General features: G+C 68.5%; 46 protein-coding genes. 26 read left to right on the top strand and 20 right to left on the bottom strand.

What is annotated here, in order from left to right:
- The 5 genes from Amac_RS46400 to Amac_RS46420 all read right to left on the bottom strand — a co-directional run.
- Positions 1-386 (bottom strand): DUF6444 domain-containing protein (locus tag Amac_RS46400; protein WP_246268964.1); only part of this gene is annotated, 386 nt, incomplete at its 3' end.
- 531 nt (positions 387-917) lie between these two features.
- Positions 918-2,030 (bottom strand): Gfo/Idh/MocA family protein, encoded by a 1,113-nt coding sequence (locus Amac_RS46405; RefSeq protein ID WP_155360836.1) that lies wholly within the window; start codon positions 2,028-2,030, stop codon positions 918-920.
- Complete coding sequence (locus Amac_RS46410; protein ID WP_155360837.1) at positions 2,027-2,788, bottom strand: ATP-binding cassette domain-containing protein; 762 nt, start codon at positions 2,786-2,788, stop codon at positions 2,027-2,029. Before Amac_RS46410 ends, Amac_RS46405 begins: the two co-directional genes overlap by 4 nt.
- Positions 2,785-3,753 carry an ABC transporter permease gene (locus Amac_RS46415; protein WP_155360838.1) on the bottom strand — a complete coding sequence of 323 codons (969 nt, stop codon included), beginning with the start codon at positions 3,751-3,753 and terminating at the stop codon, positions 2,785-2,787. The genes Amac_RS46410 and Amac_RS46415 overlap by 4 nt, the downstream gene beginning before the upstream one ends.
- Complete coding sequence (locus tag Amac_RS46420; RefSeq protein WP_155360839.1) at positions 3,746-4,897, bottom strand: sugar ABC transporter substrate-binding protein; 1,152 nt, start codon at positions 4,895-4,897, stop codon at positions 3,746-3,748. Before Amac_RS46420 ends, Amac_RS46415 begins: the two co-directional genes overlap by 8 nt.
- A gap of 199 nt (positions 4,898-5,096) precedes the next feature.
- Between Amac_RS46420 and Amac_RS46425 the strand changes: the two genes are divergently transcribed.
- The 4 genes from Amac_RS46425 (at position 5,097) to Amac_RS46440 (ending at position 10,045) form a co-directional block, all read left to right on the top strand.
- Complete coding sequence (locus tag Amac_RS46425) at positions 5,097-6,416, top strand: ABC transporter substrate-binding protein (RefSeq protein WP_155360840.1); 1,320 nt, start codon at positions 5,097-5,099, stop codon at positions 6,414-6,416.
- 61 nt (positions 6,417-6,477) lie between these two features.
- Positions 6,478-7,356 carry a carbohydrate ABC transporter permease gene (locus tag Amac_RS46430; RefSeq protein WP_155360841.1) on the top strand — a complete coding sequence of 293 codons (879 nt, stop codon included), beginning with the start codon at positions 6,478-6,480 and terminating at the stop codon, positions 7,354-7,356.
- A complete protein-coding gene (locus Amac_RS46435) occupies positions 7,353-8,186 on the top strand; it encodes a carbohydrate ABC transporter permease (protein ID WP_218041691.1) in 834 nt (277 codons plus the stop codon). The genes Amac_RS46430 and Amac_RS46435 overlap by 4 nt, the downstream gene beginning before the upstream one ends.
- Entirely contained in the window at positions 8,183-10,045 is a 1,863-nt protein-coding gene (locus Amac_RS46440; RefSeq protein WP_155360842.1) for a glycoside hydrolase family 127 protein, read from the top strand. The genes Amac_RS46435 and Amac_RS46440 overlap by 4 nt, the downstream gene beginning before the upstream one ends.
- On the opposite strand, the gene Amac_RS46445 is transcribed toward Amac_RS46440, so the two are convergent.
- The 4 genes from Amac_RS46445 to Amac_RS46460 form a co-directional block, all read right to left on the bottom strand.
- Positions 9,993-11,051 carry a LacI family DNA-binding transcriptional regulator gene (locus tag Amac_RS46445; RefSeq protein ID WP_155360843.1) on the bottom strand — a complete coding sequence of 353 codons (1,059 nt, stop codon included), beginning with the start codon at positions 11,049-11,051 and terminating at the stop codon, positions 9,993-9,995. The two genes, Amac_RS46440 and Amac_RS46445, sit on opposite strands and share 53 nt — an antisense overlap.
- A 203-nt stretch (positions 11,052-11,254) precedes the next feature.
- On the bottom strand, positions 11,255-12,199 hold the full coding sequence (locus Amac_RS46450; protein WP_155360844.1) for a WD40 repeat domain-containing protein: 945 nt from the start codon (positions 12,197-12,199) through the stop codon (positions 11,255-11,257).
- Between the two features lie 323 nt (positions 12,200-12,522).
- Positions 12,523-13,470 (bottom strand): hypothetical protein, encoded by a 948-nt coding sequence (locus Amac_RS46455; protein WP_155360845.1) that lies wholly within the window; start codon positions 13,468-13,470, stop codon positions 12,523-12,525.
- 280 nt (positions 13,471-13,750) lie between these two features.
- On the bottom strand, positions 13,751-14,248 hold the full coding sequence (locus Amac_RS46460) for an NUDIX domain-containing protein (RefSeq protein WP_218041692.1): 498 nt from the start codon (positions 14,246-14,248) through the stop codon (positions 13,751-13,753).
- A 350-nt stretch (positions 14,249-14,598) separates the two neighbouring features.
- Here Amac_RS46460 and Amac_RS46465 point away from each other — a divergent pair, with 350 nt between their 5' ends.
- From Amac_RS46465 to Amac_RS46500, 8 genes are all read left to right on the top strand, one after another.
- A complete protein-coding gene (locus Amac_RS46465) occupies positions 14,599-15,918 on the top strand; it encodes an extracellular solute-binding protein (protein WP_155360846.1) in 1,320 nt (439 codons plus the stop codon).
- A gap of 6 nt (positions 15,919-15,924) precedes the next feature.
- Entirely contained in the window at positions 15,925-16,863 is a 939-nt protein-coding gene (locus Amac_RS46470; protein WP_155360847.1) for a carbohydrate ABC transporter permease, read from the top strand.
- The gene (locus Amac_RS46475) at positions 16,860-17,750 is read left to right on the top strand and encodes a carbohydrate ABC transporter permease (RefSeq protein WP_155360848.1); all 891 of its coding nucleotides are present in this window, start codon (positions 16,860-16,862) and stop codon (positions 17,748-17,750) included. Before Amac_RS46470 ends, Amac_RS46475 begins: the two co-directional genes overlap by 4 nt.
- Before the next feature lie 33 nt (positions 17,751-17,783).
- The gene (locus Amac_RS46480) at positions 17,784-19,277 is read left to right on the top strand and encodes a GH39 family glycosyl hydrolase (protein ID WP_155360849.1); all 1,494 of its coding nucleotides are present in this window, start codon (positions 17,784-17,786) and stop codon (positions 19,275-19,277) included.
- A complete protein-coding gene (gene dgoD / locus Amac_RS46485; RefSeq protein WP_155360850.1) occupies positions 19,274-20,449 on the top strand; it encodes a galactonate dehydratase in 1,176 nt (391 codons plus the stop codon). Before Amac_RS46480 ends, dgoD begins: the two co-directional genes overlap by 4 nt.
- Positions 20,446-21,210, top strand: a complete 765-nt coding sequence (locus tag Amac_RS46490) for an SDR family NAD(P)-dependent oxidoreductase (protein WP_155360851.1) — start codon at positions 20,446-20,448, stop codon at positions 21,208-21,210. Before dgoD ends, Amac_RS46490 begins: the two co-directional genes overlap by 4 nt.
- A gap of 47 nt (positions 21,211-21,257) precedes the next feature.
- Positions 21,258-22,286 carry a LacI family DNA-binding transcriptional regulator gene (locus Amac_RS46495; protein WP_155360852.1) on the top strand — a complete coding sequence of 343 codons (1,029 nt, stop codon included), beginning with the start codon at positions 21,258-21,260 and terminating at the stop codon, positions 22,284-22,286.
- 210 nt (positions 22,287-22,496) lie between these two features.
- A complete protein-coding gene (locus tag Amac_RS46500; RefSeq protein WP_155360853.1) occupies positions 22,497-23,438 on the top strand; it encodes an NHL repeat-containing protein in 942 nt (313 codons plus the stop codon).
- 44 nt (positions 23,439-23,482) lie between these two features.
- On the opposite strand, the gene Amac_RS46505 is transcribed toward Amac_RS46500, so the two are convergent.
- Positions 23,483-24,748, bottom strand: a complete 1,266-nt coding sequence (locus tag Amac_RS46505) for a phosphoribosyltransferase family protein (RefSeq protein ID WP_155360854.1) — start codon at positions 24,746-24,748, stop codon at positions 23,483-23,485.
- A 354-nt stretch (positions 24,749-25,102) separates the two neighbouring features.
- Here Amac_RS46505 and Amac_RS46510 point away from each other — a divergent pair, with 354 nt between their 5' ends.
- The 7 genes from Amac_RS46510 to Amac_RS46540 all read left to right on the top strand — a co-directional run bounded on the left by Amac_RS46510 (position 25,103) and on the right by Amac_RS46540 (position 32,399).
- Entirely contained in the window at positions 25,103-26,647 is a 1,545-nt protein-coding gene (locus Amac_RS46510; protein ID WP_218041693.1) for a class I adenylate-forming enzyme family protein, read from the top strand.
- 79 nt (positions 26,648-26,726) lie between these two features.
- The gene (locus Amac_RS46515) at positions 26,727-27,629 is read left to right on the top strand and encodes a mycofactocin-coupled SDR family oxidoreductase (RefSeq protein ID WP_218041694.1); all 903 of its coding nucleotides are present in this window, start codon (positions 26,727-26,729) and stop codon (positions 27,627-27,629) included.
- A gap of 335 nt (positions 27,630-27,964) precedes the next feature.
- Positions 27,965-29,119, top strand: coding sequence for an ABC transporter substrate-binding protein (locus tag Amac_RS46520; RefSeq protein ID WP_155360855.1), 1,155 nt, complete (start codon positions 27,965-27,967; stop codon positions 29,117-29,119).
- Between the two features lie 11 nt (positions 29,120-29,130).
- Complete coding sequence (locus tag Amac_RS46525) at positions 29,131-30,012, top strand: branched-chain amino acid ABC transporter permease (RefSeq protein ID WP_155360856.1); 882 nt, start codon at positions 29,131-29,133, stop codon at positions 30,010-30,012.
- Complete coding sequence (locus Amac_RS46530) at positions 30,009-30,944, top strand: branched-chain amino acid ABC transporter permease (RefSeq protein WP_170323000.1); 936 nt, start codon at positions 30,009-30,011, stop codon at positions 30,942-30,944. Before Amac_RS46525 ends, Amac_RS46530 begins: the two co-directional genes overlap by 4 nt.
- On the top strand, positions 30,941-31,702 hold the full coding sequence (locus Amac_RS46535) for an ABC transporter ATP-binding protein (RefSeq protein WP_155360858.1): 762 nt from the start codon (positions 30,941-30,943) through the stop codon (positions 31,700-31,702). Before Amac_RS46530 ends, Amac_RS46535 begins: the two co-directional genes overlap by 4 nt.
- Positions 31,695-32,399, top strand: a complete 705-nt coding sequence (locus Amac_RS46540; RefSeq protein ID WP_155360859.1) for an ABC transporter ATP-binding protein — start codon at positions 31,695-31,697, stop codon at positions 32,397-32,399. Before Amac_RS46535 ends, Amac_RS46540 begins: the two co-directional genes overlap by 8 nt.
- A 1-nt stretch (position 32,400) precedes the next feature.
- Here the strand turns inward: Amac_RS46540 and Amac_RS54165 are convergent, their stop codons facing one another.
- The 6 genes from Amac_RS54165 to Amac_RS46570 all read right to left on the bottom strand — a co-directional run bounded on the left by Amac_RS54165 (position 32,401) and on the right by Amac_RS46570 (position 38,719).
- Positions 32,401-32,748, bottom strand: a complete 348-nt coding sequence (locus Amac_RS54165; protein WP_170323001.1) for a DoxX family protein — start codon at positions 32,746-32,748, stop codon at positions 32,401-32,403.
- Positions 32,749-32,902: 154 nt separating this feature from the next.
- Positions 32,903-34,897, bottom strand: coding sequence for an oxidoreductase (locus Amac_RS46550; RefSeq protein WP_155360861.1), 1,995 nt, complete (start codon positions 34,895-34,897; stop codon positions 32,903-32,905).
- Between the two features lie 57 nt (positions 34,898-34,954).
- A complete protein-coding gene (locus Amac_RS46555; RefSeq protein WP_155360862.1) occupies positions 34,955-35,374 on the bottom strand; it encodes a nuclear transport factor 2 family protein in 420 nt (139 codons plus the stop codon).
- A 53-nt stretch (positions 35,375-35,427) separates the two neighbouring features.
- Complete coding sequence (locus tag Amac_RS46560; protein WP_174900308.1) at positions 35,428-37,200, bottom strand: FAD-dependent monooxygenase; 1,773 nt, start codon at positions 37,198-37,200, stop codon at positions 35,428-35,430.
- A gap of 39 nt (positions 37,201-37,239) precedes the next feature.
- A complete protein-coding gene (locus Amac_RS46565) occupies positions 37,240-38,097 on the bottom strand; it encodes a fumarylacetoacetate hydrolase family protein (protein ID WP_155360863.1) in 858 nt (285 codons plus the stop codon).
- Positions 38,098-38,137: 40 nt separating this feature from the next.
- A complete protein-coding gene (locus Amac_RS46570; RefSeq protein ID WP_155360864.1) occupies positions 38,138-38,719 on the bottom strand; it encodes a VOC family protein in 582 nt (193 codons plus the stop codon).
- A gap of 314 nt (positions 38,720-39,033) precedes the next feature.
- On the opposite strand from Amac_RS46570, the gene Amac_RS46575 reads away from it, so the two are divergent.
- The 4 genes from Amac_RS46575 to Amac_RS46590 are packed head-to-tail and all read left to right on the top strand — an operon-like array spanning position 39,034 to position 43,884.
- Entirely contained in the window at positions 39,034-40,341 is a 1,308-nt protein-coding gene (locus tag Amac_RS46575) for a zinc ribbon domain-containing protein (RefSeq protein ID WP_155360865.1), read from the top strand.
- Positions 40,338-41,507, top strand: coding sequence for a thiolase family protein (locus Amac_RS46580; protein ID WP_155360866.1), 1,170 nt, complete (start codon positions 40,338-40,340; stop codon positions 41,505-41,507). Before Amac_RS46575 ends, Amac_RS46580 begins: the two co-directional genes overlap by 4 nt.
- Positions 41,508-41,522: 15 nt before the next feature.
- Positions 41,523-43,148, top strand: a complete 1,626-nt coding sequence (locus Amac_RS46585) for an AMP-binding protein (RefSeq protein ID WP_155360867.1) — start codon at positions 41,523-41,525, stop codon at positions 43,146-43,148.
- A gap of 28 nt (positions 43,149-43,176) precedes the next feature.
- On the top strand, positions 43,177-43,884 hold the full coding sequence (locus tag Amac_RS46590) for a TetR/AcrR family transcriptional regulator (RefSeq protein WP_170323002.1): 708 nt from the start codon (positions 43,177-43,179) through the stop codon (positions 43,882-43,884).
- A 12-nt stretch (positions 43,885-43,896) separates the two neighbouring features.
- Here the strand turns inward: Amac_RS46590 and Amac_RS46595 are convergent, their stop codons facing one another.
- Positions 43,897-44,103 (bottom strand): ferredoxin, encoded by a 207-nt coding sequence (locus Amac_RS46595; protein WP_155360869.1) that lies wholly within the window; start codon positions 44,101-44,103, stop codon positions 43,897-43,899.
- Entirely contained in the window at positions 44,100-45,344 is a 1,245-nt protein-coding gene (locus Amac_RS46600) for a cytochrome P450 (RefSeq protein ID WP_155360870.1), read from the bottom strand. Before Amac_RS46600 ends, Amac_RS46595 begins: the two co-directional genes overlap by 4 nt.
- A 240-nt stretch (positions 45,345-45,584) precedes the next feature.
- Here Amac_RS46600 and Amac_RS46605 point away from each other — a divergent pair, with 240 nt between their 5' ends.
- Both Amac_RS46605 and Amac_RS46610 read left to right on the top strand, forming a co-directional pair.
- A complete protein-coding gene (locus Amac_RS46605) occupies positions 45,585-47,909 on the top strand; it encodes a thiamine pyrophosphate-binding protein (protein ID WP_174900309.1) in 2,325 nt (774 codons plus the stop codon).
- Positions 47,910-47,952: 43 nt separating this feature from the next.
- Positions 47,953-49,080 (top strand): low temperature requirement protein A, encoded by a 1,128-nt coding sequence (locus Amac_RS46610; protein ID WP_218041696.1) that lies wholly within the window; start codon positions 47,953-47,955, stop codon positions 49,078-49,080.
- 46 nt (positions 49,081-49,126) lie between these two features.
- Here Amac_RS46610 and Amac_RS46615 read toward each other — a convergent pair whose 3' ends face one another.
- Positions 49,127-49,930 (bottom strand): hypothetical protein, encoded by an 804-nt coding sequence (locus tag Amac_RS46615; RefSeq protein ID WP_155360871.1) that lies wholly within the window; start codon positions 49,928-49,930, stop codon positions 49,127-49,129.
- The gene (locus tag Amac_RS46620; RefSeq protein WP_155360872.1) at positions 49,927-50,478 is read right to left on the bottom strand and encodes an RNA polymerase sigma factor; all 552 of its coding nucleotides are present in this window, start codon (positions 50,476-50,478) and stop codon (positions 49,927-49,929) included. Before Amac_RS46620 ends, Amac_RS46615 begins: the two co-directional genes overlap by 4 nt.
- A 486-nt stretch (positions 50,479-50,964) precedes the next feature.
- Between Amac_RS46620 and Amac_RS46625 the strand changes: the two genes are divergently transcribed.
- The gene (locus Amac_RS46625) at positions 50,965-51,738 is read left to right on the top strand and encodes a transposase family protein (RefSeq protein ID WP_155360873.1); all 774 of its coding nucleotides are present in this window, start codon (positions 50,965-50,967) and stop codon (positions 51,736-51,738) included.
- Positions 51,739-51,750: the final 12 nt, after the last annotated feature.

Below are 51,750 nucleotides of genomic sequence, written 5' to 3' on the forward strand. Positions count from 1 at the left end.
CACACGCACGTCCCGTACGGGAAGTGCGGCACGACCTCGCCGGGATCGGCGCGCCAGGCCAGATACCGGCCCTCGGCACCGGGCTGCTTCCCGGGCTTGCGCTTACCGCCCATCTTCTGGCCTGCCCGTTTGTCCTTCGGCGGCGGCTTACCCGGCTGATCATCGCTGGAGGGCGGCATCCCCGAGTTCCCGCTGTTACGCGAGATCAGCCGCTCCAACCGCGCCAGGCGCTCAGCCAGCTCGGTGTTCATGGCCGCCAGCTCGGCGCTCTGTTCTTCCAGTTCCGCGACCCGCGACACCTGCTCGGCCAGCCGCGTGATCTGCCCCTGCTGAGCGCGCGCGAGCACGATCAGCTCATCGCGGGACATCTCCTCCAGAGCGGACACTCGATGATCCCACCAGATCCGCCCGCACTGATCAACTTCACAGACCGTCACATCAAACAGGATGGGAGGGCGCCGTCATCACACTACGTGCCAAGCCTGAATATTTACGCCGGGAACGCGTCGACTATTCCGACCTGCTGAATCCTCTTCGCACGTATGCCGCTCTGCTCACTCAGGCGCAGCCAGAGAAAAATGACCCAACCGCAAACACCTGTCGCACTGATCGAGGTACCAACCGCAAGCCATACCGGCTCTCCTAATTGACCTATCAGGAGCCCGCCCACGAACAGCAGAACGTGGATGAGAAGATAGATCTGATGCTCTGGCCCAATCGAGAGCGGGAAACGCAGTCTCCGACGTCTTAGCCATCCAGCTCTACCCGTGAGTGCACCTCGACGGGCGACGTTAAATGTGTCCTTCCGGCAAGCCGAATAGTACCCGCGATATCACAACGTGTCACGCGACGTGTGGTCCCACTCTAGGGTAACCGTCACCGAATTCGAAGCGTTATAGGCCCGTCAAGACCCCATTTCAACAACCGTCGACGCCGGATGTGAGCACGTCCCGCCAGTCGCCCGAGCTGGTGGCCACCGCGTCGAGCACCCGCTGGACCCGCAGCCCGTCCTCGAACGACGGCGTGGGCCGCACGCCGGATCCGATCGCCTCGACGAGGTCCCGCGCCTGGTGGGTGAAGGTGTGCTCGTAGCCGATGGCGTGGGAATACCACCACGCGGGATGGGCGACCCTGATCCGCCGGAAGCCCCGCTCGGCGGGCGGGTCGGTGGCGTCCAGGAACGACACCTCGTTGGGCGAGCCGAGGTCGAAGATCACGCTGCCGAGCGAGCCGTCGAGTTCGACGCGGAGGCCTTCCGCGCGCCCGTCCGCGTAGCGGGTCGCCTCGAAGACGCCGAGGGCTCCCCGGGAGAAGCGGGCGACGAAGGCGGCCGCGTCGTCCACCGTCACGCTCCCCCGGCCGCCGCCGTCAGCCAGGGGTCGTTCGGGGACGAAGGTGCGGGTGATCCCCGACACTCCGGCGATCAGGTCGCCCGCCAGGTGCTGCGCCAGGTCGATCGCGTGCGCGCCGAGATCGCCCAAGGCCCCGCTGCCCGCCTCCTCCACGCGCAGCCGCCAGGCCATGGGCGCTTCGGGGTCGACGAGCGAGCCGTTCAGGTACGCCGCGCGGACATGCCTGATCTCGCCCGCCCGCTTCGCCACCAGCTCCCGCGCGAACTCCACCGAGGGCAGGCGGCGGAAGTTGAACCCGGCCATCGCGAGCCCTGGCGCGTCCCGGGCCGCCCGCACCATGGCCTCGGCCTCGGCGACCGAGTTGGCGAGCGGCTTCTCGCAGAGCACGTGCTTGCCCGCGCGCAGGGCCACGATCGCGATCGGCGCGTGCGTGTCCCCGGGGGTGCAGATGTCCACCAGGTCCACATCGTCGCGCTCGACCAGGCGCCGCCAGTCGGTCTCCCAGGCGGGGAAGCCGAGCCGTACGGCCGCCGCCCCGACCGCGGGCGAGCGTCCGCACAGCACCGACAGCCGCGGGCTCAGCGGCAGGTCGAAGAAGTGCCCCACGCTCCGCCAGGCGTGCGCGTGCGCCCTGCCCATGAAACCGTGCCCGACGACTCCCACCCGCAGGTCGGTCATGGCGAGCCTCCTCTCGTACGGGCCTTGCGGTACTCCGCCACGACCAGGTCGGTGAGTTCCTGGAGCGAGGTCTCCGCCGTGGGCTTGTCAAAGGTGATCGTGCCGTGCTGGAGGAGGTTGACCCGGTCGCAGACATCGAGGATCTGGGCGTAGTTGTGCGCGATGATCACAATGGACACCTCGCCCCGCGCCTTGAGGTCCCTGACCAGGTCGAGGATCAGGGCGCCCTCCTTGGCGCCCATGGCGGCCAGCGGCTCGTCGAGCAGGAGGATCCGCGACCGCGAGTAGACCGAGCGGGCGACGGCGATCGCCTGCCGCTGGCCGCCGGAGAGCTTGGCGACCTCGACGTCCACCGAGGGGATGCGGACGCCCATGGCGTCCAGGTGCTCGCGGGCGAGCCCGCGCATCCGGCGGTTGCTCAGCAGGCGGGCGAACCCGACGTGCTCCCGGCCGAGGAACATGTTGTGGTAGACGCTGAGCTCGTTGATCAGCGCGAGGTCCTGGTAGACGATGTCGATGCCGAGCGCCCTGGCCTGCCGTACCGACTTCAGCGTCACCTCCTCGCCGTCCAGCAGGATGTGGCCCGAGTCCGGCTGGTGGAAGCCGCACAGGAGCTTCACCAGCGTGGACTTGCCCGCGCCGTTGTCGCCGATGAGCCCGAGGACCTCGCCCGCCGCCAGGTTCAGGTTGACCTCCCGCAGCGCGGTCACCGCGCCGAACCGTTTGGCGACGCGCTCCATCTGGAGGACCGGGGTCATGTCCTGCCCGCCCTTCGCAGCCGGGTGAGATACACGTTGGCGATCATGGAGACGAGGATGGCGAGCCCAAGGATGAGGAAGTAAGGGTTGGCGGAGATGCCGATGAGGTTCATCCCGTTCTGGAGCACGGCCAGCACCAGCGCGCCGAGGGCGCCACCGACGATCGTGCCCGAGCCGCCGGCGAGAGCCGTACCGCCGATGACCGCGGCCGAGACCGCGGTGAACATCAGACCGGTGCCGCCGCCGATGTTGGGGTCGATGGTGTGGATCCGGAACGCCTCGATCAGCCCGGCGAAGGCCCCCAGCGTCCCGGCAATCATGAAATTTCCTATTTTGATGCGGGCGGTGCGCACGCCCGCCTCCGCGGCGCCCAGCGGGTTGCCGCCGACCGCGACCGTGTGCAGTCCCCACCGGGTCCTGGTCAGCACGACGTGCAGGAACACCACGATGACCAGGGCCCAGCCGAGATGCGCCCAGTCGGCCGCCCCGAGCCACGCGCCGATCGCGCCGTCGACGGGTCCCGGGATCTCGGCCGGGTAGGCGTGCGAGGTGGTGAGCACCACGCCGGTGACGAAGTACAGGGTGCCCAGCGTGGTCACGAACGACGGCACCCGCAGCACCACGGTGACGAACCCGTTGCCGAACCCGATCAGGGTCCCGGTCAGTAAGGCCAGCAGTATCGCCGGGATCGCGGGCACCCCCCAGAAGTCGATCGCGTAGTGCATCATGAACGGCGCCAGCGCGGCCACCACCCCCACCGACAGGTCGATCTCGCCGCTGACCAGCAGCAGGACCGTCCCGCACGCGACGATCGCCGCGGGAGCCATGGCCTGGGAGATGTTGACCAGGTTGGCGGCGGACAGGAAGACGTCCGTCACCGACATGAAGTACAGCCCGAGGCCCAGCGCCACCACCAGGACGCTGGCCTCCCGGTGCCGCAGGAACTCCTCGCGGACCCTACGCATGGGCGATGGCGCCGGAGCGTTCGACGACCTTCTGCGCGGTGTCGGAACCCTCGAAGCGGGTCTTGGTCGTCTGGTACGGGCCGACGTTGTCCTTGGTCACGAAGAGCAGTCCCGTGTTGGTCTCGGAGGGGAAGAGCAGTCCTCCGGAGAGCTTGTACAGATACAGGTAGAGCACGGGCAGGAAGCCCTGCAGATAGGGCTGCTGATCGATGGTGTAGTCCAGGTCGCCGTCCTTGATGGCGGCCAGCGTCTCCGGCACCAGGTCGAAGCCGCCCGCGACCTTGAGGCCCTTGCCGCGCATGCCGTACTTCTTGACGGTCTGCCCCACCGACTGGGTGGACCCCGCGTCGACGGCGAGCATCCCGGCCAGGTCTGGATGGCCCTGGGCGTAGGCGTCGATGATGGACAGGCCCTTGGTGATGTCGGCGTTGGTGCCGATCGGGGTGAACGTGATCGGCTTGCCCGAGTCCTTGATCGCCTGCTGGGCGCCGTCGATCCTGGGCTGGATGTTCAGCGCGCCGGGGGTGGCGATGAAGCCGGCGACCTCCCCCGAGTCCAGCTGCTGCAGGGCCCGCTGGCCCAGGGCGTACCCGGACTCGTAGAGCCCCTGCCCGACGTAGGCCAGCCGCGCGGTGCCCTTGTCGTCGCGGGCGCCGTCGGCGTTGTACGAGATGACTGGGATGCCCGCGTCGAGCGCCTTGTTCACCGGGTCCCGGAACGCGGCTTTGTCCACCACGGCCACGGCGAGCCCGTCGACCTTGGCCGAGACCGCCGTGTTACACGCGTTGACCATCTCGGCCACGATCGAGTCCCTCGAGCCCGTCCACTGGAACTCGGTGCCGAGCAGGGCGCACGCGTCCTGCGCGCCGTACTGGGTGGGGGTGAAGAACGGGTTCGTGGTGACGTGGCAGACCAGCGTGAACTTCCACCTGGGCGTGGACGGGAAGTCGCCGGCCCCTGCCGCAGCGCTTCCCGAGGCGGCGGGCCCGTTCCCGCCCGAGTCACTGGTGCACGCGCTGAGCAGCGCGGTCGCGGCGGCCGAGGCGCTGACCAGGCCGGCTCCGGTCAGGAGGCGACGACGCGCGACGCGGTTCAGGTTAAGCGTGTCGAGGGCTTCCTCGACCTTCGGATGGATGTCTTTCATGATCCTGCCTCATATGTCACCTGGCGATTGGCCGTGGTTGCGTTAACAACTCGCCGTGCGAGCGCCTGCGAGCGATACCCGGCGAGCTGGATTACGAAATGAATACGGTTGTATGCAATCGTATTCATTTCAGTTACGTTGCCAGCAGCAGGGGGTCATGTCAACACCGGTTCACACTCCGACGAGAGGAGCCTGGCAAATGAGGAACCGTCCCAGGTGGCCTGTCCGGGCGGCCGCAGTGGCGCTGTTGCTCGCAGCCGCCGCCTGCGGCCAGGAGGAGTCGCCCCCCTCGGCCAGTCAGGCGGCGCAGGCCGCGACAACGACATGTGCCAGCAAAGGCGCCCTGACGATGTGGGAGCGCTCAGGCGGCAACAAGCAGATGGTGGACATGCTGGTCGAGGCGTGGAACACCAAGAACCCCGACTGCAAGATCAATCTGACCTACATCCCCCATACCGAGATGGTGGGGAAGATCGCCCAGGGGGTCGCCTCGGGCGATGTGCCCGATCTGATGGGCATGGACCTGATCTACGCCCCGCAGTTCGAAAAGGAACAGCAGCTGGTCGACATCACCGACCAGATCAAGGACTGGCCAGAGCTGAAGACCGCCAGCGAAGGGCACATGACGGTGGCGACCTTCCAGGACCGGCTCTTCGGGGTGCCCCTCTATGCGGATGTGTCCGCCCTCTTCTACAACAAGGATCTTTTCACTCGGGCCGGGCTCGACCCGGACAAGCCGCCTACGAGCCTGGCCGAGCTGCGTAGCTACGCGGACAAGATCACCGCGCTGGGCGGGGGCGTCAAGGGCTACTACCTGCCCGGCAACTGCGCCGGCTGCAACATCTTCACCGTCGGTCCGCTGATGTGGGCCTCGGGGGCGACGATCGAGGCGGCAGGCCCAGGAGACGAGCCGCTGGTCGGCGATGGCGTCAAGCAGGTGCTGCAGTTCACCCGCGACATGGTCAAAGCCGGCAACGTGCCCGAAGGAAGCCGTACAGAGAACGGGGAGACGTTCCACCTCCAGTTCGGCTCGGGCAAGGTCGGCATGATGGGCACCGGCAATTTCAACATCACGCTGGCGCGCCAGCAGAATCCCGGGATGAAGTTCGGCATCGCCCTGTTGCCTGGAGTCGCACCGAATTCTTCGGCGTCTTTCATCGGCGGCGACCTGGTGGTGATTCCCAAGGGGAGCAAGCGGGTCAACGACGCGGTCAACGTGATGAAGTTCCTGCTCTCCGACGAGGTACAGGTCGAGGTTTACGCCAAGGCGCTCAACCTCACCACGCGAACCGACATGGTGGACAACAAGTACTTCGAGGCCGAGCCGCTCGTGCGCGACGTGGCCAAGGCGCTCACGGTGGGGCGCACGCCGTACACGGTCACGTTCTTCGAGCAGATCAACTCGCCGCAAGGGCCGTGGCTGAAGATGCTGCAGCGCGCCTATTACAGCGACGACGATCTCGACACCGTCATCGCCGAAACCAAAACCGAGATGAAGGCCATCGCAAGCCGGTCGTAGACCCGTGCCCGCCGGGCGGCCCATCGTCCGGCGGGCACCTTACTCCCCAGGAGGAGCTGCCATGCGCCACGGCCCACGCGGCCGTCTGGTCGGATTCGCCTACCTCGCACCGGCACTGCTCTTCGTGCTCGCCTTCACCGCCTATCCCCTGGCGCAGATGGCCTGGATGTCGTTGCACAACTGGTCCCTGCTGTCCCCGCCGAGATTCGTCGGGCTGGCGAACTACGAGCGGGCTTTCAGCGACACCCAGTTCTGGGTCTCCTTCCGCTTCACCCTGCTCTACGCCGCGCTCATCACTCCGGTCCTCATCATCGGCGGCTACCTGCTGGCGCTGCTCACCGCCCGGAACACGGTCCTGCGCCGGGTCACCCGCACGGTGGTCTTCATCCCGGTCGTGATCGGTCTCGGGGTGTCGAGCCTGCTCTGGTACTGGCTTTTCAGCACCGATTTCGGTCTGGTGAACCGGGCCCTGCTCGATCTGGGGGTCATCGACAAGCCCGTGCTGTGGCTGGGCGTGGACGCCACGGTCTCCAGCGTCGCGATCAGCGCCTCCGTGGTCTGGAAGGTGATCGGCTTCGGGATGATCCTGTTCGTCGCCGCGATCCAGGCCGTGCCGACGGACGTGGTCGAGGCCGCCCTCGTCGACGGGGTGAGCCACTGGCAGCGGGTCACCCGGGTGATCCTGCCGTTGACCCTGCGCACCGTCCTGCTGGTGACCCTGGTGAGCGTGATCGGCTCGCTGCTCGCCTTCGACCAGTTCTACATCATGACCGCCGGTCAGCCGCGCAATGAGACGGCGACCTCGGTCTTCTACATCTACCTGAATTCCTTCCCCTACCTGAAACTCGGGTACGGCGCCGCCCTGTCGATGATCCTGGCCGTCACGATCCTCGTCTTCACCGTGATCCAGCTGCTGCTGACCCGCCGGAGCCACCAGTGAAGGGACGCGGGAAGTACCTGGTGGCGGCGGCTTGTCTCGTCGTCTGCACCGTCATGCTGATGCCGCTGGCGATGTCGATCCTGGCCTCGGTGAAGCCGACCGAAGAGGCGGCCGCCTCCCCGCCGACCTACTTCCCGCACGGGCTCAGCTTCGACAGCTATGCGCGGCTGTGGAGCTACCAGGAGGGACTGCCGGTCTACCTCGCCAACAGTCTGGGCACGGCGTTGCTGGCCATCGTGCTCGCGCTGCTGCTGACCGTTCCCGCGGCCTACGCGTTGGCGCGCTTCCCCATCCCGGGCAAAGAGGTGATCTTCGTGGTGCTGCTGCTCGCGCTGATCATTCCCTACCAGGCTCTGCTCACGCCGATGTTCCTCATGTTCGCGAAGATCGGCCTGACCAACTCGCTGGTCGGCCTCGCGATCCTGCACACCGCCATCCAACTGCCGTTCAGCCTGTACGTGCTGCGCAACAGCTTCAGCGCCATACCCAGGGAACTGGAGGAAGCGGCCATCATGGACGGTTCCTCGTCGTGGGAGGCGTTGCGCTGGGTCTTCATCCCCTCGGCTGTGCCCGCGATCGTCACCACCGCGCTCTTCGCCTTCATCACGTCCTGGAATGAATTCCTCGGCGCGCTGGTGATGATGAGCCGCAGCTCCACATTCACCCTGCCGCTGATCCTCGCCACGTCGAGGACGGAGACCAGCCTCGGCGGCACGGACTGGGGCATGCTGCAGGCCGGCGTCACCATCTCGATCATCCCGTGTGTCCTCGTCTACTTCCTGCTTCAGCGGTACTACGTGTCGGGTCTGATGAGCGGAGCCATCAAATGAACGCAGGCAGCGTGTGGCCGACCGCGGCGGCGAAACAGCGGCTGTGCCCGATCGAAGCGGGCAATGTGGAGATCGTCGGCGGGTTCTGGGCGCGCCGGCAGCGACTCAACCGCGAAAAGACGATCATGCATGGCTTCGGCCGGCTCCAGCGATCCGGGGCGCTGGGCAATCTCCGGCTGGCCGCCGGCGGGCAGGGACGGTATCAGGCCGAGTCCGACAGCGGCGGCTCGACCTTCCCGTTTCTCGACTCCGACGTCTACAAGTGGCTCGAAGCCGTCGGCTGGGAGCTGGCTCGTGGCACGGATCCGGCTCTCACCGCCGCGGCGGAGGAGGCGATCGGGGTGGTGGCCGCGGCGCAGCGGCCCGACGGCTATCTCAACAGCTTCGTCCAGGTGGTCAAGAATGGCGTCCCCTATGGTGATCTGGCCTGGGGGCACGAGTTCTACTGCGTGGCGCATCTGATCCAGGCCGCGGTCGCCTGGCACCGAGGGCTCGGCGACGACCGGCTGCTCACCGTCGCCACGCGCGCCGTGGCCCATATCGACGCCGAGTTCGGCGCGCACGGCAGGCCGGGCATCGATGGGCATCCGGGCATAGAGATGGCGCTGGTGGAGCTTGCCCGGGTCACGGGCGAGGAGCGCTACCTCACGCTCGCCGAGCGCATGCTCGGGCTGCGCGGGCACGGGCTGATCGGTCCGGGGCGCTTCGGGCCCGAGTACTGGCAGGACCACGAGCCCGTACGCGAGGCGGCGACCGTCGCCGGGCATGTCGTCCGCCAGCTCTATCTGGACTGCGGCGCGGTCGACGCCGCCGTGGAACTCGGCGACGAGGAACTGCTCGCCGCCGTACGGCGCCGCTGGAGCGAGCTGGCCCGGAGCAGGACCTACCTCACCGGCGGGATGGGCAGCCGGCATCGCGACGAGGCCTTCGGCGACCCCTACGAGCTGCCTCCCGACCGCGCCTACACCGAGACGTGCGCGGCCATCGCGAGCGTGATGCTGGCCTGGCGCCTGCTGCTCGCCACCGGCGAGCCGGAATACGCCGACGCGATCGAGCGGGCCATGTACAACGGCGTGCTTTCCGGGATCTCGCTCTCCGGCGAGGAATTCTTCTACACCAACCCGCTGCAGCGGCGGACTCACCGCGCCGCGGAGCCGGTCGGGCACGGCCGGCGCGCCCCGTGGTACCCGTGCGCCTGCTGCCCGCCCAATCTCATGCGCCTGTTCAGTTCCTGGCACCACTACCTGGCCACGGGTGACGAGGGCGGCATCCAGATCCACCAGTACGCGGACGCCGACCTGACGGTCGGGGACATCCGCCTCGCGATCCGGACGGAGTACCCGTGGCAGGGCCGTGTCACCGTCCGCGTCCTCCAGACGCCGGATCGGCCGTGGACGCTCTCGCTGCGGGTGCCGGCGTGGAGCCGCTCGGGACCAGTGGTCCAGCATTCGCGACAGTGGGACGCGGGTGACAGCGTCGTACTCGACCTCGAGCCGGTGATCCGGGTCACCATGCCCGACCGGCGCGCCGACGCGATCCGCGGGTGCGTCGCCGTCGAGCGCGGTCCACTGGTCTACTGCCTGGAAGCCGTTGACGCTCCGGCCTCGACGGAGCTGGAGGACCTGGCGTGGGCCGGCGGCCGCCGGCCCCAGGAGGTGCCACGGCCCGACATCGAGCCGGCGATGATCGGCGTCAGCGTCCCGGTCGTCGATCTGAGCTCTGGCGAGGACCTCACCGCCGGCGCGATCCCCTACTTCGCCTGGGCGAACCGGCGGGTGGCGGCGATGCGGGTCTGGATCCCGGCATTCACCTCAGAACCGGAGGTGCGGTCGAATCCCGCACGATCAACTCCGGCCTGAAGATCTCGAGAGCTGGCTGGCGCTGGACATCGGCCGGTTCCCGAGCCAGCCTGACCGCCTGCGTGACCGCGTAGCCGACGATCTCCGATATCGGCATCCGCACGGTGGTCAGCGCCGGCACGGTGTGCGCCGCGATGAGAATGTCGTCGAAGCCGACGACCGACAGGCGATCCGGCACGGTCACGCCCAAGCTGTGCGCGGCGTGCAGCACGCCCACGGCCACCACATCGGTCGAGGCGGCAACCGCCGTGGGCGGGTCGGGCCGGTCCATCAGGCGGCGCAGCGCGGCATCGCCGCCGGCCAAGGTGCTCGGGCTGCGCTCGGCATAGCCCGGCGGCACCGCGCCGAACCGATCGCGCATGAACTCGAGATAGGCCTCCTCCCGCGCCCGATACTCATTGGGAAGCTCCGCGTTGACGAAGGCGATCCGCTCGTGTCCCAGGGACACCAGATGGCTCAGCCCCGCCCGGATGCCGGCCCGGTCGTCGGCGTCAACGGTCGGGAACTCGCGCGGGCTCGTGCCCGGCCAGAGCGCGACCACCGGCACGATCGAGTTGCGCAGGTCGACCAGGAGCTGCGGATACTCCTGCATGTCACCGAGCAGCACCACCGCATCGGTGTGCCGGGTCTCCAGCACGGTGGTCAGCGAGACCGCCACATCGCCCAGCCGGCCCGGCGCGTGGCCCAGCACGACGTTGTAGCCGTGCGCCATCGACTCGACCACGAGCGCCTCGATCGCCCCGGCGAAGAAGGGATCGCTGAAGTCGCGCACCACCGCGCCGATGAGGTTCGTCGAGGCGCCGCGCAGCCCGCGAGCCAGCGGGTTGGGGCGGTAGCCCAGCTCCCGGGCCGTCCGCAACACCCGCTGGCGGGTCTCCGGCGCGATGGGCACGGTGGTGGGCGCGCCGCTGAGGACACGGGACACGGTGCTCTGCGAGACAGCCGCAGCGGCGGCGATGTCACGCATGGTAGGCACCGGCCGCTTGGCCGACTGGTCTTCAGACATCCAGTCGAGCCTAGCATCACGATGCAGGCATACGATTTCGCCCACCTGACGAGCCACGTCAATCACCGGGCTCACCCGCTAGGACCCCGCCTGCCACTGCCCCGCTTCGACCGCCTGCCCGCCGCCTCGCAGACCGCCGTCCTCGCCGTCGCCCGCACCCACTTCGCCAGGACGCCGCGTCCTTCAACCAGATCCCTGACGTCTCAGCCGCCGCAGGAGGCGTAGACGAAGGTGTCCTTGAGCAGCTTGTACTTGTCGCGGACCGTGGTGGCGCCGGAGGTCACGTCGTGCTGCAGGACCGTCATCCGGGTCGGGGCGCTCCCGGACTCCTGCGAGACGTGCAGTGTCACCTGGGTGCCGCCGGTCCAGTCGAGCGCCTGCGCGGTGCCGTCCTTGGGCAGCTTGATCGGCTGGTCGCCGGTGACCTGGCCGGACTCCAGGTCGTAGAGCGCGACCTTGCGGTTGGCCACCAGCACGGCGATCGTCTTGCCGTCGGCGTGCAGCCCGTACGGACCGTTGTCGGTGATCAGCTGCGGTGTCTTGCCCTGGCGCAGGAGGCGGCCGGACAGGTCGTAGACGCGCAGGGAGTCGTCAGCGCCGCTGCTGGTCAGCACCTTCTTACCGTCGCCGCTGAAGCCGACGAAGTAGCGGCCCTTGGGCAGCTGGCCGAGCCGCGTGCTGGAGGCGGTGTCGAACAGCTTCGTCCTGGCGGCGGTGACCGCGAGCACGACGCCGTCGTCGGACAGTTGCAGCGTCACGTGGTGCTGGGCGGTCTTGCTGGGCAGCGTGTTCTTGGGCAGCAGCCGGACCTTGCCGTTGAGAGTCCGTACCGCCAGCCGCCCGTCTTTCCTGAAATAGGCGATCTTCTGGCCGTTGCCGCTGACCGCCACCGGCGCGGTCATGCCGATCATCGGATTGCCCTTCGCATCGAGTGCCCTGAGCTGGGCGTCCTTCAGCAGGATCACCCTGCCGTGGTGGGTTACCAGCCGCCATGTCCCGCACGGGACGGCGCCGTTCTTCTTGACGCATCCCTTCGCCGAGGCGTAGCGAACGCTGTCGCCGTGCCCGTACTCGGCCTGCGCCGTCCCCTGCACCCCGAGCACGGCGGCCAGCATGGCCGCCAGCGCCACCAGAATCCTGATCTTCATCTCGTTACTCCCCCGTGCGTGTTCCCCGTCACCCCGTTGGACTCAGAAGGCGGGAGGTCAGTTGGTCACAGGTCGGACACGATGGTCAGACGCGGGCGCGCGCAACGGCTGGCAGCAAAATTGCGGGCGCCCGGACGCGGCACAGCCTCAGTAAATGCGGACGGTGGTTCCCGGATAAGCTGGGTGCTGCAGAGATCAGAGACAGCGCCGGTACAGTCTGGTTTGAAGAGAAGTAACCGGAGCTTTCGCACCTGAAGCACTTACTACATTATCGGGTTAAGTTCCCGGGTTCATCCGAATATTCGGGGCCTTCTGATGACCGATCAGAAGCCCAGCTCAACGGGACTGGGGTCGTCGAGAGCGCCATCCGCGAGTTGCCCCTCGTCGATGACCTCACCCGCCGGCGGCGCGGAAATCACCACTTTCCCACCCCATCCGCTCACGCGACCATCCGTCGCGTACGTGAGGGGGGTGTCCACGATATGCATCGTCATCGTGGCGTACACGCGCTTGACCAGCCCGCGGGCATCCAGCCACACGGTGTAGTTCACCTTGGAGGCCTTGCCGTCAGAGGTCTTGCCGCTCCCGAAAGAGGCGCGGAACGACGGCGAAATCTTCGCCAGGCTCGAGCTGGAGATCCAGCCCTTGAGGACGCTGCCCTGCCGCGAACCGGCCCGGTCGATGATTTTGTCCAGCGTACGCGGCTCGAACGGATTGACCAGCAGCGAACCGGGGACGGGAGCGCCGGAGAACCGCCGGACCCACGTCTTCCCTTCTGGGAGGTAATTCTTGACCCGCGCCCCCGAAATGTACGCGTACTTGGACGTCGAAATCGTCCGCGTCAATCCCAGGGTCGCCTGCAGTTCCTCCCGTTCGGCCTCCGGCAGCGCGTCGAGGAACGCCTTGCTGTACTGCGCCTTGTCCTGGATATCGGTGGCGGCGACCCCGCTCCGCCCGAAACCGACGGAGCCGACCTCGCGCAGGGTGGCCCACACCTCCCCGCCGGTGGAAACCTTCGTCAGGTTGCTGACCTTGACGCCCTTGCCGGTCGCGAACCGCGCCTTCAGCGCTTTGACCGGATCGGCTTTCGCGACGGCGGGCGCAGCGGGCACCAGCAGAACGGCCGCGCCCACGACGGCCGCGACGACTAAACGCTTCACACGAATCCCTTCACTTGAACGGAAATTTGAGGCCCCCGGATCACATGCCGATAACAATGGCCGCCGCGACCGAACTTTCCGGAAGATGAACAGCGTCGGTCGCGTGACCATATGAAGACGTACGGTAAATGAACGGGCGTACACTTCACGCCGAAGGGAACACATCAACGGCGAGAGCGAAGTAGTACGGAAACCTGGGACCCCCGACGTGCTTTTCTACCACAGCGACTCGGACAAGCAACACAAGTTTCTACGAAGTCGCCTTATGTCGGGATTTATCAGGATGAGGGTTGTGGCATAAGAGCCCATGGCGAAATGCGCCCGCAGCACTTGCGCGCCAGGCCACCAGCGTCACCCGTCAGCGCACTGCGGGGACCGTTGGCGACGCCCGTCAGGATCCGTCACTCAGGAAGATCGGGGACTGCGCGCCCACGTCCCTGACCTTGATCGCCGCGGCGAGGCGTCTTGCCAGGGACGGCGGCGCCAGTTCGGTGACCTCGTCCGCCGTGCAGAAACGGGTCTCGGTGATCTCGCTGTCGATGAAGCGGATTCCGCCGAGCTCCTCAGCGTGCAGGACGCCACCGTCGAAGATGAAGGCCAGCATGGGTCGCCGGTTCGAGGTGGCGGGGACCTGGTCGATGCACAGCAGCGGACCAACCTCGATGTCCAGCCCGAGTTCCTCGGCTATTTCACGGCGCGCCGCCCGGACAGGAGTCTCGCCCTTGTCCGTCTCGATGATTCCGCCGGGTATGTCCCAGTCGTCCTTATAGCTGGTGTGCACGAGCATGACCCGGCCCGCGCCGTCAAAGAACAACACCCCGGCTGAAGCGATTGTCACCGGCAGCGCGGCGTACCACTCGGGCCAGGCAGAAACGTGATCATCTCCCACGACACGACGGTACTCGACAAGGTTCGTGAGTAGTCACGGCTCCGACGCTGATGTCTGGTCGGCAGGGGCGTCCATGGAGTTCCTCTCCATCGGGCGGAATCGTTCCGTTAGACGCGTCCACACGAGGCGCCGACGACCACGCACAGTTCCGATCTTGTAACGCCAGGAGCTTGTCCCTGGTTCGTCGGCCTGCTGTGCCCTCCCGGGAGATCAAGGCCGTTCGGCCGTCCCTACATTTCTGGCTTGTTACGGGTTGACCGAGATTCGCCGTACACATTAGCGTGTGCAGCCTGAAGAAAACCGGTTTTCTTAAGTGATCACCGGAGGTCGGCAACCGACAGGGAGCTAACGTGGCGAGACAACGATCCAGGCCGTGGACGACTCCGCGTAGCCGGCTCATCGCAGGGCTGGCGCTTGCGGTGAGTGCGGTGATGTTCATGGGTGCCTGCGGCGGCGGGAGCGGCGCGTCGGCCAATGAGGTGCGTCTCACGGTGTGGACGTGGAGCAACGAGGCCATGAACGCCTTCAAGAAGGCCGGCATCATCGACGCCTTCGAAAAGACCCACCCAGGTATCGCCGTCGAGGTGGTGGCTCAGCTCGACAAGAACTACGAGACGCTGCTCACCACCGGGCTGGCCGGATCGGGAAGCCCGGACATCGTGGCGCTGCGCTCCTACGGCGTGCTGTCCAGCTTCGCCGATAGTGGCAACATCGTGCCGCTCGACGACGTCGTGAAGGACTGGAGCGGTTTCAGCAAGCCGGCCCTGGCGGGCGCCAAGGGCAAGGCGAACGGGAAGTTCTACGCGGTGCCGCAGGGCATCCAGACCGCGCAGGTGTACTACAACAAGAAGATCTTCGCTGACCTCGGCCTCGCTGTGCCGGCAAGCTGGGACGAGCTCATCGCGGCCGCCCAGAAGATCAAGGATTCCGGCGTCGCCCCCATCGTCATCCCGGGGTCCGTGGCGGCGCAGATTTCGCTGGCCGCCGAGATCCTCGGCAACGCGCGGCGCGGAGCCGGTGACTTCGAGCAGGCGTTCATCGCGGGCAGGAAGAACCTCACCGACCCGGACAACGTGGCCGCCGTCGGCTTGCTGGAGCAGATCCAGCCGTACCTGGTCGACAACGTCACCTCGGTCACCCTCGACGAGGCGGTCACCCTGTTCGCGACCGGCCGGGCGGCCATGTTCCCGTCAGGCGCCTGGCAGGTCACCACGTTCGCGAACCTCGGCGCGGAGGTCGATTACGGGACTTTCGACGTGCCGGTCAACGCGGAGTGGCCCTCGAAGGCGGTCACCGTCAGCTATGCCGACGGCGGCTGGGCCCTGGCCAAGCGCAGCGCGCACCCCACCGAGGCGGCCGTCCTGCTCAACTGGCTCGCCGGCGCCGAGTTCGCCAACCTGTACGCCAACGCCATGGGCACCATCCCCGCCCGGGACGGCGTGACGCTCAAGAATCCCCAGCTGGCCGAGATGTACCAGCGCTACCAGTCCACGCCTTCCACCTACCTGGGCGCGGCCTACCTGCGCTACGGCTCGCCGTCGGGCACGGATCTCCTGGGCGAGCAGGTCCAGAAGATCTGGCTCGGCGAGACCACCCCCGCCCGTGCGGCCCAGAGCGTCCAGACCGGCGTCAACGCCTGGTTCCGCCCGGCCGACTTCCAGCACGAATAGCACCCCATGGCACAGACAACCAAGAACGCCTCCAGCGTGCAGCGCGCGCCGGCGATCGTCGTCGCCCTGTTCATCCTTCCGGCGTTCGCCCTGTTCGCGGCCGTCCTGCTCTACCCGATGGCGAGCGCCCTGGGCTACTCGCTGTTCGAGTGGCGGGGCGGCACGAACCTCGTACGCTTCAACTGGTTCGACAACTTCGTGGTCCTGTTCACCGAGCACCCGTTCGTCGAGCAGATGCCCCGCGCCTTCCTGCACAACATCGCGATCTTCGCGGGGACGCTCGTGCTGCAGAATTCCGCCGGGTTGTTCCTGGCGGTGCAACTGCACAGACTCGGGCCCGTACGACGGCTGTTCCAGGTGCTCTACACCACCCCCTACCTGGTGAGCCCCCTCGTCGTCGGCTACCTGTGGACGTTGCTGCTCTCGCCCACCTTCGGCCCGGTCAACGCCGCGCTCGACGCGCTCGGGCTCGACTCGCTCGCGGTGTCCTGGCTCGGTGAGCCGGCCACGGCGCTGCCGGTGCTCATCCTGGTGAGCGTGTGGCAGTGGATCGGATTCCCGGTCCTGCTGTACGGCGCGGCGCTCGGCGCGATCCCGCCCGAGTTGAACGATGCCGCGAGCGTTGACGGGGCCGGCGGCTGGCGGCGCTTCCGCCACGTCACGCTGCCGCTGCTCACCCCGGTGATCGGGACCGTGTCGATCCTGACCTTCATCGGCGCGATGGAGATGTTCACGCTCCCGTACGCCTTCGGCGGCGCGACGGGCTCACCCGCCGGGGCCACCGACGTGCTGAGCGTGCTCTTCTTCCGCGTCTCGTTCCAGTCGGGCGCGAGCAACGCGCTCGGCGTCTCCTCAGCGCTCGCGACGCTGCTCTTCCTGTTCATTCTGGGCGGCGCGCTCCTGGGCAGGCGCGTGATCCGCGCGCAGGAGGAGAAGCTCTCATGACTCTTACGCTGGACACCGTCGAACGCGCTCCGGGCGGCGCGACGGCACCGGCTCGCCGGCGGCGGGGCCGGTGGAACGCGCAGGCCGTCGTCATCACCACCGTGCTGTGGCTGTACGCCGCGGTCTGCGTGCTGCCCCTGCTCACGATGATCCTCAACTCCTTCCGCACCCATCTGCAGATCGCGACCGACCCGTGGCCCATCCCCACCGACCCGACGCTCGAGAACTACGTGAGCGCGTGGGCGGACGCGTCCTTCAGCCGATACGCGCTGAACTCGATCCTGATCACGGTCTCCTCGGTGGCGATCTCCACAGCCGTGTCGCTGCCGGCGGCGTATGCCCTCGCCCGATGGCGCTTCCGCGGCCGCGACGCCCTGGAAGGGCTGTTCATGTCCGGGTTGCTCATCCCGTTCATGCTGGCCATCCTGCCGATGTTCTACCTGATGGACTGGCTGCGGCTGATCGATTCGCCGCTGAGCCTCATCCTCATCTACTCGGCCAACGGCATCCCGTTCTCCGTCTTCGTCCTGGTCTCATTCTTCCGGCAGCTGCCCGGCGAGCTGGAGGAGGCGGCCTTCCTGGACGGCGGCAACCATTTCACGGTCTTCCTCCGGGTCATGGTGCCGCTCGTACGGCCGGCCGTCGCGACGGTGGTGGTCTTCCGGTTCGTGCCGATCTGGAATGACTTCCTGATGCCGCTGGTCATGCTCCGTTCCCGCGACAACTACACCCTCGGCGTCGGGCTCACGACCTTCTTCGGCGAGTACCAGAACGACTGGGCGTCGCTGTTCGCGGGGCTCGTCATCACGACGCTGCCCCTGCTCGTCCTGTTCATCCTCGCGACCCGGCAGATCATCCAGGGTCTCACCGCCGGGATCGGCAAGTAGCCGCTCCACCGCACAAAGGACACCGGAGATCCCATGACGACACCAATCGAGATCCAAGATGTCGCGTCGCTCGTGCGCGCGCAGCTTCCGCCGCTGGCCGGGGTCCGCCCCGCGGGCCGGGTCGAGATCTCCCGGACCACGGCGGAGATCACCTCCTCCAGGCTCGGCATCGGCTTCGAAACCCTCGATCGGAGAATGTTCACCGCGGAGCGGGTCTATCCGCACCTGTCGCGGCTCGGCGCCACATGGGCACGCGTGCAGACCGGGTGGAGCCGCAGCGAGACCGAGCCGGGCAGGTACGACTTCGCCTGGCTCGACGAGATCGTCGACAGTCTCGCGGCGGCCGGCGTCGAGACGATGTTCAGCGTCACCTTCGGCAACGAGCTGTACATGCCGGGGGTCCCGCACGAGTCCGCGGTCGGCTATGTGCCGCTCTACTACGACGGCGCGGTCCCCGCGTGGACGGCGTTCGTCCGCGCTTTGGCGGAACGTTATCGCGGCAGGGTGACGCACTGGGAGGTGTGGAACGAGCCGAACATCCCCCAGTTCTGGCAGCCGCGGGAGGTCAGCGGGCGCGACTACGCCGAACTCGTGCGGGTCACCGCGCAGGCCGTACGGGCCGAGATCCCGGACGCCACGATCATCGGGGGCGCCACGTCGCTCGTCGACCCCGCCTTTCTCGTGGCCGCGCTGCGGGGCGGGCTCGCGCGGTCGATCGACGCCTTCTCGTTCCACCCGTACCAGATGGTGCCGGAGCACAACCTGCGGAACACGCACGACCTGCTGCGCCGCATCCTCGACGAGCACTCGCCGGACCGGCGCATCGCCCTCTACCAGGGCGAGAACGGATGCCCCTCGCAGCTCGCGGGCCACCACGACGACTGGCTCGGCATGTACGCCATGGACCAGGTCGTGCAGGCCAAGTGGATCGCCCGCAGGTTCCTCGCCGACCTCAGGGTGGGCTTCGACAAGATCTTCTACTTCCACGCGGTCGATCTCATGGAGCGCCCGTACCGGCAGGCCGGCGACAAGGTCAACGCGCCGGTGATGATGGGCCTGATCCACGGGGGGAGCTACCAGCCGAAGTACTCCTTCGAGGTCGCGCGCCGGGTGTGCCATCTTTTCGACGACCGGACGCGGCGTACCGAGCTCATGTGCCTGTTCACCGAGCGGGATCCCTCGGCGCCGCAGCGGGCGACGCTCATGGCCGCGCCGTACGCCGCCACCTTCGAGCGGGACGGCGCGCCGCTGTTCGCGTACTGGCTCGCCGAGGACCCGCAGCAGCGGTCGGCGCAGGCGACGATCGACGTGGAGCTGTGGTGGGACGATCGGCTCAGCATGGACCATCCCGTGCTGTTCGACGTTCTCACCGGTGAGGTCTACGCGGTCGAGCAGCCGGCGGATCTCCTCACGACCGACTGGCGCACGCGCGGGACCAGATTCCGGCTTCCGCTGACGGATTATCCGCTCGTCCTCACCGACGCGTCGGTGGTGGCCGGGCTCGACGCCCAGTGGCGGGACCGATGAAGCTACGGTCGCTGACCACCTACATCTGCGACGCGTACCGCACGAACTGGGTCTTCGTGAAGCTCGAGACCGATGACGGGATCGAGGGCTGGGGCGAGGCGACCCTGGAGTATCGCGAGCACACGGTCGAGGCGGCGCTCCTGGCGCTGGAGCACGGGCTGGCCGGACGGGAGCTCGGCAACATCCAGGGCTGGTGGCAGGACGCCTACCGGGACGCGTACTGGCGCGGCGGCCCCGTGCTGACCAGCGCGCTCTCGGCCATCGAGATGGCGCTGTGGGACATCAAGGGCAAGGCGCTCGGGGTGCCCGTCTACGAGCTGCTCGGCGGCAAGCTGCGATCCTCCGTCGAGTGCTACGCCAACGGCTGGTTCGCCGGGGCCAGGCGCCCCGAGGAGTTCGCCGAGAAGGCGCGCGCGGCGGTCGCGTGGGGCTACCGCGCGCTCAAGTGGGACCCCTTCGGGTCGGCCTTCCGTACCCTGTCGCCCTCGGCGTTGCGCACCGCGATGGCGGCCGTCGAGGCCGTGGCCGAGGCCGTCGAGGGCGAAGCCGGCCTCATCGTCGAAGCGCACGGCCGCTTCGAACTGCCGGCGGCGGTCCAGGTCGCCGGAGCCCTCGAGCAGTTCGGCGTGCTGTGGCTGGAGGAGCCGCTCATCCCGGGGAATCTGGCGAACTACGCCGCGTTGAAGGGACGCACCTCGACGCCGATCTCGCTGGGCGAGCGGCTCTACACGCGATGGGACTTCCGGGAGGTCTTCGACCGGGGCTGCGCCGACGTCGTGCAGCCCGACGTCTCCCACGCCGGCGGCGTCTGGGAGGCGCGCACGATCGCCTCGCTGGCCGAGCTGTGGCAGGTCTCCTTCGCTCCGCACAACCCCTCGGGCCCGGTCGCGAACGCGGCGACCCTGCAGCTCGCCGCGTGCACGCCCAACTTCACCTACCTGGAGACCATGGCGACCGACGTGCCGTGGCGTGCCGAGATCTCGTCCGAAAGCTCAGTCGTGACCGGCGGTCTGGCGCAGATCCCCGAGGAGCCGGGCCTGGGCGTACGGATCGATCCGGACGCGATCGCCCGGTATCCCTACGTCCGGCACGACCTGCGGCACTACACCGGCGCCCTCACCGAGATCCGGCCCGACGCCGAGGTGACGCTGCACGTGAAGGAGAGCCGATGAGCACGGAGCGGATCGCCCTCGTCACGGGGGCGAGTCACAACCTCGGCCTGGCCATCGCCAGGCAACTCGCCCGAGACGGGGCGGTCGTGGTCGTCCACGGGATCGACGAGGCGGTCGCGGCCTCGGTCGCGGCCCGGATCGGCGCCGAGATTCCGGGCGCCGAGGTCCATTCGATCGGCTTCGACCTTTCCGACCCCGAGGCGATCGAGGCGGGCTTCGCCGCGCTCACCGCACGCGGCCTCGCGCCGGGAATCCTGGTGAACAACGCCGCGCATCTGGGTCTCGGCGATGACGACGTGCTGGCGGAGAAGCCGCGTTTCCTGCGCGAGGTGTTCGAGGTCAACGTCTTCGCCACGCACCTGTGCTCCATGCTCGCCGCCCGGCAGATGGCGCGCGCCGGACGGGGTGTGATCGTGAACATCTCCTCGCTCGCCGGGGAACGGGCCATTCACGGACGGACCGCGTACAACGCCAGCAAGGCGGCCGTGGACGGCCTCACCCGCAGCATGGCGATCGACCTGGCGCCGCTGGGCATCCGGGTGAACGCCATCGCTCCCGGCTACGTCTGGAGCAGCCGCTGGGACCTGCTCAGTGATGAGGAGGCGGCGAACCGCCGCGCCCGCATCCCGGCGGGCGAGCCGACGGCGCAGGAGGAGATCGCCCACCTGGTCGGCTTCCTCGCCGCCGATCACGCGCCCACGCTCACCGGTGCGCGAATCGTCATCGACGGCGGCATCGACGCCCAGCAATCTCCGCCCTAGGCTAGCCTTGAAGTGATCAGTCTGCCGGTCCGCGGAGGAGACTGCAGGTGAAAGGAGTTCAGCCCGATCGGGTGCGCCTCGTCGACGTCGCCAACGTCGCGGAGGTGACCAAGAGCATCGTCTCGCGGGTGCTGAACGCCGACCCGACTGTCGCGGTGCGGCCCGAGACGCGCCAGCGCATCCTCCAGGTGGCACACGACCTCGGCTACCAGCCGCACGCCGGGGCCAGGGCACTGGCGAAGTCGCGGACCATGGCGCTGGCCCTGATCGCGCCCTCCATCGACAACCCTCCGTACATCACGATCGCGCGCGGCGCCTACCGCCGCGCCGCCGAGCACGGCTACCTGGCGCTGCTCGCCGAGGACTTCGACGAGCAGCCGGCCGGGCGCCTGCTCATCGACGGTGGCCGGGTCGACGGGCTGCTCATGGGCTCCTCCGTGCCCGACCATCCGCTGGTGGCGCACCTGCGGGAATCGTCTTTCCCGCACGTGTTCGTCAACCGCGCGGTGGCCGGCTCCGGGCGCAACGTCACCATGAACGTCGCCAGGGCCAGCGAGCTCGCCGTCGAGCACCTCACCGGCCTCGGGCACCGGCGCATCGCCCACCTGGCCGGGCCCGCGGAGGTGGAGAGCGGCGCGGACCGGCTCGCCGCGTTCGAGAGCGCGATCGACGCGCGGGGTCTCCCGCTGCTCCCCCCGCTGTTCGGCGACTTCACCGAGGCGACGGGCTTCGCCTCCGCCAGGACCTTGCTCGACGCGGAACCGACCGCGATCTTCACCAGCTCTCCCGGTCAGGCCATCGGCGTCATCCGATTCCTGACCAACGCGGGGCTCCGCGTCCCCGAGGAGATCTCGGTGATCGCCTATGGCGACTTCCCGGCGGCCGGCTTCACCGTGCCCGCCGTCACCACGATCGGCCTGCCCCTCCTGGAACTGGGCGCCGCCGCCGTCGACGAGCTCGTCGCCCAGCTCGACGGAGCGCCCCCGCGCGACCTGGTGATCCCCCAGGAGCCACGCCTGTTCGTCCGGGAGTCAACCGGCTCGGCCCTCGCGTCACCACCCACGCCGCCGCGATAACGCCCGTGCCGTGGGCTCTCTTGCGGCTTGAGGGGAGTGCGTGGCGGTCTATCTCCTCGCGCATATGTCACGCCTTCCCTCCGAGAGCACTGACTCTGGCGCGCGACGATCTTTCGCGAGTGTTTACGTGTCGCTCGATAGGTTAGATCCGTTGCCCAAGCGGACATTTGGGGCACTCGTCCGTCTCCCTGACAGATGGGATGTTCGTTGATGAAGTTAGCAGTAGTCCTAGCGGGGTTCCTGGCCGCTCTCGTGGCGGCCCCGGTCGCGGCCGCCGAAACCGGGTCTGGTCCTGTCCAAGCGGTCTCCGCGAGCAAGACAGTCTTCCCCACTGAGTTCTCCCTCCCGGATGGTTTCCAGCCGGAAGGGATCGCCATCGGCTTGGACGCGACCGCGTACTTCGGATCGCGGGCGACCGGTGCGATCTACCGCGCGGATCTGCGTACCGGACAGGGACAGATCATCAATCCCGGGCCGGGCACACCGTCACTCGGCCTCAAGATCGACGGGCGGGGCCGGCTCTTCGTCTCCGGCGGCACCGGCGGCGATGCCCGGGTGATCGACACGCGGACCGGCGAGGTGCTCGCGAGCTACCAACTCGCATCCGGCGTCGCGTTCATCAACGACGTCGTGCTCACCCGCCACGCGGCGTACTTCACCGACTCGACCAACCCGGTGCTGTACAAGCTGCCGTTCGGGCGCCATGGAGAGCTGCCGGCGGAGGCGGTGCAGATCCCGCTGAGCGGAGACCTCGTCTACGCGACCGGCATCAACAGCAACGGCATCGCCCCCGCCCCTGACGGCAAGGCGCTGCTCGTGATCCAGTCGAACACCGGCAAGCTTTTCCGCGTCAACCCCCAGACCGGCGTCTCCACCCTGGTGGACACCGAGTCCCTGGCCAACGGTGACGGGCTGCTTCTGGAGGACCGCACGCTCTACGTCGTGCAGAACCGCCTGAACACGGTGACCGTCCTCCACCTGGACCGCCACGCGAAGTCCGGCAAGGTGGTACGCAACCTGGTGGACGCCCGCTTCGACGTGCCCACCACCGTCGCCGCCTTCCGTGACCGCCTCTACCTGCCCAACGCCCGCTTCACCACAACCCCGACGCCGACGACTCCGTACACCGTGGTGGCCATCAAACGCCGTTGATCGCTCAGAACGCCCATCCGGGATGGATGGGCGTTCTGGCGTGTTTAGGTCAAGTGGCGGGTGAACCAGTCCCGCGCGAGAGCCGCGACGGTCTCCAGGGCTCCAGGCTCTTCGAACAAGTGGGTGGCGCCGGGGACGATCTGGAGCAGATTCTCGCAGCGCAACCGTTCCTGCGCCGCCTTGTTGAGATCGAGCACCACCTGGTCGCGGCCGCCCACCACCAGGAGGGTCGCCGCCCGTACGGCGGAGAGCCGCGGGCCGGCCAGATCGGGGCGCCCGCCCCGGGAGACGATGGCGGCGACCCCGCTGCCCGGCTCGGCCGCCGCCCACAGCGCGGCCGCGGCTCCGGTGCTCGCCCCGAAATAGCCGATCGGAAGACCTGCCGACCCAGGTTGATCACCCAGCCAGGCGGTGACCTGGATCAGCCTGCGAGCCAGCGACTCGATGTCGAACACGTTGGCTCGGTCGGTTTCTTCCTCCGGGGTGAGCAGGTCGAACAGCAGCGTCGCCAGACCCGCGCCGTTGAGCACCGATGCCACGTACCGGTTGCGCGGGCTGTGCCGGCTGCTGCCGCTGCCGTGCACGAACGCCACCACTCCCTCGGCGTTCGCCGGGACGACGAACCGGCCAGGCAGCCGGACCTGCCCGGCGTCCACCTGAACCTCCTCGGCGGAGCCGGACGGATCGGATTCCGTGGTGCCTTCCTCGCGCGCCCGCCGCAGCAACTCGACTACCTGCTCGTCGGCGAGCTGGGGAAAATGGGAGTAGCAGGCGCTGATCGCGTAGAACTGGCCGGGCGTCTCAAGGCATACCACCTCATCGGCGACCTCCCGCATCGCCTCGATCGTGTCCGGCGGTCCCACCGGAACCGCCAGCACCACTCGTGCGGCACCGCGCGCACGGGCGACCTGGCAGGCGGCGCGAGCCGTCCCGCCCGTGGCGATGCCGTCATCCACCACGATCGCCATACGGCCAGCCGGATCCACCGGCGCGCGGTCGCCACGGAAACGGCGCACGCGACGCAGCAGCTCGGCCCGCTCCTCCTCTTCCACCATGGTCATATTCGCCGGCGTGAGATGCGCGCGCCGGGCGATGCCGTGGTTGACCACCCGCGCTCCGCCCTCCCCGATGGCGCCGAACCCGAGTTCGGGATGGAAGGGCACCCCGAGCTTGCGAACCACGATCACATCCATCGGAGCGCCGAGAGCGCGCGCGACCTCGAATGCCACCGGCACACCACCCCTGGGCAGCCCCAAAACGACCGGGCTCTCGGCGCCGACCAGCCCACGCAGCCGCTCGGCCAGCCGCATGCCCGCATCATGACGATCAACGAACACTCCGCCTTGCCTCCTAACCCCGTTCCTCCCGGGAGGGGCGGACGATGGCGACGGGCTTTGGTTCTCCCTCCATGGAACCCTGCCGGCACGACCGTGCGCTGCGGACGAACGTCACTTCCACCAGGGACCAAAGCCCGCGACGTAGGTAAAACCATTGCGGCTGCCGGCCGGGAAACCGCTCACACGTCCTCGGCGGTACCGACACGTTGAGCTTAGAACGGCCTCCAGAAATTATCAACGGCCTTGTTGACACATGGCCGCTGGCGCGTTTCGATGCCGTTCAGACATTCACCCCCTCCCGGGTGGTGGCGCCACAACAGCAAGGAGGTGAGCGTCGTGCTGGACGTCAGGACCGCCATGCGTCGCTCCGCAGAGTTCCACTGGGACCGCCCCGCCATCGCCAGCGACGGCCGTCAGTTGACGTTCGGTGAGGTCTGGCGGCGCGGGACGCGGCTGGCCGGCGCGCTCCTCGCGGTCGGCCTCGAACCCGGCGACCGCGTGGCGGTCCTCGAGGACAACTGCGTCGAGGCGGCCGACTTCTACATCGGCTCCGCCGTCGCGAACCTCATCCGCGTGCCGCTCTACCGGCGCAACTCGTCGGCCGCGCACCGATACATGCTCTCGGGCACCGGGTGCAAGGCCGCCGTCGTGGCCGAGGAGTACGCCCACGAGATCAAGGACATCGCGGCCGATCTCGGCATCACGCTGATCGTCCGCGACTCAGGCTACGAGGACTGGCTCGCGTCGTTCCCCGACACCGATCCCGACCCGCGCGTCGAACTCGACGACCCCTTCATCATCCGCCACTCGGCGGGGACCACCGGCAGGGCCAAGGGCATCGCCTACACCCACCGGGCCTGGATGAACACCACCCGCGACTGGTTCTTCATGCTGCCCCCGGTCGAACCGGGGGACAGGTGCCTGCACGTGGGCCCGATCAGCCACGGATCGGGGTACCTGTTCCTGCCCGTGTGGCTGGCGGGCGGGTGCAACGTGCTGGACCGCAGATTCCAGGCCGACGGCTTCGTCGAGCGCGTCGCGCGGGACGAGATCGGGTGGTTCTTCGCGGTCCCCACCATGATCGCCGACATCGTGGCCGCGGTCGACGGCAGAAAGCAGGACCTGCCGTCCCTCAAGGCCGTGATGATCTCCGGTGCGCCGATCAGCGTCCGCACCGCGCGGGCCGGGCACGAGGTGTTCGGGGACAGGCTGTTCCAGATGTACGGCCAGACCGAGGCCGTACCGGTCTCCTTCATGGGATCCAAAGAGTGGTTCACTGAGGTCCCCGGGTCCGAGCCGATCGTCTCGGCGGGCCGCGTGATGCCGTTCGCCGAGCTGGAGATCCGGGACCCGGACAACAACTCCCTGCCCATCGGCGAGGAGGGCGAGATCGCCATCCGCTGTGACGGACAGATGACCGGGATCTGGGGCGACCCCGAGCTGAGCGACCGCCGGCTGCGGGACGGCTGGGTGCTCACCGGCGACGTCGGCCGGCTCGACCGGAACGGCTACCTCTACGTCGTCGACCGCGTCGACGACATGATCGTCTCCGGCGGCTTCAACATCTGGCCCGCCGAGCTGGAGCAGGCGATCCAGACGCTCCCGGACGTGCGGGAGGTCGTCGTCTTCGGCGTGCCGCACGACAAGTGGGGCGAGGCACCGATGGCCGTGGTCGTGAAGCCCGCGGACGCGGACCTGGACGAGGACACGGTCATCGAGACCTGCGCGCGCCTGCTGGGCTCCTACAAGAAGCCCCATACGGTCGTGTTCCGGGACAGTCCGCTGCCGCGTAGCCCGGTCGGCAAGATCCAGCGCAAGGTGTTGCGGGAACCGTACTGGGCCGGGGAACAGCGCCGCGTGCGCGGCGCCTGAGGCCCGCGAGCTCCTCGATGGCGACTGTCAACATACATGTTGACATTGGCAGACCAAGAGGCCTATCAATAGGCCTCACATGCGCCAGGAGACGATGAAGGAGTTCGGCGATGATCATGATGTACGAGACGAGGGGCGGCCGGTGACCCGCCATCTGGGCAAAGCCGTCCTTGTCACCGGGGCCGCGAGGGGGATCGGCCGTGCCGTGGCCGAGACCTTCGCCGCGGAGGGCGCCGACGTCGTCGCGTGCGACGTCGGCGCCCCCGTCCAGGGAGCCCAGTCCACGACCGCCTGGCGGGACGACCTCGACGGGACCGCCAGTTCCGTACGCGCCCTGGGCCGGCGCTGCCTCGCCGTCCCCGTCGACGTGCGGAGCCAGGCGTCGCTGGACGAGGCGGTCGCCCGCGGTCTCGAGGAGTTCGGGCGCCTGGACGTCGTGGTCGCCAACGCCGGGATCATGCAGTCGGCGCAGTTCTGGGAGATCGCCGAGGAGACGTGGCAGGCGGTCCTCGATGTCAACCTCGGCGGGGTCTGGCGGACCGCCAAGGCGGTCGCGCCGCACATGATCGAGCGCCGCTCGGGAGTGATCCTCGCCACCGCGTCGGTCCAGGCCCGCAGCGCGCGCAAAGGGCTGGCGGCCTACACGGCGTCGAAGCACGGGCTGCTGGGCCTGATGAAGAGCCTCGCGCTGGAGCTCGGCGATCACGACGTCCGGGTCAACACCGTCCTGCCCGGCGCCGTGCACACACCGATGATCGACAACGATGAGACGGGCCGGCTCGGCGGGGACTCGCCTCGAACCGCGTTCTTCCGGAAGATGGCGGCGCTGCGCAACCGCTCCGCTCTCCCGCCGTCCGCCGTCGCGGCGGCGATGTCGTGGCTGGCCTCGGACGAGGCCGGGCACGTCACGGGCGCGGAACTGCAGGTCGACGCGGGATCGCTGATCCTCCCGGGGCTGAACCACGCACCCGTGATCGACTGAACCGTCACGGGCGGGCCGGTCGCCCTCACCTCTCGTCGAGCTCGAGTCGCGACCGACGCTCGTCCGTGCGCGCACACGTCAACGGAGTTGTTGATAATTCAGGGCGGCATGGAATCATAGTCGGCCGCGCAGAGCCGCTGCGTCGTCCGATTGTCAAGTATTGGCCTCTACCTGCTAGTACAGACACCGAACACCCTCACCCCAAGTTCAGAGATGCGTTATCAGGACGCGAATCTGTAAACAGAGGCGTTGACAACCCTGCGGCCGGTAATTATCGTTCCGGGTCACATGTCCGGATCACATTGGTTTCCGGCCTTGAGACATCGGAGAGCGACATGGTCGTCTTGCGGCTTCGCCATGCCCGGATAGTGGCCGCCACCGCGGTGATGCTCGCGATGGCAGCGTGCGGCGGTGACGGCGGGACATCGTCGAACACCCCCGGCGCGCCCTCGGCGAGCACCCTGAAGCTGGGCGTCTGCGTGCCCAACGGTCCTGGCCTCGCGGGTGTCGGGGAAGGTATAGAGAAGGGCGCCGACCTGGGCGCCCAGAAGGTCTCCGCCGACGGCGGGCCGGCCGTCGAGATCGTTCCGATCGACACCGGTCAGCTGAATACCGACCTCGCCATGGAGAACGCGCAGAAGGCGGTCGAGCAGAACGGCGTGCAGGTCGTCCTGTGCTCCGGCTCCAACGTCGTCTCGGCGATCGTTCCCTATCTCGAACGCCGGGGAGTGGCCAGCCTGCTGATCTCCAGCAGCGCCACGCCGTACACCAACGGCGCCAAGCTCGCCCAGCAGATGCAGGCGCTGCCCGCGACCGAGGCGTCGGCGATGTGGGACTTCCTCGCCTCCGGAGGGCCCGCCGCCCGCCGCGTCGGGGTGCTGTACGTCGACTACGAGTTCGGCCAGTCGATGGCCACGGCGGCGCAGGACGCGGCACGGAAAGCCGGCCAGGAGGTCGTCGCGGTCGAGTCCTACCCGCAGGGCAGCACTGACGTGCGGTCTCAGCTGGCGAAGGTCCTCGCCGCGAACCCGGACGCCATCTTCCTGGCCTCCACCTCCGGAGACGATGCCGGTCTCGCCGTGCGCCAGGGGCGCGAGCTCGGCTACTCCGGTGTCTTCCTGAGCAACTCCGGCGCGAAGACAGCGGCCCTGTCGTCCCTCCCGACCGCGCGGGACGGCGTCTACGTGTCGGGCAACGATGTGCCCGCGGCCACGCCCGGGCCGCTGTCAGACCTCGTGGCGAGGACGACCATCCACGCCCTGCTGACCTATGACTCCGTCGTCGAGGCGGGCACCGCCGCGAGGGCGGTCGGCGGGTCGATCACTGGCCGGGCTCTGATCGACGAGATCCGCCGCGCCGGCGGCAGCGCGCCGACCGCCGGAAAGTACACCTTCCGGCCCGACGGCAGCACGGACATGGCATTCGGAGTGTTCCGCGTGTCTGCGAGCGGCTTCGAGCAGGTGCACACCTACACGCCGTTGGCCGGCTGAGAGAGACTGTCATGACCGCTGTGCTGTCTCACGGGCTCTCGTCCGGTGCTCTCGCCGCGCTGTTCACGGTCGGGATCGCGCTGGCCTGGCGGGTCGTCGGCCTCATCGACTTCCATCTGCCGGCCGTCTTCGTCGTGGCCGGCTATGGGTCGGTGTCGTTCCAGGACCTCGGGCTGCCGCTGCTGCCCTCAGCCGTGCTGGGGGTCGGCGTGGCCGCGGGTTACGCCGCGCTGCTGTTCCTGCTGGTGCACCGGCCGCTGTTGCGCCGCGGAGCGAATCCGGACGTCGTACTCATCGCGACGCTCGGACTGCTCGCGATGGCACAGGCGACGCTGGGATGGGTCTACGGGCCCGTCCGCCGCTATCCCTTCTCCGGGGTGCAGGCCACGGTGGAGATCGTCGGCTTCCGTTTCAGCGCGGCCGATCTGGCCGCCATCGGACTGGCGATTCTCCTGATCCCGGCGCTGCTCACGTTCTTGCGGCGGACCTCGCTCGGCCTCTCCCTCGAGGCGCTCTCCGAGAACCGGCAACTCGCTCTGGTGACCGGAGTGAACGAACCCGCGGCACAAGTACTGACCTACGCCCTGGTGGCGGTCTTCGCGGGCGCGGCCGGAGTCGTGTCCGGTGTCGTCGCGGGCGTCGATCCGGCTATCGGCGTCGGGCCGTTCCTCGTGGCCTTCGGCGCGGTGCTGGTCGGTGGCCACCAGTCGCTGGTGCGCCCGGTCGTGGCCGCCGTGCTGCTCCAGATCGTCGTCGCGTTGATCAGCTGGCAACTGCCCGCCCAATGGGATCGGACGGTGCTGTTCACCGCGATCGTCGCCACGTTCCTCACCCGTCGCATCGTGGTGCGCCAGGTCCAGCGCCGGCGGGTCACGCAACTGGCGGCGTCATGACCTACCTGCTGGCGGTCCTGCTCACGATCTGCATCTGGACGGTCGTCGCGCAGGGACTGGTGCTCGTCTTCGGGCACGGCGGCGTGTTCTCGGTGGCCCAGATCGCGTGCATGGGCGTCGGCGGATACACCGCGGCGCTGATCGCGTCCGGCTACGAGAGCCCAGGGCTCGGGTTCCTCCTGGCGCCGGTCGTCGCCGCGGCGGTCGGGGCGGTGATCGGGCTCGCCGCTGTCGCGGGCGCGGGCGAGAGCGCCCTGCTCGTCACCTTCGCGGCGCAGTTCGTGTTCGAGGATGTGGTGACCAACCTCCGGGGGCTCACGGGAGGCGCCAACGGCATCTCCGCGATACCCCCGCTCACCGTCAGCGGCGTGGCGCTGCTCGACCCGCCCGAACTGCTCGCTCTGACGGTTCCGGTCCTGGCTGTGGTCGCGCTCGGGCTGTGGGCACTGACGTCGAGCCCGTGGGGACGCCGGCTCCGGGCCCTGCGGGACAACCGCCATGCCGCGCCGGCCTACGGCGTCCCGCGGACGGCGCCGCTCGTCCAGGCGTTCGCCGTCTCGGCCGGCGTCGCGGGGATCGGCGGCGCGCTCTATGTCGCCACCGCCGGATTCGTGTCGCCCCACTCCTTCGGCCTCGACCAGCTGGTGATGGTGCTCACCATCGTCGTGCTCGGTGGCCAGACGCGGCTCGCCGGTGCCGCCGTCGGCGCGGCCATCGTCGTCCTCCTGCAGCGGCTCCCCGCGTACGTGTCGTTCGGCGGGTCCGTGGACCAGCATCTGCCCCAGTTCCTCTTCGGTCTGCTCCTGGTGCTCGCGATGCTCCTGCTGCCCAACGGCCTGCTCCGGGAGAGACCGTCGGTACGGATCGAGCCCCGCGGTGACCGGACCTCGCAGTTCACGACCTGGTTGAGCACCTTGAGGAGAACACCATGACCACTGGGGGCACGCTCGACGTGCTGGACGTCTCGAAGAGCTTCGGCGGGGTCCAGGCGCTCGACGGCTGCACGTTCTCGATGCGAGGCGGTGGCGTGACGGGGCTGATCGGCCCGAACGGCGCCGGGAAGAGCACCGTCGTCAATGTCGTGACCGGGTTCGTCCAGGCGGACCGCGGCACGGTGCGGCTGGGCGGGCACGGCCTCCATTCCCTCTCTCCGCTGGAGATCGCCCGGATCGGAGTCGGGCGAACCTTCCAGGACCTGCGGCTCTTCGACGGGATGACCGTCCTGGAGAACCTGCTCGTTGCCCGGGAGGCGAGCGCCCCCGTCGCGCGACGCGGCAGACGGCGATCGGCGCGGGGGCCGGGTCTCGACGCCGCCACGGCGGTGCTCGATCGGCTCGGCCTCAGCGACGGCGCCGATCGGTGGGTCCGAGAGCTCTCGTACGCGGAGCGCAAGCTCGTCTCGCTGGGGCGGGTCCTGATGACCGAACCGCGCGTCGTGTTCCTCGATGAGCCGAGCTCAGGAGTCGACCTTAACGCCCTTGATCACTTCGGCAACGAGATCCGGACCCTGCGCGAGCGGGGCGCGATGGTCGGGGTGATCGAACACAATGTGGAGGTAATCCGGATGTGGTGTGACGACGTCGTATTCATGACACGCGGCCAGGTGCTCCGGCAGGGCAGCCCCGGCGAGGTCTTCGCGGACCCCACGGTGCTGTCGGAGTACGTCGGCGGAGGTGCGGCGCATGCCTGACGCGCTCGTCGTGAGGGGGGTGACCGCTGGATACGGCTCCTCCCGCGTCCTCCGCGATGTCGATCTCACCGTCCGGAGTGGTGCGATCACCTGTCTGCTCGGCGCGAACGGCGCCGGCAAGACGACGCTCGTGCGGGTGGTGTCCGGTTTGATCACCCCGGTCGCCGGAGGTGTCACCGTCGACGGGGCAGCGCTGCTCGGCACGCCGCCGTGGCATCGGGTCCGGGCCGGGCTCGGCACCTCACTGCAGGAGAACATCGTCTTCCCGGGTGTCTCCGTCCGGCAGAACCTCCTGCTCGCGGGCCGCGGCCTGCGGCGCAGGGCAAGGAATGAGCGGGCCGCGGAGCTGCTCGACCTGTTCCCGGCGCTGGCCGGCCGGGTCGACGTGCGAGCGGGCGCGCTCAGCGGCGGCGAGCAACGGATGCTCAGCGTGGCGATGGCGCTGACGCCCCGCCCCACCGTCCTGATGCTCGACGAGCCGTCGATCGGGTTGTCACCCGTCATGGTGGAAACCATCTTCGATCGCCTCCGGCACGTCCGCGACGCGACGGGCACCTCGATCCTGCTGGCGGAGCAGAACGCCATGGCCGCCCTCGCGATCAGCGAGGAGGCCTACGTCCTGCGGTCCGGATCCGTCGTGGCCCACCGCCCGGCCGCGGAGCTACGAACGAGCGAGCAGGTCATGGCGCTGCTGTGAATCACGCGGTGAGCGTGCTGAGCGTCAGCGCCGCGATGCTCAGCACGAGCATTCCGCCGGACGAGGTGAGGCTCCAGTCGCCGACCCGCAGGTGGGACGCGACAGCGCCGACGAAGTAGAGCACCACGCCGATCGCGGCGGCGATCCCGAGGGCGGGCACAGCGAAGCCGACCACCAGTCCCCCCGCCCCCACCAGCTCGATCACTGCGAGGTACGGCACCAGGTTCTCCGGTACCCCGACCGTGCGCATTACTTGCATCTGCAGGTTCAGCCGGAGCAGCTTGCCTCCGGCGGAGGCGATGAGCGCGAGGATCAGCACGGCCGACACGATGACGCTGGCGATGGCCACGTGTACTCCATTCTCATTCGGAAACTGATGGGACCTGTTCAGCGGAACGTCGAGTTCAGCGGTTTCCCGACGAGCACACGGCCGTAGTGCTCGTCGGTCGAATTGGGCCTCGTGTCCGCTGGGCGTACAGGAATGGCTTACTACGAAGCACCGATCACGAGATGCTTCTCCCAGCGAGGTGTCCCTCGCGGATCGCAGTCTGCAGATCTCGCGGCGAAAGGGCATCGCCCACCCGGCGCACGTCCTTGTCGGCTGCGCGAAGTTCCACCGAAAGGCCATCGCACGCTGTCCGGTGCGTGAGGAGCACGACGGTATCCGCGGCCACTTCCGTTTCACCGTGGTCTACCGAGTGCACGACGCAGGATCCTGGTGAGATACGTGTCAGCAGAGCATTCGGCCGGACGTCGAAACGTCTCCCGGATTCAGCGAAACGCTTCCGCGCCGGAACAGTTCGCAACGTTCGATCGGCTACCGGAGCGAAGGACGGGAATCGCGTGACGACCGTGACGTCAAGTCCCCGGGCCAGGAGATACTCGACAATCGCCACCGACTCGTAGTGGCCGACGTCGTCATACACGACCGCCGTGCGTCCGAGTTCGCGCTTGTCATCACTAAGAAGTTCCATCGAAGAGAGCACATGCGATTCTTCGACGCCCGCTACACGTTCGCCCGGAGCCGAGATAAGGACGCCCGACTTATCGGGAACGCTCCCAGTAGCGACGATCACGAAATCGGCATCCTGCCGCAGTACTCCCGCCGCGTCGATGGGGCTCGACTTCCGCACATCCACACCCAGCCGGCCCAGTTCGGCCTCCTGCCAGGTAACCACGTCGAAGATTCCACCGAGATTCGGCGCACGCCGAGCGAGATTCAGCGCGCCCCCGACACGAGGGGCGGCTTCGTAAAGAACAACTTCATGGCCCCGTATTGCCGCGGTTCGTGCGGCTTCCAGGCCGGCGGGCCCGCCACCGATGACGACAACCTTCCGAGGATTCGCCGTACGGCCGATCTGCGCTTCGGACAGCACATCGTCGAATCCGGCGACCGGATTCACCACGCACCCGGTTCGCGTGTCCGTGCCTGAGATGACCCCGAGGCAGCCCTGATTACATCCGATACACGGCCTGATTTCTCCGTGACGGCCGGTTCTCGTCTTCTCCACGATATCGGGAGCGGCAAGATGCGCCCGCACCATGCTGACGATGTCCGCGGCACCCGACCGCAGGACCTCCTCGACTTCGTCCAGGGCCCGGAACCGGCCTGTGACCAGGCGTGGAACCCTGGTGACCGAGGCGGTGATCTGCCCGCTTGAGGGCAACTGGTAGCCCGCCTTCGTCTCCATTCCGCCGATCGCGATATGCGGGCCGAAGAAGTCGCCCTGCGAAACGTTCAGATAGTCGATCAGGCCGTGATCGACGAGGCTGTTCGCCACCTCGCTCAGTTCGAGCTCGTGGACTGCTCCCTTTCCCGCACCGGCGCCCACCCGGACGCCAACTGCCATATCGGGACCGACCGCGTCGCGAACGGCTCGCAGCACCTCGACCAGAAAGCGTGCCCTGTTCTCGAGGGAGCCGCCGTACTCATCGTCCCGAGTGTTGGTCATCGGCGACAGGAACTGCTGAATCAGATAGCTGTGAGCGGCGGCTATCTCGACGCCGTCCAGACCTCCGGCGGCGACGCGCCGGGCCGCGCCGGCATATGCCGAGACCAACTCGGCGATGTCGTCCCGGTCGAGGGGAACGGGAGGCACACCCAAGATCGGGCTCGTAATGGCAGAAACGCCCCTTGGCGGACGTCCGTCACCGGGCCCGAAATGATGGCCGCCATGCCATAGTTGTTGAAATACCCGGGTGCCATGAGGCCGAACTGCCGCCATGAGGCGCTGGTAGCCTTCGATGATCCTGTCGTCGTAGGCCGCCAGGCAGGCGGGATTGTTGCTCACCGTGCTCGACGGATGTACCGTCGCCGCCTCGAGAATGATCAGGCCAACACCGCCCTTCGCCCTTTCCGTGTGATAGGCGACGAGAGCGTCTGTTATTATGGGCCCGTTGGCAAATCGCGTCTCGTGCGCTGCCATTGCGACGCGATTTGGAATGATCGTCTTGCGGATCGTGATCGGCTCGAACGTGCGCTCTAGTTCCATGGACATTCGACTCTCCAGGTGATCGTTTTCATGCGACAGGGCCGCTGCGGGCGGCAATGGCTGTCACGAATCGTTCGAAAAAGCACCTGATAGCTTCCGCACCGGCGAAGGATCCATGAAGATCCGATACTCTGCCAGGTATTCCCCCGAGAAGCGCATCAGCGTCATCGCCGGTAGCCTGACTTGACCACCCGACTGCCCCGTATATGTAACCTCGACGAGGGTGACGATGGAATCATCTTGTTCCCATGTCTCGAGGAGCTCGTGCGAGACTCCAGAAATGCCCCGCAGATACTCCCCCATCCATCGTTCGATGGCGGCTCTACCTGTCACAGGCGAGTCGTTGGCCATCTGAAATACGGTTTCGCCGTCGAAGAAGCCCAGGAGGTGGGCTGGGTCCGCGTCACCCGCGTGCAGTAATTCCGCGGCGCGGGCAACCGCCGGTCTGGCCGGACTCGACATTTGAATTTCCCTTTCCGTCATTCGCGATTGGCTCGTCTGCGTCTTGTCGCCGCGTCGCCCTCATGGGCGGTTCGTCAGCGGTGCAGAACCGTCCCGATCGCGGCGGCCAACTCGTCGTCCGCGACGCCGGCGCAGTCGTGGGCCCGCCAGGCCACGTGGTTGTCCGGCCGGACAAGAATCGCGCCGTCGTCGGCGACCTCACGTAACCGGGCCCACGCACCGTCCGGATCGATGTAGGCCGCGCCCTCTCCGATCACCAGCGTGGAAACTGGGACCCCGAATTTGGCTGTGGCGCGTGACGCGGCGGATTCCCAGAGGGATGCCCCCGACGGACCCGTCAGGAGAACGAACCCACCCGGGACACCGACAAGATCGTGCGTGGACAGTCGCCGCCCGTCGTGGGCGAGCCACGCGTGCGGAAGCCGGTGACCGGGCCGGGTCGTGGGCTGATAGGCGAACCCCATCGGGTCACGAGACGGCGCCTCGGAGCCGTCCGGGACAAGCGCCCCCGCCTCGTAGCCGAACCCGATCTCGATGTCGTGGGCCTGGAACTCCGTCCGCTGGGTGTCGGCGACCTCCGTGAAGCGGGCTCGAAGTGTCGCCCCGTGCGGAGTCTCGGAGAAGTGCGCGGCGTAGGCCTGCTCGACCATCTCGGTCGGCGCTCCCGGCGGGAGCCCGAACCCGGCGTCGACCACGGCGTGGTTGGCGAAGGTGAACATCGCCCATTCGACGTTGCGGGCGCCCACCGGTCTGCGCTCGGCCTCGTACGTGCCGAGCAGCGCATCGTCGGCCCGCCCGTCGAGTACGGCGGCGAGCTTCCAGGCGAGGTTGTGCGCGTCCTGGATGGCGGTGTTCAACCCCAGACCGGTGGTCGGCGGGTGCCGGTGGGCGGCATCCCCGGCCAGCAGGACTCGGCCCACCCGATAACGATCGGCGAGCACGGCCTCGACGATCCAGTGGCTCAGATTGATCGGGATGATGTCCAGGTCGGGGACGTTGAGCAGGCTCCGGATCTTCGGGATGATCGTGGATTCGTCGAACTTCTCCGGGTCATCGGGCCGGAACCCGAAGGTGATGCTCCACTCCTCGGAATGCTTGCCCCAGGTCGGCCCCATCTGGGCCATCGCCCCGGCACCCCACGTGGAGCCGCCCGACGGGTTGTTGAAGAACGTGATCACCGCCCGGTCGTCCCACCAGGGCGACAGGTCGGCGCGAAAGTGCAGGTTGACCATGTCGACGAGACCGGTGGGGCCCCGCAGCTCCACCCCGAACATCGGTCCGACGGTCTTGCCGCCGTCCGCCGCGATCAGATACCGGGCCCGCACCGTATAGGTCTGGTCGTCGTCTCGATCGCGGATGATCGCGAGGACCCCGTCGTCGTCCTGGGTGAGGGTGACGAGCTCGTGGTGGAAGCGGATCCTGCCCGGTGCGCGACTCTCGGCATGCCGCCGTAGCAGCGGCTCCAGCCGGAGCTGGGGGTAGTTCGTCGACGGTCCTGGGCTGTCACGGTCGTAGGCCTCGGCGAGGGATCCGCCGCCGAAGGCGTCCATCTCCTGCAGGGTGCGGCGGTCGAGCGGGCCGTCACCGCCCAGCGTCGTCACCATCTTGACGGTGCCGAGGTTCGCCATCGGCGTGCCGACCGCGTAGACCTCGTCCGCCAGGCCGTGCTGCCGGAAGATCTCCATGGTCCGCTGGTTGAGGTAATGCGCTTTCGGCAGGAGCGAGGTCGACTGGTGACGCTCCACCAGCAGATGGTCGATCCCGTGGTCGGAGAGGAAGATCGAGCTGGAGAGGCCGCAGCCTCCGCCACCGATGATCAGGACGGGCACGTCAAGACTGCCGGGCACGGGTCAACTCCTCATTGAGTGCAGCCGAAGACGGTCAGGTCAGCGGACCGGACCGGCGTGGAAGTGGTGCCTCATCGTTCCGATGCCCTCGACGTGGGTCAGGAGCACGTCGCCGGGTGTGATGAGGCGTTTCGGGTCTCGTACGAAACCGACCCCGGACGGGGTGCCGGTGAAGATCAGGTCACCCGGCAGGAGCGGGACCACCGAGGACAGGTAGGCGACGATGTCCGCGACCGAGAAGATCATGTCGCTGGTGCGCGCCTTCTGCATCTGCTCACCGTTGAGGTGACACCCGATCTCCAGGTCGGAGGGGTCGTCGAACTCGTCCGGGGTCACCACGGCCGGCCCGATCGGCGCGAACTTCGGGAACGACTTCGCCAGACTGAACTGCGGCGGATGCGGGGGCCCCGTCTGCAGCTCCCGCTCGGACAGATCCTGCCCGGCGGTCAGCCCGGCGACATGCTCCCAGGCCCGGTCAGCGGGGACGCGTTCGGCCTGCTTGCCGATGACGACCACGAGCTCCGCCTCGAAGTCGACCGAACCGGGGGGCAGGGGGACGTCATCGTACGGACCGGCCACCGAGGACGGGAACTTGGTGAAGACCATCGGCGTCGTGTCAGAGGCCTCCAGCCCGCCCTCGGCGACGTGGTCACGGTAATTGAGGCCGATCGCGAAGACCTGCCGGGGCTCCGGAACCGGAGCGGCCAGGGTGACCTCGTGCAGCGCGGGGCCGGATCGCATGCCACGCTCCTCGGCGGCCCACGCCACGAACTCCTCCCATCGGGCGTAGACCGCCTGGGGGGCGGCGTCGAACCGCCCGCCGCTGGCCCGCTCGACATCGACGACCTGGCCGTCGACGACCATCGCTAGCCGACCCTCGACACTCACCACACGCATGTCACGCTGCTCCTCACCACTCCGAGTCCGGAAACGCTGATCACGCGGGCGCGAACAGGCGAGCCATCGGCTCCGCGTAGGGCGGGCCGGCGTGGACAGCCCAGCTTCGGGTCGTGAGCTCCGCAGGGGAGGTGCCGGCGCGCAGGGCCTCGGCCATCTTCCGCGGATCGAACGAGGGGCCGACGGGGTCAGCCCCGTACTCGGCTCCGGTCATGTAGGCGGTCGCGTCCTCGGGCTGGGCGAAGTTGTCGATCTGCAGCTCGACCGTGTTTCCGTCGGGGTCCCGGTAGTACAGCGAGGTCGTCACGCCGTGCTGGATGGGCACCTGCGGCTCGATCCCGGCGGCGCGGAGGTCATCGAACTTCTCCAGCAGCGTCTCGAGGCTGGGGAAGGTGAACGCGCTGTGCTGCAGGCCGACCGTGAACGGCGTCCGCTCGACCCACGGCTCGGCCGGCGACCCGACCAGCGCGATCCGGTGGTGCTCCTCGTCGAAGGTCAGGAAGCACATGCCCGGGTTCTCGTAAACGACGTCGGCGCCCAGGACGGTCCGGTACCAGTCGCGCATCTCGGCGACCCGGTTCGTCTGCAACACGACGTGCGCGAACTTCGGGGTGGCAGTCATCGTCGTCCCCACATCCTCGTCTGTTGGTGATCACCGGTGCAGCGCGGGCCAACGGTGACCCCGCTTTCACAAACCGGTTTCGGCCAAAATTAGAACTTAGTTGAGTGGAAGTCAATGAGTAGCACTCAACGAGTATCTTCACAGGTGGAAGCGGCCTCGACGTGCTCAATCAACAACACTGTTGACAGCGGTCCGCAGTGTCGTTACCGTCCCGGGAGAACTGGCTGGCACCCGGTTCGTCCCGCCACGGACACGTTCGGAGCGGGCTGGACTCCTCGCCGCGCCGAGATCCCTGCCACTGAAATGAGTTGATCGTGCCCGCTCTATCCAGACCTGCTGTGGTTGCGGCAGGCAGCTACACGCCGTCGTTCTCGGTCCGCCGTGGCCGCCGCCGCGTCCTCGTCGCCAACGGCGACGAGGACGCCGTCACCCTGGCGATCGAGGCCGCTCAGGACTGCCTCACCCGGTACGAAGGACCCGTCGACGAACTCCACCTCGCGTTCGCCCGCCCCGAACTGGTCAACGGCCCGCAGGCCGAGATCGTCCGCGAGGCGGCCGGACTCGACGCCAGCGTCACGGTGTCGGTCAGCGCCGGCGACTCGCTCGCCGGACTGGCGGCGCTCGCCGCGGCCATGAACGCCGTCCAGGCGGGCCGCGTGCGTTCGGTCCTGCTCGTCGCGGCGGAGTCCGGTGACGGGGAGCGGGTCTCGGCGGGGGCCGTCGCCGTCCTCGTGGCCGGCAGCGACGCGCCGGCGCTACGACCAGGGGCCCAGCGCAGCGCCGGCGACGTCGTCTACGGAAACTGGACCGACGGCGATGGCGTGCGGCACATCGGCGACGGCCGTTATCTCGACCGGTACGTCGCCGATCACGCGAAGGCGGCCCTGGCCGCGCTGGACGGGCCCCCGCCCGCCGCCGTGACCGGCGTGGCCGCCGCGGCGGTGGCCGCCGCCTGCGGGAGCGACCGGTCCGCCGTCCTCCCGGATCGCGGGGTGGCGGGTCCGCTCCTGGCCGTCCTCGCGGCCGGGTCCGCCGCGACGGGTTCGGCGGCCACCGTGGTCGCGACCACGGCGAGCCGCGCCGTCGCGCTGAGCATCGAGGTCGACGCGGGGGCCCGGCCCCTCCTCCCGGCCCTCCCCGGGCCCGTCCCGGAGTTGCCGGAGCCGATCGAGGTCCGCTCGTCGCCGCCGCTGTCGCTGCCGGGCGGCTCGCCCTTCTTCAGGCGGTCCGCGCGGGAGCTGCTCCGGCTGGAGGGCGCCCGCTGCGACGGCTGCGGCCACGTCGTCTTCCCGCCCTCGCAGCGCCCGGTCTGCCCGTCGTGCCACGGCTACGGCTTCACGCCGGCACCGCTGAGCCGGACCGGCCGCGTCTACACGTCCATCGTCAACCGGTTCCTCCCCACCGGTTTCGGCGACCAGATGATCCTCGTCCTCGCCGAGCTGGACGACGGCTCGCGGTACTGGGCGCCGACGTCCGGCATGGGCCCGGACGAGGTGGAGATCGGCGCGGGCGTCGAGCTGCGGATCCGCCGGTTCACCGGCGACGGCGGCGCACCCGTCTACGCCATGAAGTTCGTCCCGCCACGCACCGCCCGCGAGACCGAGTCGAGGGATGTCGCATGAGGAACAAGGTGGCCATCGTCGGAGCGGGCATGACCCCCTTCGGCGAGCACTTCGACCGCGGGCTCGAGCAGCTCGCCGCGGACGCCTACCGGACGGCGCTCGCCGGCGTCGACAAGGGGATCGACCCCGCCGACATCGAGGCCGGGTTCTTCGCCAACGTGATGGGCAGCCTGGGCGGCAACGAGATCCCGTCCGGCGCGACGCTGGCCAACGCCATCGGGCTGCCCGGGCTCCCGGTGAGCAGGATCGAGAACGGGTGTCCGAGCGGCAGCGACTCGATCCGGATCGGCGCGATGGCCGTGGCCTCGGGCGTGCACGACGTCGTCGTGGTCGTCGGGGCGGAGAAGCTGCGCGAGCGGCCGACCAAGGAGAGCCTGCTCGAGAGCGGCCGGATGGGCCATCCCATCCTTTCCTACGCCAACACCGCGGCGACGATCTTCGCCCCGCAGGCGGCCCGGCACATGCACGAGTACGGCACGACCCGCGAACAGCTCGCGATGGTCGCGGTCAAGGCCTGGGACAACGCCGCGCTGAACCCCAACGCCCAGCGCCAGCAGTCGATCACCGTCGACGACGTCCTGAACAGCCCCATGGTCTGTTCCCCGTTCACCGTGCTGGACTCCTGCCCGCAGTCCGACGGCGCCGCGGCGGTCGTGCTGTGCCGGGCGGACATCGCGCACCGGTTCACCGACTCCCCCGTCTACATCGCCGGGGTGGGGCTCGCGACCGAAGGGCTCTACTACCACGAGAAGACCCGGATGACCGGCTGGGACTGCACCCGGCTCGCCTCCGCTCGCGCGTACGAGATGGCCGGGATCACCGCACGGGACCTCGACGCGGTCGAGCTGCACGACTGCTTCACCGGCACCGAGATCATGACCTACGAGGATCTCGGGCTCTGCGCGGAGGGCGCCGGGGGCAAGCTCGTCGAGTCCGGCGACACGACCCTGCACGGGCGGATCCCGGTCAACCCCAGCGGCGGCCTGCTCGCGAAGGGACACCCCGTGGGCGCCACGGGCGTGGCCCAGGTCGTCGAGCTGTTCGGGCAGCTGCGCGAGCAGGCCGGCGCCCGGCAGGTCTCGCTGCGCCACGGCAAGGCGCTCCAGCACAACGTCGGCGGCTACTCCGTCGGCATCTCCGTCGTCACAGTCCTGTCACGGGACTGAGCAGAGAGGCTAACGATGGCTGAGCTCAGCACCCCGGATCTCCGCCGGCTCGTCGAGACCGACCGGGATCTCCGCCGACTCGTGGAGGACCGTGCCGAGCGGTACACCGACAGGACGTTCCTCCGGTTCGGCGGTTCCGACCTGTCCTACGGCGAGATCGACTCCCTCGCCGACCGTGCCGCCCAAGGCCTGATCGCGGACGGAGCAGGCCGCGGCGACGCGGTGGCGATCATGATGCGGAACTCCCCCGACTGGCTGTCCGCCTGGTTCGGCGCCATCAAGATCGGCGCGACGATCGTGCCGATCAACGTCGCGCTCCGCGGCGACGGCCTGGTCCACGTCCTGAACGACTCCCGGGCCGCCATCGTGATCGTCGACGCCGACCTGCTCCCCCAGCTGCAGGCCGTACTGGCGGAGCTCCCCCGCGTACGGCGCGTCGTCGTGCGCGCGGCCGGCGGCCAGACCGGCCACGGCACCGGGCACGCCGACATCCGGGAGTTCTTCGACCACCCCGCGGTCCGGCCGCCGGCGCTGGACCTGCGCACCAAAGACCCGGCGACCATCCTTTACACCTCCGGTACGACCGGTCCGGCCAAGGGCTGCCTGCTCCCGCACGGACAGTACGTCGCCGCCGCGCACCAGATGGCCGTCAACCTCGAGTACGACCGCTCCGACACCCTGTACTCGTGCCTGCCGTTGTTCCACATCAACGCGCAGAACTACTCCGTGCTCTCCGCCTGGACCACCGGCGCCACGCTGGCCCTGGACGCGACGTTCACCGCGTCCGGCTTCTGGCGGCGGATCATCGACACCGGCGCCACCGCGTTCAACATCATCGGTGGCATCCCGCAAATTCTCTGGAACCAGCCGCCGTCCGAGCTGGACCGGGCGCACCAGGCCCGGGCCGCCTTCGGGGTGCCGGTGCCGCTGGAGATCTGGGAGCAGTGGGAGGAACGCTTCGGGGTGCGGATCGTGTACGCCTACGGGATGACCGAGAACGGGCTGCCGACGCTGTTTCCGTACGCCAACACCCCGGCGCCCGCGCACCTGCGCGGATCGGGCGGGCAGGCCAGCGCCAGTGCGGAGGTCGCGATTCTGGACGAGGACGACCGGCTCGTCCCCGCCGGGACGGTCGGCGAGATCGCCACCCGGCCGAAGATCGCCCACACGATGATGCTGGAGTACTTCGGCAACCCGGCCGCGACGGTCGCCGCGATCCGCAACAGCTGGTTCCACACCGGCGACCTCGGCTACCTGGACGAGGAGGGCTACCTCTTCTACGTCGACCGCAAGAAGGACGCCATGCGCCGCCGGGGTGAGATGGTGTCGAGCTGGGACGTCGAGTCCGTCGTGCGCAAGCACCCGTCGGTAGCGGACTGCGCCGCGTACGGGGTCCCCTCGCCGCTCGGCGAGGAAGAGATCATGATCGCCGTGGTGCCCGAGGCGAGTGGCGAGTTCGACCCCGCCGCGCTGCTGGAGTTCTGCCGCGAGCGGATGGCCTTGTTCCAGCTTCCGCGCTACGTCCGGGTCGTCGCGTCCCTCCCCAGGACCCAGACCGAGCGGATCGAGAAGTACAAGCTCCGCGCGGAGGGGATCACGGCGGACACCTGGGACGCGACAGTGTCCCCCAGCGGACGCTGAGCGGGGTACTCGCGGCTATCGTCGAACCGTGACAGGTAGCCGCCGAGCAGCGGGAGACGCCGTGGAGACCCCCGAGCCGCCTAACCCCCGCATCTCGCGGCGCCAGGCCTCGGCCGAGGAGAGCAGGCGCAAGCTTCTCGAGGCCGCCCTTTCCCACTTCTCCCGCCGGTCCTACGACGAGGTCACCGCCGCAGAGATCACCGACACCGCCGGCGTCGCGGCCGGTCTGCTGTTCCACCATTTCCAGAACAAGCGCGGCATCTACCTGGAGGCGCTGGCCGAGGCGACGCGCCGGCTCGAGGCCGCGCACGACACCGATCACGAGGCCGAGCCCGGCGTGCAGGTGCGCCAGATGCTGCACCACCACTTCACCTATCTCATCGAGAACAGGGAACTCGCGCTCAACGTGATCCTCGCCCGCAACGCCGTCGGGCACGAGGCGTCCGACGCGTTCGAGCTCACCAGGTGGGACACCATCACCTGGGCCTGCCGGCTGCTCGACCTGGATCCCGACCATCCCGCGCTGCGCCTGATGTGGCGGACCTTTGGCGGTGCCTCGGACCAGCTGACCGTCACCCTGCTGCAGACCGGCCGGCCCTACGCCATCGACTCCCTCGTCGAGGCGCTCGTCGAGATCCTGGCAGGCGCGTTGCGGGGCGCCGCCGTACTGGACCCCGAGCTCGAGGTCGGCAAGGCGGTGGACGAGCTCAGGCGGCACAAGCCGTCGGCGAGGTAGCACGCACCGCCCTCAGGTGTCGTCCTTCACGTCGCCGACCAGGGAGATCGCCTCCATCGGGCAGGCGTACGCGGCCTCACGCAGCTCGCTCTCGGTCCACTGCCCGGACGGCAGGAAGACCGCCTGCCCCTCGTCGTCGAAGTCGAACGCGCCCGGGGCGTGCTGCACGCACATGCCGACCCCGGCGCATCTGTCGTGGTCGACCTCGGCGGCTGTCATGACTCGTGGAAGGTGACGTGCAGCTGGGTGAGGCTGCGGGAGACCACCGTCGGCGCGTAACGCAGCTCCTGCTCGTGGATCGTGTAGCGGGGGAACGCCTGCGACAGGCCGCGGAACGCCTCCTCCGCCTCCAGCCGGGCGAGCGGGGCCCCGAGGCAGGTGTGGATCCCCTGGCCGAACGCGGTGTGCTTGTTCGGCCTGCGCGCGATGTCGAGCCGTTCCGGGTCGGTGAAACCGGCGGGATCGCGGTTGGCGGCGTGCTGCACGAGCAGCACCCGGTCACCGGCCTCGATCCGCTGGCCGGCCAGCTCCAGCGGCTCCTTCGCCCAGCGGGCCTGGGCCCGGATCGGCCCGTCGAAGCGCAGCACCTCGTCCGCGGCGGAGCGCGCCAGCGTGGGGTCCGCGCGCAGCCGGGCCCACTGGTCGGGGAACTGGTCGAACGCGACCATGCCATTGGCCAGCAGGTTCATCGTCGTCTCGTGGCCGGCGAACACCATCAAGATCGCGTTTGCGACCACCTCGTCGTCGGTGAACGCGTCGCCGCCGTCCGCGGCCTGCAGCATGCCCGAGATCAGGTCCTCCCGGGGATCCCGCCGCCGCTCGGCGATGACCGGCTTGAGGAACTCGGCGAGATCGTGCATCGCCTGCTCGCCCTTGCGCATCCGGTCGGTGTCGTTGCCCCGTACGAAGATCACCGCCCCCAGGTCCTCGGACCACTTCCGCACCGACTCCCGGGCCTCGGCGGGTACGCCCAGGTACTCCGCGATGACCACCACCGGGAGGGTGAACGCGAAGCGGGCGAAGAAGTCGACCTCCCGCTGTCCCCGCATCGGCTCGATGAGCGAGCTGACGAGCTCCTGGATCCGCGGCCGGAGCACCTCGACGCTGCGCGGGGTGAAGGCCTTGTTGACCAGCTTGCGCATCCGGGTGTGGTACGGCGGATCCTTCCACACGAAGATCTGCGACAGCAGTCTGAAGAGCTGCTGGTACTGGGACGACGCCTCGCTGAGGTCCTCTCCGAACGGACCCGAGAAGCGGTCCGAGGACAGTTTCGTGTGGTTCCGGAAGCCTTCGACGACCTCCGGGTATCCGGTGACGATCCAGCCGTTCCACCGCTTGTTCCAGTAGACGGAGCGGGTCTCCCGGAGCCGCCGGTAGTACTGGAACGGCCGGTCGATCGCCTCGGGCGACAGCAGGTCGTCGAGATCGGGTGGGTTGTCCGGCAGGACTGTCTCGCTCACTGCCGCCTCCGTTCGTATCCGCTCTTACGGGCGCGTCGCCGCACCTCTGCTCGCCGGCCCGACTGTAGGCAGTGCCTCGCCGAAGTGTCAACACAGTCGTTGACGTACCTGGAGACAGGGGGCGGACGCTGTCGCTCGTCACCCAGCGATGAGACCAGCTATGTCAACGGGAATGTTGACATAGCTGTTCAGGGACTCTCTAATGGAGCGCACCGCTTGCCTTCCTGGAAGGATTCCCCGTTGACCGCCGACATCAGCACGGAACACGCCATCGGGCACCTGGAGACGCTGCGCACGATCGAGCAGCGGGTGCTGTGGCTGTCGACCGCGATCGTCGACCATGCGAACCGGGTGCGGCCCAACCCGACCGGGCTGAAGGTCGGCGGGCACCAGGCTTCGTCGGCGTCGATGACCACGATCATGACCGCGCTGTGGTTCGAGCAACTGCGGGCCGGCGACCGGGTCTCGGTCAAACCGCATGCCTCCCCGGTGCTGCACGCGATCAACTACGTGCTCGGTACCCTGGACCAGTCCTACCTGACGACATTGCGGTCCTTCGGCGGGTTGCAGTCCTACCCTTCGCGGTCGAAGGACCCGGATCCGGTCGACTACTCCACCGGCTCGGTCGGGATCGGCGCCACGGCGCCGATCTGGGGTGCGCTCGCGCGCCGCTACGTCTCCACCCTGGGTGACCAGGCCGGGACAGGCCGCCAGTACTCGCTGGTCGGGGACGCCGAGCTCGACGAGGGCGCGGTGTGGGAGGCTATCTGCGACCCGATGGTCGCCGAACTCGGCGAGGTCGTGTGGATCGTCGATTTGAACCGGCAGTCCCTGGACCGGGTCGTGCCCGACATCGGCGCCCCGCGATTGCAGGGCATGTTCGACGCCGCGGGCTGGCAGGTCCTCACCGTCAAGTACGGCCACCTGCTGGAGGAGCTGTTCACCCGGCCCGGCGGGGAGCACCTGCGCCGCCGCATCGACGAGATGCCCAATCCCGAGTACCAGCGGCTGCTCCGCTGCACCCTCGCCCAGCTGCGCGAACGGCTGCCCGGCACCGGCGACGACGCCGGCGTGCCGGCCTCCCTCGTCGCCTCCCTGGACGACGCCACGCTGCACGCCGCGATCCGCAACCTCGGCGGGCACGACCTGCGCGCGATCGGAGACGCCTTCGCCGCGATCGACGACACCCGGCCCACCGTGATCTTCGCCTACACGGTCAAGGGCTTCGGGCTCCCCTCCGAAGGACACCCGCAGAATCACTCCTCGCTGCTGTCCGAGGAGCAGATGCGCGATCTCGCCGCCCGGTGCGGGACCTCGCTGGAGAATCCGTGGGAGCCCTTCGCGGAGGGCACCGAGGCAGCGCGGCTGTGCACGGTCACGGCACAGCGGCTGCGCCGTGACCCGATCGACCCTGTCCCGGCGCCCGCGCTACCGGCCGACATCGGCCGCACCCCTGCCGGGAAGGCCACCACCCAGGCCGCGCTCGGCCGGGCATTGCTCGACCTGACCCGCTCCGCCCCCGACGCCGCCCGCCGGATCGTGACGCTGTGCCCCGACGTGTCGTCGTCGACGAACCTGGGCGGCTGGGTGAACAAGGTCGGCGTCTGGTCACCCGACGAGCGCCAGAACTGGTTCGAGGACGACCCCGAGACGATCCTGCACTGGCGGGAACGCCCGACCGGGCAGCACATCGAGCTCGGCATCGCCGAGGGCAACCTCGTCGGCGCGCTCGGCGAGCTCGGCGCCACCTGGTCCCGCTGGGGCCAGCCGCTGCTGCCGATCGGGGTGCTCTACGACCCGTTCGTCGAACGCGCCCTGGAACCCTGGTCGTTCGGGATCTACGCGGGCGGGCAGTCGATCCTGGTCGGTACCCCCTCCGGGGTCACCCTGGCCCCCGAGGGCGGGGCACACCAGTCGATCACCACCCCGTCCGTCGGGCTGGAACAACCCGGCTGCATCACGTACGAACCCGCGTTCGCCCTCGACACCGAATGGACCCTGCTCGCCTCCCTCGCCCGCCTCGGTCGCCCCGACGGCAGCTCGGCCTACCTACGGCTGTCCACCCGCCCGGTCGAGCAGTCACTCGCCGCGGTCCCCGCCGACCCGGCCGCCCGGGAACGACGCCGCCGCCAGGTCGTCGCGGGCGCCTACCTACTCCGCCGGGCCGACGCCGACACCCCCGCGCTGACGATCGCCGCGATGGGCGCGACCGTGCCCGAAGCCCTCGCCGCCGCCGAACGGCTCGAATCGCTCGGCACCCCCGTCGACGTCGTCTGCGTGACGAGCCCCGGCCTGCTCTTCGACGCCGTCCAGGCCCGCGCCGGCCGCGGCGCCGCCGAGACGTGGATCCTCGACGCCGCCTTCCCCGCCCGCCGGGCCGCGCCGCTCGTCACCCTCCTGGACGGGCACCCACACACCCTCGCCTTCCTCGCCGGGATCAACCAGATCCGCGCCATCCACCTCGGCGTCACCCGGTTCGGCCAGTCCGGGGACCTGGAATCGGTGTACCGCTACCACGGCCTCGACACCGACAGCGTCGTCGCCGCAGGCCTCGACCTCCTCTGAACCGACCTCCCCGACCCTGCGCTGCCAGGATTAAAGTTGCGACGTGGCAGTCCCCTCCCCGCCCGTGGCCCGCGTGAGCACGCTCGAGCTGTTCTTCGACCTGGTCTTCGTGTTCGCCGCCACCCAGCTGACCGCCACGCTGGCCAACCATCTGACCTGGGCCGGGACCGCCGAGGCGGTCCTGATGCTCGCGACCATCATGTGGATGTACAGCGCGTACGCCTGGCTGACCAACGCGATCGTGCCGAACAGCCCGGGCCGCCGGGCCCTCATGCTGGTCGGGATGGCCGGCTTCCTGATCATGGCGCAGGCGATCCCGGCCGCGTTCACCTCGGCCGGGTGGGCGTTCGGGCTCGGGTACTTCGTGGCCAACGCTGTCCACACCGGACTGTTCGCGCTGGCCGGTGGACCCGGGATGGTCCGGGCGTTCCGGACGCTGGCACCGCTGAACCTGCTGAGCGCGACGATCATCCTTGTCGGCGGGTTCACCCCGGGCGGGTGGCGGTGGGGCCTGTGGATCCTGGCGGTCCTGATTCAACGGGCCTCGCCGTATATCGATCCGGTCGACAGGTTCATCATCTCGCCGTCGCACTTCGTCGAACGGCACGGGCTCATCATCATCGTCGCTCTCGGTGAGTCGTTGGTCGTCATCGGGGCGGGGGCCGCCGGGGTTGAGCTGGACCTGCCGCTGGTCGTGGTCGGCGTGCTCAGCCTGTCGATCGCGTACCTGATGTGGTGGATCTACTTCGGCGACGACGAGCGGGCCGAGTCGGCGCTGGAGGCGGTCGAGCCGCGCCAGCGGGCCCGGGCCGCATTCAACGCCTACGGCTGGGCCTACCTCGGGCTGCTCCTCGGCATCGTCGCGGTGGCGGCCGGCATCAAGAAGGCGGTCGGCCATGCCTCCGGGCACCTCGAACTTCCGCAGGCGGCCCTGCTAGCGGCCGGACTAGCCGTGTACCTCCTCTCCGACGTCGCATTCCGGCTGGTGTTGCGCATCGGGCCCGTCCGGTTCCGGGCCGCGGCCGCCGTGGCGGTACTCGCCACGATCCCGGCCGGGATCGCCCTCGGCCTGGCCCAGTTGGCCGCACTGCTCGCCGTACTGACCGGAATGCTCTACCTCGAGGACCGGGCCGGCGGGAGGCGCTGGTCGTACCAACGGTTGCGGCCCTAAGACCTGCGACTTTCAGGCCGAATTTTGAGTCAGCCACGGGGGCGCTTCAGGAACAGGGGTCCATGTTTGAGACAGGGCCGGGCACGTCCGGGCGCTCCAGCGTGGGGCTGACCAGGAGAAGTGCCTCGCCAGGCGCTGACATGACGCCGTCGTGGACGTACCAGGAGCCTGGTGTCGGCTTCTGGGTGCGGTCGGGGCGGGCGAACTTCACGGTGGTCACGCCGCGGGCCGCCAACAGCGCACGCACTGCGTCGACGGTCTTCCCCACGAAAGGTACGCAGTGCAGGGGCTGGCCTGAGGCGTGGATCGGTGCGATCACCTGGTAGCTCTCGCTGGGAAGAGCCTTGCGCGCCAGCACGATCGTGACCTCCTCCCGGTATCCGACCGGCACCTTCAGCCCGATCGTGCAGCTTCCCCGGCCCAGGCAGTCACCCGGCCCTTCGATGGTCTTGATCCCGTCGACGGCAGTGTCGTCATGCATCGGCAGCATGGTCCCCTCCTGCCCCGGGGTCGCGGGCTTGAGCTCCAGCCGGATGTTGAGCCCGAGCGCCCGCAGCTGCTCCTGGTACCGCTCGGGATCGGCGAAGAGGTCTTTGACCGTGATGACGTAATAGCCCCCGTCGCGTACCACGTCCAGCGCCGCGGCCGTACCGGGCACCCAGCTCACCCCCAGCGTCACCGCCACCCCCACGGCGAGCGCCAGAACGACCTTCGACCGGATCCGCCGCCGCTCCGGCACCGGAACCGCCGTGATCTCCTCGAAGAGATCCAGCGCACCCTGGGTCATCCCCAGCTCTTGATCAGTCGTCACGGCGATCCCCGTGACCAGCCGATCGATGTCCCTTGTCATGACTCTCCTTTCGCGAGGGACACGGCCCGTGAGCCGTAAGCAGACAGATCAAGTTCTGCCGAGTCGAGTTCCTTGGCGAGGCGCTTCCGCGCCCGATGCAGCCGCAGCCGCACCACACTCGGCGGCCGCCCCAGCACCTTGGCGATCTCGCTCGCGGTCAGCCCTTCCCAGCCCACCAGGCCCAGCAACTCCCGGTCCGCCGAACTCAGCCGCCCGAACGCCGTTCGCACCGCACTCGGATCCTGCTCGACGGCCGCCTCCGCGCAGGAGACCAACTCGGCCCGGAGCTTCAGCGCCAGCGCGCTCCTGCGCCCCGTATCCCGGTGATGATTGGCCAGCACCCGCCGCGCGACGCCGTACAACCAGAGCCGCGCCTCCGCATCCGGCGGCACGTCTTCCAGCCGTCGCCAAGCTGTCATGAACGCCTCAGCCAGCACATCCGCCGCATCGTCCGCCGAGTCTGTACGCCGCCGGACATACCCCAACAGAGCCGGATAGTGAGCCCGATAAATATCCTCAAACCGCCGCTTCCGCTCAAATTGCCCCACTTCACGCCCTTCCAAAGGGATCCCTTTGCCTCACCACATGTCAGAACTCACCGCGACGTTTCACCCCAACCCCAAGAAATCTCGCTCGGCACCCCAGGTCGTGTTCCTGCCTCCATCTGACGAACGGGAAACTCCCGAAGAGGTCGTACGCACAGCGCAACCTCGTCAAGGTCAATGAGCCGTTGTCTGTAACGGTTCGTGGCTGTAGGTAGTGCGGGCGTTGCCCGAGTCGTGCCGCGGCATACCGGTGGATGCCGCAGCCCGATGATCGAAAAGCGTAAAGCCCCTGATAGAAGTGGTCTTGACTAGAGATCAACTTCATAAATCAGAGGCTTCACGTGCCCACCAGTGAACGTTTTTCAACCTCATATAGGCGGCCTGCCGATCACAACGTGATCGCGGAGCCGGTGTTCTCCTGACGACGTAGAAAGCTCCTGGTAGATGGGTTGATCACCACAACCAAACCCGTCACAACCAGGAGCTTCGGTGCTGTTCTATCGTGCCGCCGTCGATTTGTCGCGTTCAACGCTCAACTACGTGGCCGGACTGATCCGCAGGCGGCGTAAGGCGATCGGCTCGGCCTGGCGGCGGCTCAACCCCGGGCAGCAGGCCCTTCTGGTCCTGGTCTACCTGCGCAAAGGCGAGACGTTCACCGAGGTCGGGACGGGTTTCGGGGTGTCGGCGGCCACCGCGTGGCGGTATGTGGAGGAAACCGTCGCGCTGCTGTCCGCGCGCTCGCCCAAACTGACGGCGGCGTTACGCAAGGCCAAGAAGGACGGGCTGCACCACCTGGTTCTGGACGGCACCCTCATCCGCACCGACCGGGTGAAGGCCGACCGCCCGTACTTCTCCGGCAAGCACCGGGTACACGGCATGAACATCCAGGTCATCGCCGGTCCCGACGGCACCATCGTGTGGACGTCCGGCGCGCTGCCGGGCAAGACGCACGACCTGACCGCCGCCCGGATCTGGGGCATCCTGCGCGAACTGGACAAGGCCGGGATCATCACCCTGGCCGACAAGGCCTATCAGGGGGCGGAAGCCGAGATGGTGATCACTCCGTACAAAGGCAAGAACAAGCCCGAATCACAGAAGCGGGCCAACCGGTCCCACGCCAAGCTCCGCGGACCAGGCGAGCGTGCGAACGCCCAGCTGAAAAGCTGGCGCATCCTCCGGAAACTCCGGTGCAGCCCCAGCAAGGCCGGCCACCTGGTCAAGGCCATCGCCGTCCTTCAAAACCACAGGGTCGCCCAAGGATGAAAAAGGTTCAGT

Origin of the sequence: Acrocarpospora macrocephala (assembly GCF_009687865.1) — a bacterium.
Lineage (GTDB): Bacteria > Actinomycetota > Actinomycetes > Streptosporangiales > Streptosporangiaceae > Acrocarpospora > Acrocarpospora macrocephala.

What these genes read in the sequence shown, in the direction of transcription:
- Amac_RS46405 (WP_155360836.1), bottom strand. Translation starts at nt 2,030, where the DNA reads ATGACCGACCTGCGGGTGGGAGTCGTCGGGCACGGTTTCATGGGCAGG.
- Amac_RS46585 (WP_155360867.1), top strand. Translation starts at nt 41,523, where the DNA reads ATGGCTGAGCTCAGCACCCCGGATCTCCGCCGGCTCGTCGAGACCGAC.
- Amac_RS46550 (WP_155360861.1), bottom strand. Translation starts at nt 34,897, where the DNA reads ATGTCCATGGAACTAGAGCGCACGTTCGAGCCGATCACGATCCGCAAG.
- Amac_RS46415 (WP_155360838.1), bottom strand. Translation starts at nt 3,753, where the DNA reads ATGCGTAGGGTCCGCGAGGAGTTCCTGCGGCACCGGGAGGCCAGCGTC.
- Amac_RS46595 (WP_155360869.1), bottom strand. Translation starts at nt 44,103, where the DNA reads ATGACAGCCGCCGAGGTCGACCACGACAGATGCGCCGGGGTCGGCATG.
- Amac_RS46500 (WP_155360853.1), top strand. Translation starts at nt 22,497, where the DNA reads ATGAAGTTAGCAGTAGTCCTAGCGGGGTTCCTGGCCGCTCTCGTGGCG.
- Amac_RS46580 (WP_155360866.1), top strand. Translation starts at nt 40,338, where the DNA reads ATGAGGAACAAGGTGGCCATCGTCGGAGCGGGCATGACCCCCTTCGGC.
- Amac_RS46440 (WP_155360842.1), top strand. Translation starts at nt 8,183, where the DNA reads ATGAACGCAGGCAGCGTGTGGCCGACCGCGGCGGCGAAACAGCGGCTG.
- Amac_RS46515 (WP_218041694.1), top strand. Translation starts at nt 26,727, where the DNA reads ATGCGCCAGGAGACGATGAAGGAGTTCGGCGATGATCATGATGTACGA.
- Amac_RS46520 (WP_155360855.1), top strand. Translation starts at nt 27,965, where the DNA reads ATGGTCGTCTTGCGGCTTCGCCATGCCCGGATAGTGGCCGCCACCGCG.
- Amac_RS46420 (WP_155360839.1), bottom strand. Translation starts at nt 4,897, where the DNA reads ATGAAAGACATCCATCCGAAGGTCGAGGAAGCCCTCGACACGCTTAAC.
- Amac_RS46535 (WP_155360858.1), top strand. Translation starts at nt 30,941, where the DNA reads ATGACCACTGGGGGCACGCTCGACGTGCTGGACGTCTCGAAGAGCTTC.
- Amac_RS46445 (WP_155360843.1), bottom strand. Translation starts at nt 11,051, where the DNA reads ATGTCTGAAGACCAGTCGGCCAAGCGGCCGGTGCCTACCATGCGTGAC.
- Amac_RS46565 (WP_155360863.1), bottom strand. Translation starts at nt 38,097, where the DNA reads ATGCGTGTGGTGAGTGTCGAGGGTCGGCTAGCGATGGTCGTCGACGGC.
- Amac_RS46505 (WP_155360854.1), bottom strand. Translation starts at nt 24,748, where the DNA reads ATGCGGCTGGCCGAGCGGCTGCGTGGGCTGGTCGGCGCCGAGAGCCCG.
- Amac_RS46430 (WP_155360841.1), top strand. Translation starts at nt 6,478, where the DNA reads ATGCGCCACGGCCCACGCGGCCGTCTGGTCGGATTCGCCTACCTCGCA.
- Amac_RS46490 (WP_155360851.1), top strand. Translation starts at nt 20,446, where the DNA reads ATGAGCACGGAGCGGATCGCCCTCGTCACGGGGGCGAGTCACAACCTC.
- Amac_RS46555 (WP_155360862.1), bottom strand. Translation starts at nt 35,374, where the DNA reads ATGACGGAAAGGGAAATTCAAATGTCGAGTCCGGCCAGACCGGCGGTT.
- Amac_RS46525 (WP_155360856.1), top strand. Translation starts at nt 29,131, where the DNA reads ATGACCGCTGTGCTGTCTCACGGGCTCTCGTCCGGTGCTCTCGCCGCG.
- Amac_RS46450 (WP_155360844.1), bottom strand. Translation starts at nt 12,199, where the DNA reads ATGAAGATCAGGATTCTGGTGGCGCTGGCGGCCATGCTGGCCGCCGTG.
- Amac_RS46615 (WP_155360871.1), bottom strand. Translation starts at nt 49,930, where the DNA reads ATGACAAGGGACATCGATCGGCTGGTCACGGGGATCGCCGTGACGACT.
- Amac_RS46570 (WP_155360864.1), bottom strand. Translation starts at nt 38,719, where the DNA reads ATGACTGCCACCCCGAAGTTCGCGCACGTCGTGTTGCAGACGAACCGG.
- Amac_RS46480 (WP_155360849.1), top strand. Translation starts at nt 17,784, where the DNA reads ATGACGACACCAATCGAGATCCAAGATGTCGCGTCGCTCGTGCGCGCG.
- Amac_RS46410 (WP_155360837.1), bottom strand. Translation starts at nt 2,788, where the DNA reads ATGACCCCGGTCCTCCAGATGGAGCGCGTCGCCAAACGGTTCGGCGCG.
- Amac_RS46455 (WP_155360845.1), bottom strand. Translation starts at nt 13,470, where the DNA reads ATGGTCACGCGACCGACGCTGTTCATCTTCCGGAAAGTTCGGTCGCGG.
- dgoD (WP_155360850.1), top strand. Translation starts at nt 19,274, where the DNA reads ATGAAGCTACGGTCGCTGACCACCTACATCTGCGACGCGTACCGCACG.
- Amac_RS46530 (WP_170323000.1), top strand. Translation starts at nt 30,009, where the DNA reads ATGACCTACCTGCTGGCGGTCCTGCTCACGATCTGCATCTGGACGGTC.
- Amac_RS46475 (WP_155360848.1), top strand. Translation starts at nt 16,860, where the DNA reads ATGACTCTTACGCTGGACACCGTCGAACGCGCTCCGGGCGGCGCGACG.
- Amac_RS46470 (WP_155360847.1), top strand. Translation starts at nt 15,925, where the DNA reads ATGGCACAGACAACCAAGAACGCCTCCAGCGTGCAGCGCGCGCCGGCG.
- Amac_RS46425 (WP_155360840.1), top strand. Translation starts at nt 5,097, where the DNA reads ATGAGGAACCGTCCCAGGTGGCCTGTCCGGGCGGCCGCAGTGGCGCTG.
- Amac_RS46540 (WP_155360859.1), top strand. Translation starts at nt 31,695, where the DNA reads ATGCCTGACGCGCTCGTCGTGAGGGGGGTGACCGCTGGATACGGCTCC.